This is a genomic window from Stappia albiluteola (assembly GCF_014050225.1).
Lineage (GTDB): Bacteria > Pseudomonadota > Alphaproteobacteria > Rhizobiales > Stappiaceae > Hongsoonwoonella > Hongsoonwoonella albiluteola.
Genome location: NZ_JACFXV010000053.1, coordinates 281,226 through 338,896, shown reverse-complemented (window position 1 = coordinate 338,896; position 57,671 = coordinate 281,226). Strand labels below are relative to the sequence as shown.

Annotated in this window: 46 protein-coding genes and 1 other RNA gene (1 of these 47 only partly in view); 34 read left to right on the top strand and 13 right to left on the bottom strand. The window is 63.6% G+C overall.

The window, feature by feature from the left end:
- Both H2509_RS11940 and H2509_RS11935 read right to left on the bottom strand, forming a co-directional pair.
- A protein-coding gene (locus H2509_RS11940) for a hydantoinase B/oxoprolinase family protein (protein ID WP_182165544.1) crosses the window boundary here: on the bottom strand, window positions 1-1,894 show its 5' portion. The gene continues 1,703 nt to the left of window position 1, outside the view; only the first 1,894 of its 3,597 coding nucleotides appear in the window; its start codon is at window positions 1,892-1,894; its stop codon lies beyond the left edge, outside the window.
- A gap of 107 nt (window positions 1,895-2,001) precedes the next feature.
- Window positions 2,002-2,688, bottom strand: a complete 687-nt coding sequence (locus H2509_RS11935) for an MBL fold metallo-hydrolase (RefSeq protein ID WP_182165541.1) — start codon at window positions 2,686-2,688, stop codon at window positions 2,002-2,004.
- A 246-nt stretch (window positions 2,689-2,934) separates the two neighbouring features.
- Between H2509_RS11935 and H2509_RS11930 the strand changes: the two genes are divergently transcribed.
- The 5 genes from H2509_RS11930 (at window position 2,935) to fumC (ending at window position 8,249) form a co-directional block, all read left to right on the top strand.
- Complete coding sequence (locus H2509_RS11930; protein ID WP_182165539.1) at window positions 2,935-3,921, top strand: TRAP transporter substrate-binding protein; 987 nt, start codon at window positions 2,935-2,937, stop codon at window positions 3,919-3,921.
- 114 nt (window positions 3,922-4,035) lie between these two features.
- The gene (locus H2509_RS11925; RefSeq protein ID WP_182165537.1) at window positions 4,036-4,593 is read left to right on the top strand and encodes a TRAP transporter small permease; all 558 of its coding nucleotides are present in this window, start codon (window positions 4,036-4,038) and stop codon (window positions 4,591-4,593) included.
- Window positions 4,593-5,897: a TRAP transporter large permease gene (locus H2509_RS11920; RefSeq protein WP_182165535.1), complete on the top strand. Its 1,305-nt coding sequence runs from the start codon at window positions 4,593-4,595 to the stop codon at window positions 5,895-5,897. The genes H2509_RS11925 and H2509_RS11920 overlap by 1 nt, the downstream gene beginning before the upstream one ends.
- A gap of 11 nt (window positions 5,898-5,908) precedes the next feature.
- Window positions 5,909-6,457, top strand: coding sequence for a winged helix DNA-binding protein (locus H2509_RS11915; protein WP_182165532.1), 549 nt, complete (start codon window positions 5,909-5,911; stop codon window positions 6,455-6,457).
- A 397-nt stretch (window positions 6,458-6,854) separates the two neighbouring features.
- On the top strand, window positions 6,855-8,249 hold the full coding sequence (gene fumC, locus H2509_RS11910) for a class II fumarate hydratase (protein WP_209001921.1): 1,395 nt from the start codon (window positions 6,855-6,857) through the stop codon (window positions 8,247-8,249).
- A 37-nt stretch (window positions 8,250-8,286) separates the two neighbouring features.
- Here fumC and H2509_RS11905 read toward each other — a convergent pair whose 3' ends face one another.
- Complete coding sequence (locus tag H2509_RS11905) at window positions 8,287-9,174, bottom strand: DMT family transporter (protein ID WP_182165530.1); 888 nt, start codon at window positions 9,172-9,174, stop codon at window positions 8,287-8,289.
- A 244-nt stretch (window positions 9,175-9,418) separates the two neighbouring features.
- On the opposite strand from H2509_RS11905, the gene H2509_RS11900 reads away from it, so the two are divergent.
- From H2509_RS11900 to H2509_RS11885, 4 genes are all read left to right on the top strand, one after another.
- Window positions 9,419-10,117, top strand: a complete 699-nt coding sequence (locus H2509_RS11900; RefSeq protein WP_182165529.1) for an SDR family oxidoreductase — start codon at window positions 9,419-9,421, stop codon at window positions 10,115-10,117.
- 11 nt (window positions 10,118-10,128) lie between these two features.
- A complete protein-coding gene (locus H2509_RS11895) occupies window positions 10,129-10,830 on the top strand; it encodes a J domain-containing protein (RefSeq protein ID WP_182165527.1) in 702 nt (233 codons plus the stop codon).
- A 13-nt stretch (window positions 10,831-10,843) separates the two neighbouring features.
- Window positions 10,844-11,605 carry an N-acetylmuramoyl-L-alanine amidase gene (locus H2509_RS11890; protein WP_182165525.1) on the top strand — a complete coding sequence of 254 codons (762 nt, stop codon included), beginning with the start codon at window positions 10,844-10,846 and terminating at the stop codon, window positions 11,603-11,605.
- A 222-nt stretch (window positions 11,606-11,827) separates the two neighbouring features.
- Window positions 11,828-12,328: a lytic transglycosylase domain-containing protein gene (locus H2509_RS11885; RefSeq protein WP_182165523.1), complete on the top strand. Its 501-nt coding sequence runs from the start codon at window positions 11,828-11,830 to the stop codon at window positions 12,326-12,328.
- Between the two features lie 11 nt (window positions 12,329-12,339).
- Here H2509_RS11885 and H2509_RS11880 read toward each other — a convergent pair whose 3' ends face one another.
- Window positions 12,340-12,987 carry an FMN-binding negative transcriptional regulator gene (locus H2509_RS11880; protein WP_182165521.1) on the bottom strand — a complete coding sequence of 216 codons (648 nt, stop codon included), beginning with the start codon at window positions 12,985-12,987 and terminating at the stop codon, window positions 12,340-12,342.
- Window positions 12,988-12,993: 6 nt separating this feature from the next.
- Window positions 12,994-13,659 (bottom strand): pyridoxamine 5'-phosphate oxidase family protein, encoded by a 666-nt coding sequence (locus tag H2509_RS11875; protein ID WP_182165519.1) that lies wholly within the window; start codon window positions 13,657-13,659, stop codon window positions 12,994-12,996.
- A gap of 81 nt (window positions 13,660-13,740) precedes the next feature.
- Between H2509_RS11875 and pdxR the strand changes: the two genes are divergently transcribed.
- The 22 genes from pdxR (at window position 13,741) to H2509_RS11760 (ending at window position 43,114) form a co-directional block, all read left to right on the top strand.
- A complete protein-coding gene (gene pdxR / locus H2509_RS11870) occupies window positions 13,741-15,204 on the top strand; it encodes a MocR-like pyridoxine biosynthesis transcription factor PdxR (RefSeq protein WP_182165517.1) in 1,464 nt (487 codons plus the stop codon).
- Window positions 15,205-15,257: 53 nt separating this feature from the next.
- Window positions 15,258-15,668: RNase P RNA component class A (rnpB, locus tag H2509_RS11865), an RNA gene on the top strand.
- A 371-nt stretch (window positions 15,669-16,039) separates the two neighbouring features.
- The gene (gene mraZ / locus H2509_RS11860) at window positions 16,040-16,498 is read left to right on the top strand and encodes a division/cell wall cluster transcriptional repressor MraZ (RefSeq protein ID WP_182165515.1); all 459 of its coding nucleotides are present in this window, start codon (window positions 16,040-16,042) and stop codon (window positions 16,496-16,498) included.
- Complete coding sequence (gene rsmH, locus H2509_RS11855; RefSeq protein WP_182165513.1) at window positions 16,495-17,529, top strand: 16S rRNA (cytosine(1402)-N(4))-methyltransferase RsmH; 1,035 nt, start codon at window positions 16,495-16,497, stop codon at window positions 17,527-17,529. The genes mraZ and rsmH overlap by 4 nt, the downstream gene beginning before the upstream one ends.
- A gap of 4 nt (window positions 17,530-17,533) precedes the next feature.
- On the top strand, window positions 17,534-17,890 hold the full coding sequence (ftsL, locus tag H2509_RS11850; RefSeq protein WP_182165511.1) for a cell division protein FtsL: 357 nt from the start codon (window positions 17,534-17,536) through the stop codon (window positions 17,888-17,890).
- 9 nt (window positions 17,891-17,899) lie between these two features.
- Window positions 17,900-19,606: a peptidoglycan D,D-transpeptidase FtsI family protein gene (locus H2509_RS11845; protein ID WP_182165509.1), complete on the top strand. Its 1,707-nt coding sequence runs from the start codon at window positions 17,900-17,902 to the stop codon at window positions 19,604-19,606.
- A 196-nt stretch (window positions 19,607-19,802) separates the two neighbouring features.
- A complete protein-coding gene (locus H2509_RS20970; RefSeq protein ID WP_235974872.1) occupies window positions 19,803-23,264 on the top strand; it encodes a UDP-N-acetylmuramoylalanyl-D-glutamyl-2,6-diaminopimelate--D-alanyl-D-alanine ligase in 3,462 nt (1,153 codons plus the stop codon).
- Window positions 23,265-23,278: 14 nt separating this feature from the next.
- Complete coding sequence (gene mraY, locus H2509_RS11830) at window positions 23,279-24,364, top strand: phospho-N-acetylmuramoyl-pentapeptide-transferase (protein ID WP_182165507.1); 1,086 nt, start codon at window positions 23,279-23,281, stop codon at window positions 24,362-24,364.
- Window positions 24,365-24,367: 3 nt separating this feature from the next.
- Window positions 24,368-25,768, top strand: coding sequence for a UDP-N-acetylmuramoyl-L-alanine--D-glutamate ligase (gene murD, locus H2509_RS11825; RefSeq protein ID WP_182165505.1), 1,401 nt, complete (start codon window positions 24,368-24,370; stop codon window positions 25,766-25,768).
- Entirely contained in the window at window positions 25,768-26,925 is a 1,158-nt protein-coding gene (gene ftsW / locus H2509_RS11820) for a putative lipid II flippase FtsW (protein WP_182165503.1), read from the top strand. The genes murD and ftsW overlap by 1 nt, the downstream gene beginning before the upstream one ends.
- A gap of 25 nt (window positions 26,926-26,950) precedes the next feature.
- Entirely contained in the window at window positions 26,951-28,078 is a 1,128-nt protein-coding gene (murG, locus tag H2509_RS11815; RefSeq protein ID WP_182165501.1) for an undecaprenyldiphospho-muramoylpentapeptide beta-N-acetylglucosaminyltransferase, read from the top strand.
- A complete protein-coding gene (gene murC, locus H2509_RS11810) occupies window positions 28,075-29,493 on the top strand; it encodes a UDP-N-acetylmuramate--L-alanine ligase (RefSeq protein WP_182165499.1) in 1,419 nt (472 codons plus the stop codon). Before murG ends, murC begins: the two co-directional genes overlap by 4 nt.
- Window positions 29,490-30,476 carry a UDP-N-acetylmuramate dehydrogenase gene (gene murB, locus H2509_RS11805; RefSeq protein ID WP_182165497.1) on the top strand — a complete coding sequence of 329 codons (987 nt, stop codon included), beginning with the start codon at window positions 29,490-29,492 and terminating at the stop codon, window positions 30,474-30,476. Before murC ends, murB begins: the two co-directional genes overlap by 4 nt.
- Window positions 30,469-31,401 carry a D-alanine--D-alanine ligase gene (locus tag H2509_RS11800; protein ID WP_182165495.1) on the top strand — a complete coding sequence of 311 codons (933 nt, stop codon included), beginning with the start codon at window positions 30,469-30,471 and terminating at the stop codon, window positions 31,399-31,401. The genes murB and H2509_RS11800 overlap by 8 nt, the downstream gene beginning before the upstream one ends.
- Window positions 31,389-32,303 (top strand): cell division protein FtsQ/DivIB, encoded by a 915-nt coding sequence (locus H2509_RS11795; RefSeq protein ID WP_182165493.1) that lies wholly within the window; start codon window positions 31,389-31,391, stop codon window positions 32,301-32,303. Before H2509_RS11800 ends, H2509_RS11795 begins: the two co-directional genes overlap by 13 nt.
- Complete coding sequence (gene ftsA, locus H2509_RS11790; protein WP_182165491.1) at window positions 32,300-33,622, top strand: cell division protein FtsA; 1,323 nt, start codon at window positions 32,300-32,302, stop codon at window positions 33,620-33,622. The genes H2509_RS11795 and ftsA overlap by 4 nt, the downstream gene beginning before the upstream one ends.
- A gap of 104 nt (window positions 33,623-33,726) precedes the next feature.
- Complete coding sequence (gene ftsZ, locus H2509_RS11785) at window positions 33,727-35,496, top strand: cell division protein FtsZ (protein ID WP_182165489.1); 1,770 nt, start codon at window positions 33,727-33,729, stop codon at window positions 35,494-35,496.
- A 490-nt stretch (window positions 35,497-35,986) separates the two neighbouring features.
- Entirely contained in the window at window positions 35,987-36,943 is a 957-nt protein-coding gene (lpxC, locus tag H2509_RS11780; RefSeq protein WP_182165487.1) for a UDP-3-O-acyl-N-acetylglucosamine deacetylase, read from the top strand.
- A 243-nt stretch (window positions 36,944-37,186) separates the two neighbouring features.
- On the top strand, window positions 37,187-37,990 hold the full coding sequence (locus tag H2509_RS11775) for an outer membrane protein assembly factor BamD (RefSeq protein WP_182165762.1): 804 nt from the start codon (window positions 37,187-37,189) through the stop codon (window positions 37,988-37,990).
- Window positions 37,991-38,059: 69 nt separating this feature from the next.
- Window positions 38,060-39,730, top strand: a complete 1,671-nt coding sequence (recN, locus tag H2509_RS11770) for a DNA repair protein RecN (RefSeq protein WP_182165485.1) — start codon at window positions 38,060-38,062, stop codon at window positions 39,728-39,730.
- 90 nt (window positions 39,731-39,820) lie between these two features.
- Window positions 39,821-41,998, top strand: coding sequence for an NAD-dependent DNA ligase LigA (gene ligA, locus H2509_RS11765; RefSeq protein ID WP_182165483.1), 2,178 nt, complete (start codon window positions 39,821-39,823; stop codon window positions 41,996-41,998).
- A 651-nt stretch (window positions 41,999-42,649) separates the two neighbouring features.
- Window positions 42,650-43,114 carry a c-type cytochrome gene (locus H2509_RS11760; RefSeq protein ID WP_182165481.1) on the top strand — a complete coding sequence of 155 codons (465 nt, stop codon included), beginning with the start codon at window positions 42,650-42,652 and terminating at the stop codon, window positions 43,112-43,114.
- A 20-nt stretch (window positions 43,115-43,134) separates the two neighbouring features.
- Here H2509_RS11760 and H2509_RS11755 read toward each other — a convergent pair whose 3' ends face one another.
- The 3 genes from H2509_RS11755 to H2509_RS11745 all read right to left on the bottom strand — a co-directional run bounded on the left by H2509_RS11755 (window position 43,135) and on the right by H2509_RS11745 (window position 49,307).
- Entirely contained in the window at window positions 43,135-45,579 is a 2,445-nt protein-coding gene (locus H2509_RS11755; protein WP_182165479.1) for an ATP-dependent helicase, read from the bottom strand.
- A gap of 103 nt (window positions 45,580-45,682) precedes the next feature.
- Window positions 45,683-47,353, bottom strand: coding sequence for an EAL domain-containing protein (locus H2509_RS11750; protein ID WP_182165477.1), 1,671 nt, complete (start codon window positions 47,351-47,353; stop codon window positions 45,683-45,685).
- A 265-nt stretch (window positions 47,354-47,618) separates the two neighbouring features.
- On the bottom strand, window positions 47,619-49,307 hold the full coding sequence (locus H2509_RS11745; RefSeq protein ID WP_182165475.1) for an EAL domain-containing protein: 1,689 nt from the start codon (window positions 49,305-49,307) through the stop codon (window positions 47,619-47,621).
- A 735-nt stretch (window positions 49,308-50,042) separates the two neighbouring features.
- On the opposite strand from H2509_RS11745, the gene H2509_RS11740 reads away from it, so the two are divergent.
- On the top strand, window positions 50,043-50,933 hold the full coding sequence (locus H2509_RS11740) for a 50S ribosomal protein L11 methyltransferase (protein WP_182165473.1): 891 nt from the start codon (window positions 50,043-50,045) through the stop codon (window positions 50,931-50,933).
- 72 nt (window positions 50,934-51,005) lie between these two features.
- Here the strand turns inward: H2509_RS11740 and H2509_RS11735 are convergent, their stop codons facing one another.
- Window positions 51,006-51,221, bottom strand: a complete 216-nt coding sequence (locus tag H2509_RS11735) for a hypothetical protein (RefSeq protein WP_182165471.1) — start codon at window positions 51,219-51,221, stop codon at window positions 51,006-51,008.
- Window positions 51,222-51,473: 252 nt separating this feature from the next.
- Between H2509_RS11735 and H2509_RS11730 the strand changes: the two genes are divergently transcribed.
- Window positions 51,474-53,288, top strand: a complete 1,815-nt coding sequence (locus H2509_RS11730; RefSeq protein ID WP_182165469.1) for an aminopeptidase P family protein — start codon at window positions 51,474-51,476, stop codon at window positions 53,286-53,288.
- 60 nt (window positions 53,289-53,348) lie between these two features.
- A complete protein-coding gene (locus H2509_RS11725; protein WP_182165467.1) occupies window positions 53,349-54,383 on the top strand; it encodes a phytanoyl-CoA dioxygenase family protein in 1,035 nt (344 codons plus the stop codon).
- Window positions 54,384-54,411: 28 nt separating this feature from the next.
- Here the strand turns inward: H2509_RS11725 and H2509_RS11720 are convergent, their stop codons facing one another.
- The 4 genes from H2509_RS11720 to H2509_RS11705 all read right to left on the bottom strand — a co-directional run bounded on the left by H2509_RS11720 (window position 54,412) and on the right by H2509_RS11705 (window position 57,632).
- Window positions 54,412-54,714 carry an AzlD family protein gene (locus H2509_RS11720; RefSeq protein WP_182165760.1) on the bottom strand — a complete coding sequence of 101 codons (303 nt, stop codon included), beginning with the start codon at window positions 54,712-54,714 and terminating at the stop codon, window positions 54,412-54,414.
- A complete protein-coding gene (locus H2509_RS11715; RefSeq protein ID WP_235974870.1) occupies window positions 54,711-55,463 on the bottom strand; it encodes an AzlC family ABC transporter permease in 753 nt (250 codons plus the stop codon). The genes H2509_RS11720 and H2509_RS11715 overlap by 4 nt, the downstream gene beginning before the upstream one ends.
- Window positions 55,464-55,533: 70 nt before the next feature.
- The gene (locus H2509_RS11710; protein ID WP_182165465.1) at window positions 55,534-56,388 is read right to left on the bottom strand and encodes an AraC family transcriptional regulator; all 855 of its coding nucleotides are present in this window, start codon (window positions 56,386-56,388) and stop codon (window positions 55,534-55,536) included.
- 326 nt (window positions 56,389-56,714) lie between these two features.
- The gene (locus H2509_RS11705) at window positions 56,715-57,632 is read right to left on the bottom strand and encodes a dienelactone hydrolase family protein (protein ID WP_182165463.1); all 918 of its coding nucleotides are present in this window, start codon (window positions 57,630-57,632) and stop codon (window positions 56,715-56,717) included.
- Window positions 57,633-57,671 lie beyond the last annotated feature (39 nt).

The window sequence follows — 57,671 nt, the reverse complement described above, 5'->3', positions numbered from 1 at the left end:
CAACGGCCGCATTCTGCCATGCGCCATCGGCGAAAAACCTTGTGCTGCGCGAAGCGGCGAACTCGGCGGAACCTAGCGGCAGATCGGCTTCGTCGATGCCCGCGCCGCCGCCGACGGTCTCGACCTCCAGCGCCTCGACCACGATGGGCTTGGCCTCGTAGGTGAAGCCGAACTGCGCCTTGTGGGCCTGTTCGAAGGCGGCGACCATCGATGGAATATCGCCATGGGCGACGGCGAGCGGCGTGTCGGTACCCTCGTAGCGCAGATGGGCGCGGGTCAGCGTTTCCCGTTCGCCCGCCGCAATGCCCTGGCGCTCCAGTTCCGCTTCCGTCTCTGTCGCAAGCGTTGATTTCAGCTTTTGCAGATCGGGCAGGAGGCTTTCTTCCAGCCGCTTCACCACCGCCTGCTGGCGGGTCGAGCGGATATCGGCAAGGCCCATGCCGTAGGCTGACAGGATGCCGGAAAGCGGATGGACGATGACCGTCTTCATGCCGAGGCTGTCGGCAACCGCGCAGGCATGCTGGCCGCCGGCGCCGCCGAAGCAGGTCAGCGCATAGTGGGTGACGTCATAACCGCGCTGGACGGAGATCTTCTTGATGGCGTTGGCCATGTTCTCGACGGCGATCTTGAGGAAGCCGTCGGCGACTTCCTCGGGCTTGCGTCCGTCGCCGATTTCGGCAGCAAGCTCCGCAAACGCCGCCTTTACCGCATCGGCGTCGAGCGCCTCGTCGCGGCCCGGGCCGAAGATTTTCGGGAAGAAATCGGGCGAGAGCTTGCCGACCATGACGTTGGCGTCGGTGACGGCGAGCGGACCGTTGCGGCGATAGCATTTCGGCCCCGGATTGGCCCCGGCGCTGTCCGGCCCGACCTGAAAGCGGTTGTCCTTGTAATGCAGGATGGAGCCGCCGCCGGCGGCGACCGTGTGGATGCGCATCATCGGCGCGCGCATGCGAACGCCTGCCACTTCCGTCTCGAAGGCGCGTTCGTAGTCGCCGTCATAGTGGGAGACATCGGTGGACGTGCCGCCCATGTCAAACCCGATGACCTGGTCGAAGCCGGCCATTTTCGAGGTCTCGACGGCGCCGACGACGCCCCCGGCCGGGCCTGAAAGGATGGCGTCCTTGCCCTGGAAGAGATCGGCGGCGGTCAGTCCGCCCGAGGACTGCATGAACATCAGCCGGCAGCCTGTGCCTTCGATCTGCAATTCGCCCGCCACCTGATCGACGTAGCGACGCAGGATCGGCGACAGATAGGCGTCGACCACGGTCGTGTCGCCGCGCCCGACGAGCTTCATCAGCGGCGAGACCTCGTGGCTGACGGAAACCTGCGGGAAGCCGATCTCGCGGGCAATGGCCGCAACCTGTTTCTCGTGCTCCGGGAAAGCATAGGCGTGCATGAAGACGATCGCGACCGAGCGGATGCCGTCGTCATAGGCCTGCTGCAGGTCGGCGCGCACCTTGGCGAGGTCCGGCTCGGCCTCCACCGTGCCGTCGGCGCGGACTCGCTCGGCGACCTCGACCACCTGCTCGTAGAGAAGCTCGGGCTTGATGATTTCCTTGGCGAAGATGTCGGGGCGGGCCTGGTAGCCGATCTCCAGCGCGTCGCGGAAACCGCGGGTGATGACGAGCAGCGTGCGGTCGCCCTTGCGTTCCAGCAGCGCGTTGGTGGCAACTGTCGTGCCCATCTTCACCGTGGCGATCTTTTCGGACGGGATGCGTTCGCCCGACGCGACACCCATCAGCTCGCGAATGCCCTGGATGGCTGCATCGCGATAGGCTTCCGGATTTTCGGACAGCACCTTGTGCGCCCGGATTTCGCCTTCCGGCGTACGCGCGACGATATCGGTGAAGGTGCCGCCGCGATCGATCCAGAAATCCCATTTCGCCGCTGTCATCGCACTCTCCCGTCCATAAATCCGCCGCCGTCGCTTCGCGCCCGGCTCTTTAGTTCTTGTCCTGACATTTATAAATTATCGATAAAATGTCAACGAGACAGTTGGAACTATCTCAGGATCAGCGGTAGTTCCTGCACGTCGGACCATGTCAGCTTGCCGCGTTCGTCCGCCTTGAAGGGTGGAAAATGGCCGGGAACAATGGTTCGTCCGCGCCGGAGCACCTCCTGCAGCGAGGCACGGCCGCGCTTCTGCGGGTCGAATTCGAGATCCGGAATGCCGGTGGAGGCCTCCCGTGCTGTCTTCAAGGCGTCGGCTGCAAGAACCGTCGGGCCGTCCTCGGTGGCAAGCTCCAGCGAAATATGGCCGGGTGAATGGCCGGGCGTCGGGAAGGCAATAACGTCGGGAAGGATTTCCTCCTCGCCCTCGGTCAGGCGCAGTTCGCGGCCTTCCAGCAGGGCGGGTACGAAGCGCGGCGTCACCCAGTCATGCGCGAACGGGTCCTCGATATAGTTGCGTTCGTCGCGGCTCATGATCATCGGCCTGCCCGGAAAGAGGTCCAGGTTCAGCACATGATCGAAATGGCAGTGGCTCAGGACGATCAGGTCGATGTCGGCTGGCGAGAGGCCGCGCGCGGCAAGTGCGTCGATGAGCATCTTGCGGGTGACGCCGTGGCCGACGTCGAACAGCGCCCGCCGTCCGCCACTCGTTACCATTACGATGGCCGAGATGCCGAAGAAGCCGCCGTGAAACGCTATGCTGGAGCCGGGTACAAGGACGTCGAAGCTTGCTGGCAAGGACTGTTCCTCCGAAATTATGGATATGATGGCTTGCGCAAACATGGCGCGCACGGCCTGCAATGTCATGCCGTCCGTCAGCTGCAATCAAAACGATAATTTGTCGATAAATTATTGACGAGGGTGCGAAGCGGGTCTACCGTGACCCTTGCTGCACCAAGATCAGGGGGTCGGGATGCGCGATCCGCATACCGGAAAGCCCTCGAATATCAGAAGATAAAGTGCAACAGAGGGGATATCGGACAGATGACTTTCACCAGACGCACTCTCATGGCCGGCGCCGCAGCGCTGGCGATCGCAGCCGCCTCCGCCACGTCCGCCTTTGCGGAAACCAAGTGGGACATGCCGACCCCGTATGGCGACGGCAACTTCCACACCAAGAATATCGCGGCCTTTGCCGAAGACGTCTCCACGGCCACCAACGGTTCGCTGACGATCCAGATCCATTCGGCCGGTTCGCTCTTCAAGCATCCGGAAATCAAGAATGCGGTCCGCAAGGGCCTCGCCCCGATCGGCGAAGTGCTGGTGTCGCGGCTTGCCAACGAGGATCCGATCTTCGAGGTCGATTCCGTCCCCTTCCTCGCCACGTCCTACGATGCCGCCAGGAAGCTCTATGACGCATCGAAGCCGGTCCTGGAAAAGAAGCTCGCCGATCAGGATCTCGTGCTCCTCTTTGCCGTTCCCTGGCCGCCGCAGGGCATCTACGCCAAGAAGGAGCTTTCCTCGCTCGACGACCTGAAGGGCGTGAAGTTCCGCGCCTACAACGCCTCGACGGAGAAGATCGCCCAGCTCGCCGGCGCCGTTCCCACGCAGGTGGAGGTGCCGGATATCCCGACTGCCTTCTCCACGGGCCGCGTCGACGCGATGATCACCTCGCCCTCCACCGGCGCCGACACCAAGGCCTGGGACTACCTGACCCACTATCACGACACCCAGGCCTGGCTGCCGAAGAACATGGTGATCGTGAACAAGGCCGCCTTCGACGCACTTTCGGATGCCGAGAAGCAGGCCGTGCTGGACGCGGCCGCCAAGGCCGAGGCGCGCGGCTGGGAGGCTTCCAAGGCCGAGACGGCCGAAAAGACCAAGGTGCTTGCCGACAACGGCATCACGATCGTTGAGCCGAGTGCCGCCCTCGTCGAAGGCTTCGGCAAGATCGGCGCCCAGATGGTCGAAGAATGGAAGGCTGCGGCCGGCGCCGATGGCGCGGCCGTCATCGAGACCTTCAACAAGTAAGTCCGGAATTGAAGCGGCGGGTCCCCGGACCCGCCGTCTTCTTTTCCGACCATTCGTTCGACAGGGCTTGGCTGCAGCCGGCGGGTGATATCGGCTGCCCTGTGGAGAGGGCAGATGCGTCTTCTTTTGAATCGCCTCTATGCGGTGGCGGAAATCCTGGCGGCAAGCTGCCTTGTGGCTATTGCGCTGCTGGTGCTTGCGCAGGTGCTGGGCCGGCTCGCGGATGGCTTCCTGAAGCTTGCGGGAGCGGACCCGGTGGGTTTCCTCGTGCCCTCGCTGGCCGAAATCGCCGGCTTCCTGCTGGTCGGCGCCTCCTTCATGGCTCTCGCCTCGACGCTCCGCCACGCGGTCCATATCCGGGTTTCGCTGGCAATCGCCAATGCCCCTGCCGGCCTGCGCCGGCTGATGGAAACCCTGGTTCTCCTCCTGGGCTTCGGACTTGTCGCCTACTTCACCTGGTTCGCGGCCGCCCTTGCCTATGACAGCTACCTCTATAACGAGGTGTCCTTCGGCATCATTCCCATCCCGCTCTGCATTCCGCAGGCGGTGATGGCGCTGGGGCTGGGCGTTTTCGCGCTGTCGCTTCTGGATGACCTGATCGTCCAGCTTTCTGGCGGAACGCCGAGCTACGTGGCGGCGGAGGCCGCACGTGGCCTTGAGGGGGTCGAGTAATGGATATCTCGCTCGTCGCCCTGCTGCTTGGCGTCGTGCTGCTTCTCGGCCTCACGCTGGGGCTCTGGGTGGCGGTGGCACTGTCGGCCTGCGCGCTTGTCGCCATGAAGCTGCTGGTCTCCGCTCCGTCCGGGCCGGTACTGATGACGACCGTCTGGGGGGCGGCCAATTCCTGGGATCTCACCGCCCTGCCGATGTTCATCTGGATGGGCGAGATCCTGTTTCGCTCCCGTATCTCGGAGAACATGTTCACCGGTCTTGCACCATGGATGCAGAACCTGCCGGGCCGCCTGCTGCACGTGAATATCCTGGGCTGCGGCATCTTCGCCGCCGTATCCGGTTCCTCGGCGGCCACGACCGCCACCATCGGCAAGATGGCGCTGCCGGAACTGATGAAGCGCGGCTATGACGAGAAGCTCGCGATCGGCACGCTGGCCGGCTCGGGCACGCTCGGCCTGCTCATTCCTCCATCGATCATCCTCATCGTCTATGGCGCGGCCACCGAACAGTCGATCGCCCGGCTGTTCATCGCGGGTGTGCTGCCGGGCGCAATGCTTTGCGCGCTCTTCATGGGCTATGTCGCCATCTGGGCGCTGATCAACAAGTCGAAGATGCCGGGGGCGGATGAACCGGTGCCGTTGCTCGCCCGCATCAGGGCGACGCGCAGCCTCTTTCCGGTCCTGCTGCTGATCGTCGGCGTGATCGGCTCGATCTATGCGGGGCTTGCCTCGCCGACCGAAGCGGCGGCCGTCGGCGTGCTGCTGTCGCTCGGCCTCTCCGCCTGGTACGGAACGCTGTCGCGGGCAAGCTTTGCCGAAGCCCTGATCGGCGCCACGCGCACTTCCTGCATGATCGCCTTCATCCTGGCGGGCGCGGCAATGCTGACGGTCGCCATGGGCTATACCGGCATTCCGCGCGAGCTTGCCGGCTGGATCGGCTCGCTCGATCTGTCGCCTTATGCGCTTCTTGCCGCCCTGACGCTGTTCTTCATTGTGCTTGGCTGCTTTCTCGACGGTATTTCCGTGGTGGTGCTGACGACGTCCGTGATCCTGCCCATGGTGCAGGCGGCGGGCCTCGACCTGATCTGGTTCGGCATCTACCTGGTTCTGGTCGTCGAAATGAGCCAGATCACGCCACCGGTCGGCTTCAATCTCTTCGTCCTGCAGGCGATGACCGGGCGCAACATCTTCCAGGTGGCGCGCATGGCGCTGCCTTTCTTCCTGATCATGATCCTTGCGGTCGCGCTCATCGTCGCCTATCCGGGCCTGGCGCTCTGGTTGCCCGAGACGATGCTTGCAAATTGACGAGGTGTCCCATGTCCAGCCAGGAACAGGATAGGGAAGGTGAGGGGCCGGCACCCGCAGTCGGTCCTGTCGTCTCCGCCGCCCATCTGGCCTCCGGCGCCTTGCCGGCGCTTTCCGAGATCGAATTCGCCGTCACGATGATGGTCAACGCCTATCATCGCTGGATGGTTCGTTGCATGGCGGCGGCGGGCGCGGCCGGCATGAGCCCGCTCGATACGCTGGTGCTGCATACGGTCAATCATCGCGGCCGTCCGAAGACGCTTGCCGACATCTGCCTCGTCCTGAATATCGAGGACACCTACACGGTCACCTACGCGCTGAAGAAGCTTGAGAAGGCGGGGCTGGTGAAATCCGGCAAGCGCGGCAAGGAAAAGACTGTCGGCATCACGCGGTCGGGCGAGGAAATCTGCCTCGAATACCGCCGCCTGCGCGAGGCGCTGCTGGTCGGCCCGGTCAAGGGGCTGGGCATGGACGAAACGGAGCTCTCTCGGCTCGCTGCCACGCTGCGCTCGGTTTCCGGCCATTACGATCAGGCCGCGAGAGCCGCGGCCGCGATGTAGGCGGGGCTCCCGGAATTTGGCGGTCAAGTGCACTGACACTCCACGCGTCTTCGCCGGGCTCGACCCGGCGACCCATTGGGCAACGGCGACGGACGTGGGACTTCATGGATACGCGGGTCAAGCCCGCGTAAGACGAGGGGAAAAGCTGCAGCTTGAGACCCGCTTCTTTGATCGATCTTTTGTCGGACTAGAGCGCTTTCCGACCGGATGGGATCATCCGGTCGATAAGAAATCGCTCCAGAATCAATGCTTTGAGCATATCCTTGTCGCCAAATCCGATTCGGATTTGACGGGATATGCTCTAAGAGGAAGAAGGTGACCACGCCGCCTGCCGGATAGCACCGTTTGCCCTATAATCGATCCCGAATGTTCAGACCTCCAGTCGGGAAAAAATGTCATGAGCACGGCAAGGATGCGCATCGAAACCGACTCCATGGGCGCGGTCGAGGTGCCTGCGGAGCGCTACTGGGGCGCGCAGACGGAAAGGTCGCTGCATCACTTCGCGATCGGCTCGGAGAAGATCCCGCTGGAGGTCGTGCACGCGCTCGCGCTGATCAAGAAATGCGCCGCGCTTGCCAACCGGGATATCGGCAAGCTCGATGCGGAACGCGCGGACCTCATCGTGCGGGCGGCGGACGAGGTGCTGTCGGGAAGGTTCGACACCGAGTTTCCGCTGCATGTCTGGATGACCGGATCGGGCACCCAGTCCAACATGAACGTCAACGAGGTGATCTCCAACCGGGCGATCGAACTCTCCGGCGGAAAGATCGGCTCAAAGGAGCCGGTGCACCCCAACGACCATGTGAACATGTCGCAGTCGTCGAACGACATCTTCCCGACCGCGCTCAACGTGTCCGCCGCGCTGATCATCAGGGACAGGCTGCTTCCGGCGCTCGAGCGGTTGCGCGATGCGCTCGACGACAAGGCGAAGGAGTGGGCCGGGATCGTCAAGATCGGCCGTACTCACATGCAGGACGCGGTGCCAATGACGCTCGGCCAGGAGTTTTCCGGCTATGTCGGCATGCTGGACGACAATCGCGAGCGGCTGGACTTCGCGCTGAAGGGCCTGATGAAGCTTGCCGTCGGCGGTACGGCAATCGGGACCGGCGTCAACGCTCCAAAGGAGTTCGGGCGGAGCGTGGCCGATTTGCTGGCCTCCGAAACCGGGCTTCCCTTCGTTTCGGCGGAGAACAAGTTCACCGTCATGGGCGCGCATGATGCGATGGTGATGGCGTCCGGCGTGCTTCGGGTGCTCGCCGTCTCGCTCTACAAGATCGCCAACGATATCCGCCTGCTGTCCTGCGGGCCGCGCGCGGGCTTCGCCGAGATCGAACTGCCGGCGAACGAGCCGGGCTCGTCGATCATGCCGGGCAAGGTCAACCCGACCCAGTGCGAGGCGCTGGCGATGGTGGCCGCCCAGGTCATGGGCCTTGATGTGGCGACTGGCTTTGCCGGCGCCGGCGGCATGCTGGAGATGAACGTCTACAAACCGATGATGGGCTACAATGTCGTCGAAAGCTGTCGGATGATGGCCGACGGCATGGTGGCCTTCACCGCGTTCGCCGTTGTCGGCATGACGGCCAACGAAAGCAGGATCGCCCGCTTCGTCAATGAATCTCTGATGCTGGTGACGCCGCTCGCGCCGGTGATCGGCTACGACAAGGCTGCCGAGATCGCCCACCATGCGTATCACCATGGATCGACGCTGAAGGAAGCCGCCCTGGCGCTGGGGCATGTTAGCGAGGAGGACTTCGACCGGATCGTCGTTCCCGAGCGAATGACGGGCGATTGAAGGATTACTCAGCTATTTGCCGGGAAATTTCGGGATCTCAAGCCTTGGCAGACACTCGGGTAAAGCGTCCTGCCGCCACGACGGCCACGACGGCAACCGCATAGGCCAGGGTTTCCGGGCCGACCTTTTCTCCGAGCACGAAAGCGGCAACCGCCAGCGTCACGAAGGTCTGGAAAAGCTGGACCTGACCGACGCGGGCAATGCCGCCAAGCGCCAGTCCCGCGTTCCAGGCGAAGAAGCCGATGAACATCGAGAAGACGGAAAGATATCCGAAGGCGAGCCAGCTTGTCGTCGGCACGGCTTCGAAGGAGGGAGGCAGCAGGAAGATGCTGGCCGGTACCGTGAGTGGCAGTGCCACGACCAGCGCCCAGGAAATCACCGCCCAGCCGGGCATGGTGCGCGACAGCATTCCAGACCAGGCATAGCCGAAGGCAGCGCAGGCGCCGCCGGCGAGCAGCCACAGGTCGCCGGTCACGACTTCCGCGCCGCCGTTGCGCAGGGCGAAGGTGGCGACGATGGCGGCGCCGATTGCGGCGATCATCCAGAAGGCAGGCGAGGGACGTTCCCCCGCGACGATTGTCGCGGCAACCGCGGTTGCAAGCGGCATGACGCCGAAGACCACGCCGCCATGTGCAGAAGGCACGCTTTGCATGGCGAAGCCGGCGAAACCCGGAAAGCCGATGACGAGGCCGAGCGAGGCGAGCACCATGATCGGCCAGTCGCGCTTTCGCGGCATCGGCGGGCGAAGCACGAAAATCGCGATCAGGGCCAGGACGCCGGCCACCGTCGCGCGTCCCATCGTCACGAACCACGGGTCGAGGCCCATCACGGCAAGGCGTGTCATCGGCAAGGTGCCGCCGAAGATGACGACTCCGATGATGCCGAGGAAGGCGCCGAGGCGAAGCTGGCTGGCGGTGGGGTTCATGCGGGTACACGCTCCGGGGACGGGACAGGAATTCGAGCCGAACGGGCGGTTGGCCTGAATTCGGCCAGCGCCGGCCCTTTCCCGCGCCGAAGGCACAAATATCATTTTTGGTCGCTGGTTCAAGAACCGGTTGCAGGGTGGATCGGGGAACCAGCCGGGACGAATTGCCCCCTCGCCAAGCTGGCCTGCTGTGCTAGGAAAGGGGCAAGTGATTTGCCTGCCTGGACAGGAAGGAACATCAAGGATGGAACGCGTCGTTTTGATCACGGCCGGCGGCAGCGGCATGGGCGCCGGCATCGCCCGTACGCTTGCCGAACGCGGCTGGAAGGTCGGGATCCTGTCCTCCTCGGGCAAGGGCGATGCCCTGGCCGGCGCGCTGGGCGGTTTCGGTTTTACCGGTTCGAACCTCGATCCTGACGATCTGAAGGCGTTCGTCGCTGGAGCCAAGGCGCATTTCGGACGCATCGATGCGGTGGTCAACAGCGCCGGCCACGGGCCGAAGGGCGAACTGCTGGAGATTTCCGACGCGGACTGGCACCTCGGGATGGACGTTTACTTCCTCAATGTGGTGCGCATGGCCCGGCTGGTGACGCCGATCTTCCTGCAGCAGGGCCACGGTTCCATCGTCAACATTTCCACCTACGCCACGTTTGAGCCGGACCCGTCTTTCCCGACCTCGGGCGCCTTCCGCGCGTCGCTGGCCGCCTTCGCCAAGCTTTACGCCGACCGTTATGCGGCAAATGGCATCCGCATGAACAACATCCTGCCAGGCTTCATCGACAGCCTGCCGGAGAAGGAGCATTTCAAGGCGAAGATCCCCATGGGACGCTATGGCCGGGTCGATGAAATCGCCGAAACCGCCGCGTTCCTGCTGTCGGAAGGAGCCGGCTATCTGACCGGCCAGAATATCCGCGTCGACGGCGGCATCACCCGCTCGGTCTGAGTGATACGCGGATGAGCATCTGGTCGCGGATCAACTCCGTCCTGCAGACGATCGGCAACGGCAGCGTAGGTCTGGTCGATCGCATCGTCCAGTTCGTTACCACTCTCGGCGACGGCAGCGAGGGCCGGCGGTCTGTCGCCTTCACGGTGGCGATGATCGCGCTGTCGGCGAAGATGGCCAAGGCGGATGGAGTGGTGACGGGCGACGAGGAAATCGCATTCCTCGACCTCTTCCAGATTCCGGCCGGCGAAGAAAGGAATGTGGCGAGGCTTTTCAACCTCGCCAAGCAGGACGTTGCAGGCTTCGAGGTCTATGCCGCGCGTCTTGCCGGGGTCTTTGCCGGGGAGCAGGAAACCCTCACCGACATTCTCGACGGCCTGTTTCACATTGCCAAGGCCGACGGCCTCGTGCATGAGGCGGAAGTCTCCTATTTGCGGCGGGTGGCCGAGATCTTCGGTTTCGATGCCCGCGCCTTCAACCAGGTGCTTGCCCGCCATACGCGCGAAGGCGGCGACCCCTACGTGGTACTGGGCGTCGAGCCGTCGGCAAGCAATGCGGAGGTGAAGGCCCATTATCGCCAATTGGTGAGAGAAACTCATCCCGACAGGCTGATGGCTCGCGGCGTGCCTGAGGAATTCGTGAAGATCGCCAATGACCGGCTCGCCGCGCTCAACGCCGCCTACAGGCAGATTTCGGCCGAACGCGGCCTTTGACGGGATTGGATCGATGGCCGTAAAGACCGACACGCTGGTTGCCGCCCGCCTGCAGCCTTCGCCGAACCACAATGAGAGGCGCGAAGGAGCGCCGATCGATACGCTGATCCTGCATTATACCGGCATGCGGGACGCGCAATCGGCGATCCGGCGGCTCTGCGATCCCGCAAGCGAGGTCTCTTCCCATTATGTGGTCGACGAGGACGGCGCGATCCTGCAATGCGTGCCGGAGGCTCGCCGCGCCTGGCATGCGGGCAAGTCCTTCTGGAAGGGCGAGCGCGACCTGAATTCCCGCTCCATCGGCATCGAGATCGTCAATCCGGGCCATGAATTCGGCTACCGGCCGTTTCCGGACGCGCAGATCGATGCGGTGATCGACCTGTGCAGGGACGTCTGCCGTCGTCACGGCATCCGCCCCGAGCGCGTGCTGGCCCATTCCGATATCGCGCCGGACCGCAAGGAAGACCCGGGCGAACTGTTTCCCTGGAACCGGCTTGCGGCCGAAGGCGTTGGGCACTGGGCGGAACCGGTGCCGATATCCGGCGGGCGCTATTTCCAGCGCGGGGAGGAAGGCCAGCCGATCGAGGCGCTGCAGTCGATGCTGGGGATCTACGGCTATGATGTCGGCGTCACCGGCGTCTTCGACGAGCGGACGCATGACGCCGTGAAGGCATTTCAGCGCCATTTTCGCCCCGCCAAGGTGGATGGTATCGCCGACATGTCGACGATAGCGACGCTTCATGCCTTGCTGACTGCCCTGCCGAGCCTCGAGTGAGAGAGAACGTATTCAGATTTTCGCCGCTTTTGCGCCAGGTCGCGGCCTTTCATCAGGCTTTTCGTCCCGTGCGAGGCAAATATTCCTGAGAATATGGCAAGATCCCGCCATTTTTCTTGAATTTTTGTAATATTTCGTGATTGGTCGCGCCGGATTTTCGTCTTACCCGGCCATCATACCGCCCGCCGATTAATTGACGTGATCAACAAAAAGGTTGGGCGAATGCAAACAAGACGACGCGCGGGCGTGGCCGCGGCGATGATTGTACTCGGGCTGTCCATGGCGGCCTGTCAGTCGGCGCAGATTGCGACCACCACCGTGAACCCCGCAATTCTCGAAGGGGGGCGCGCCGCCATGTATGACGACATCATCACGACAACCGCGAAGAAGCATGGCATTCCCGCCGAACTGGCGCATGCGATCGTGAAGGTTGAGAGCAACTATAACCCGAAGGCTAAAGGCAGGGCCGGGGAGATCGGCCTGATGCAGATCAAGCCCGCAACTGCGCGTGGCATGGGCTACAAGGGCGCGGCCTCGGGCCTCTACGACCCGAAGACCAATCTCGAATGGGGCATGAAATATCTCGCTGGTGCCCACAAGAAGGCAGGCGGCGATCTCTGCGGTACGGTGCTGCGCTACAATGCCGGCCACTTCGCCACCCGCATGAACCCGGTCAGCCGCAAGTACTGCACCAAGGTCAAGCAGATCCTGGCATCGACCTGACCGGAACGTATTTAGTCGGCGAGGGGCACGTCGAGCCCCGCCGCCAATTCGGCAATGCGTGTCGCGCCGGCCTTTCCTTCCTCCCGAAGGCCCGCGACCATGCCGGCACGGTCGTCGCCGCTTCGATGCTGGTTCAGCTTCCAGACGCCATCCAGCCGCTCGACCGCAAGTTCGACGCCGACGATGCCCCGCGACAGCGCCTCGACGAAGCCGTCGGGCGCGTCCTTAATCAACCAGGGGTCGGCCCTGCCGTCCTCGTTACGGCGTGTGAGCCGCTCGAGATGGGCGAGTAACCGGGCCGTATTCTCCATCACGCGCAGCCTGCCATGGGCGTGGACCGACACATAGGTCCAGGTCGGTACGGCCTTGCCGGTCTCCGCCTTGGTCGCATACCAGGAGGGCGACACATAGGCATGCGGCCCCTGGAAGATCGCCAGCGACGCGGGCGCTGCCGACAGGGTGCGCCAATGCGGGTTGGCGCGCGCGACATGGCCTTCCAGCCGCAGGGTGCCGTCCTCGTCCTCCATCAGGATCATCGGCAGGTGCGTGCACAGGATGCCGCCGTCCGCCGCCGTGACCAGGCTGGCAAAGTGAAGGTCTCGGATCGCCGCCTTCAGGACCTCCGGCCGCTCTTCGCGGGATGCATCGCGGCTGTACATCTCGTTTCAGGCTCCGAATTTCCGTCGTGCCTTGAGCAGCGATGCAGGCGGAACTCCGCCATCCGCCATCCTGCCGTCATGGACGGGCGCGGCAATGGCTGTCGCGACCGGGAGGACGCCGCCCCAGATCGGCAGGTCATGATCCGCTTCGTCATCGACCGGCGGTCCTTGCCGGATTTTCGCGCTTGCCGCTTCGATGTCCAGCGCCAGCACGCCGGTGGCGCGGCTCTCCTTCTCCGTCATCGGCCTGGCTTCATCCCAGCGGCCGGGCAGCAGGTGCTCGGTGACAGCGACAAGAGCGCGCTCATGTTCCTGCGAGTCCGTGACATGACGCGCCGTGCCATGGATGACCGCGGAGCGATAGTTGATGGAATGATGGAAGGCGGAGCGCGCCACGACAAGTCCGTCTACATGTGTGACCGTCAGGCAAAGGGGCGCCGTTTCACCGACACGCTTGATAATTCGTGTTGCCTTGGCGCCGTGCAGGTAGATCGTATCGCCGATCAGCCCGAAGATCATCGGAATCACCATCGGCCGCCCGTCGTCGACAAACCCCACATGGGCGACAATTGCCGCATCGAGGATGGCATGGATCGTCGCCCGGTCGTAATCGGCGCGGTTTGCGGCGCGGACGCGGGCATAAGGTGGCTGGAGCTTTGCTTCGACGTTCATTGCTGATCCATTTCTTCTTTTACGACCGCGAAAAATATGCGACCAACTGGTCCTGTGTAAGATCCAGTTTATTGAGTTGGAGTGGACCACTTGCTGCTCGCCGGGTTTCTCGATCTCGACCGCAGGGCAGACGTCGCGCTGCCCGAGCAGATTTATCGTTCCATACGCTCGGCCGTTGGAGACAAGCGGCTGGCGACGGGCGACGCACTGCCCTCAAGCCGCGCGCTGGCGGCCGCGCTCGACGTGTCCCGCAACACGGTCAACGCCGCCTATGAGCTGTTGGCGGCGGAAGGGATTATCGAGGTGAAACCGGGCGCGCGGCCCAGGATCGCCGCGATGGACAGTCTCGATGCGGCGGCCAGCTCCGTGAGGACGGGCGGGGAAGCGCCCGGCGTGTCCCGGCGCGGCGCGGCGCTGGCTCAGAACGCACGCTCAGAGATCTACGCCGCCGAGGCGCCTTCGAAAGGACAATTGCAGCCAGGCTCGCCGGCTGAAGACTGCTTCCCGCGCGACGACTGGGCGCGGGCGCTGAGGCGTGCGGCCCGGCGCGTCTCCGGTGGGGTGCTGCAATATCAGGAAACGGCGGGCTACCCGGCCCTTCGCGCCGTGCTTGCCGGCTATCTCGCGCGCGAAAGAGGCGTGCGGGCCAAGGCCTCGCAGGTGCTCGTGCTGCCTTCGGCGCAGGCATGCCTTCATCTGGTCACTTTGACATTGAGCGATCCGGGCGATTGCGCCTGGCTGGAGGATCCCGGCTATCTCGGGGCGCGGGCGGCCTTTCTTGCCGCCGGCCTGACGATAGAGCCGCTGCCGGTCGATGCGGATGGCGCGGATGTCGGGGCCATGGCGACGGGCTCCCGGCCGAAGCTCGTCTATGTCACGCCGTCACATCAGTTTCCACTCGGATCCCGCATGGCGCTCGACCGCAGGCTTGCCCTGCTGGAGCGTGCGCGGGCGGCGGGCGCGATTATTCTGGAGGATGACTACGACAGCGAGTTCCTTTTCCACGGCAGGCCGATCGCGGCGCTGCAGGGACTGGGGAGCGGGGAGGAGGTCGTCTATCTCGGCACGTTCTCGAAAAGCATGCTGCCGGGTCTGCGGATCGCCTACATGGTGGTGCCGGAACGTCTTGCCGGCCCGTTGGCGCAGGCGCAAAGGAATGCGGGTCTGCTCGTCAACATCCATACGCAGGCAGCACTGGCCGAATTCATCGAAAGCGGCCACTACCGTGCGCATCTGAAGCGGATCCGCTCTACCTACGAAGCGCGCGGCCGCAAGCTGGTCGAACGGTCTCGCGCGCGGCTCGGCAATCGTGTCGCCGTCGAAATGCCCGTCGGTGGCGTCCAGCTTGTCGCGCGTTTCGGTGCAGGCATTGACGACCGGACGGTGGTGGAGCGGATGGCAAAGAAAGGCTACGCCGTCTCCGCGCTGTCGGGATACGGGCTCGCGGCGAGCCTCTCCGGGCTCGTGATCGGCTTTGCCGGCGCAACGGAAGGCGATATCGACGCCGGCATATCGGCGCTGGCCGATGCGCTTGATGATCGTTGACGACACTCCAAGCCGGCTTGACCTTCGGCCGCCGTGTCCTTACGTGTCGCTTGCCAGTCGGCCGGACGGCCGCTCCCGCAAGTGCGGAAACGCCGCGGGGGAGGAAAGTCCGGGCTCCATGGAAATACGGTGCCGGGTAACGCCCGGCGGGGGCAACCTCAGGGAAAGTGCCACAGAAAGCAAACCGCCCCGCTCAGGCCGCAAGGCTTCGGGGTAAGGGTGAAAGGGTGGGGTAAGAGCCCACCGCGCGACCGGTAACGGAAGCGGCACGGCAAACCCCACCGGGAGCAAGACCGAATAGGGGCGGCGCGAGCCTTCGGGCTCGGTCGATTTCCAGACCAGCCGCCCGGGTTGGTTGCAGGAGGCGTCCGGTAACGGGCGCCCCAGATGAATGGTCGTCGCGCGGGGGCGGGGTACGCTTCGTCCGCGCCATACAGAACCCGGCTTACAGGCCGGCTGGCACCTCTTTCGATCAAAAAAGTGACGTTACGGCGCTTTTGCACGCCGGCGACCTGCCGTTGCAAGGGCATGTCAGCCCATCTTCCCGTGGAAACACAATCTTAAGCTTAATTGTGCATAACCTGTTTACGGGTTGAAAACCGTGTTTGGGAGGGGGCTCAAACCATCGGATTCCATTGACGCCCATATGGTCCCATGTTATCCCAAATCATCCCGGAACGTGACAGAGTAAGCATGGCGCCTCCGCGCCAGGGATCGTCGCAAGGACACCTCAGCCGTTCGGTATTCGTTGCCGGTAGCGGCGCTTTCTCTTCAAGGGGCCGGGGTCCATTCGGGCGCCGGGCGATAGTCGCCGGGTGGTGGGGCGGGGAGTTCGATGGCCGGCTTCGTGTCGCATTACACAAATCGACTCGACGCGAAGGGCCGTGTCTCCGTTCCCGCGCCCTTCCGCCAGGAACTCGCGCGCGATGGTTTCGAGGGGCTTTACTGCTTTCCCTCGCTCTTCCAGTCCGCGGTCGATGCCGGTGGTCACAAGCTTGTCGACCAGATCCAGAAGCGGCTGGAAGGCTTCGATACGCTGACGCTCGATCACGACGCGCTGTCGACCGCACTCTTCGGCGCCAGCGAGACCTTGAAGATCGATGGCGAGGGGCGGGTGATGCTCTCCGACATGATCCGCGAACATGCGGGCATCGCCGATCAGGTGACCTTTGTCGGCCAGGGCTACAAATTCCAGATCTGGCAGCCGGAGCGCTTCCGTGCCCATCAGGCGGACGCCATGAAGCACGCGCTTTCCGTCCTGTCCGGCAAGGCGCCGGCGGGGGTCTCGTCATGAGCGGGCCGGGCGACATCAACGCCGTGACTGGTAATAGTGGGCCGCATATCCCGGTCATGCTCGGCGAGGTTCTGGCGGCGCTCGATCCCCGGCCGGGAGAAACGGTGGTCGACGGCACCTTCGGTGCTGGCGGCTACACACGCGCGATCCTCGGCCAGGGCGCCGACGTCATCGCGATCGATCGCGATCCGACGGCCATTGCCGGCGGCGCTGAGCTCGTGCGCGCCGCCAATGGAAAGCTGAAGCTGGTCGAGGGCCGGTTCTCCGAACTCGACGTCCACGCGGCTGGAGAGGGAGCAGCCTCGGTCGATGGCGTGGTCCTCGATCTCGGCGTTTCCTCCATGCAGCTCGATCAGGCGGAGCGCGGCTTTTCCTTCCGCTTCGACGGACCGCTCGACATGCGCATGGGACGGCATGGGCCGACAGCGGCTGATGTGGTCAATACGCTGCCGCAAAAGGAGCTGACGCGGGTCATCGGCCTTCTTGGCGAAGAACGCCGCGCCTCCGCCGTGTCCTCCGCAATCGCCGCTCGCCGCGCGGAACGTCCTTTCGCCCGCACCGGGGAACTCGCCCAGCTTGTCGAGCGCGTCCTCGGACGTTCTCCGAAAAAGGCGCAGATCCATCCTGCCACCCGGACCTTCCAGGCGTTGCGCATCTATGTGAACGGCGAGTTGGAAGAGGTCGCCGAGGCGCTGGGTGCGGCCGAACGCGCGCTCAGGCCCGGCGGGCGGCTGGTCGTCGTGACCTTCCACAGTCTCGAAGACCGCATCGTGAAGCGCTTCTTCGCCGACCGCTGCCGCACCCGTGCCGGCGGGTCCCGTCATATGCCGGAAGGTGAAGTGCCGCCGGCGACCTTCGAGTTCGCCGTCAAGGGAGCCGTGGAGTCGGGCGAGGCGGAAATCGCCGCCAATCCCCGCGCGCGCTCGGCGAAGCTCAGGGCCGGCCGTCGCCTGGACGCGCCTGCCCGCGAAATCGATTTCGATGCCCTTGGCGTGCCACGCCTTGGGCGCATGCCCGGTTTGGGAGGATGAACGGATGACCCGCTATCTCAATGCCGTCTTCGTCCTCGTTGTGCTGATTGCAGCGGCGACGGTCTATGACATGAAACATGCTGCCGAAATGTCGGCGGAGGAAGTCGCCGACCTTCAGCGCCAGATCGCCGAGGAACGTGAGCAGATTCAGCTTCTCAAAGCCGAATGGAGCGTGCTGAACCAGCCCGACCGGCTTCAGGGTCTCGTCGACCGCTACAATTCCTATTTGGAACTGCAACCGCTTTCGGTGGAACAGATCACCCTGCTGGAAGAGCTTCCGCTGAAGCCGGTCGATCTCGAACCGATCAATTCCGACAGTTCGCTCGGCGGTTACGCCGGCGGCGTACCGACGATCCGCTAAGGGGAAAGCATGGCGGCTCCTTCAGCACCCCGTTCCTTCCTGCAGCATCGTATCGTTCGGCAGAAAGCCCTGCCGGTGCCGAGCCGGTCGATGAAGTCGCGCGTCCTGCTGACGATGGGAGCCTTCGCCTGCGTCTATGCACTGATCGCGTCCCGTCTCGTCATGCTGGGCCTTGCGGAGCCCACATCTGCAGCCAGCTATATTTCCGCGCAGGATTCCGTTGCCGCGTCCCGACCCGATCTGGTCGACCGGAATGGCGAGATCCTGGCGACCGATATCAAGACCGCCTCGCTTTATGCCGAACCGCGCAAGATCGTCGATGTGGACGAGGCGTTTGAAGGTCTTTCCAGCGTACTGCCCGAGCTTCGCCAGCCGTCCGTGCGCAACAGGCTCGCCAGCAATGCCGGTTTCATCTGGCTGAAGCGCGAGCTGACGCCCGCCCAGCAGCAGAAGATCCACAATCTCGGCATCCCCGGCATCGGCTTCCTGCAGGAGAACCGCCGCTTTTATCCGGGCGGCCCGACGGCAAGCCATATCGTCGGCTCCACCAATGTCGACAATCAGGGCATTGCCGGCATGGAGCTGGCGATCGACCGCGCCTGGCTCCGCGACCTGCAGGCCGCAGGCTTTGCCGCGAACAAGGCGATCGAGCCCGTTCGCCTTTCCGTCGATATCCGCGTGCAGCATGTGGTGCGGGACGAGTTGATCCGCGCGATGGAGCGTTATCATGCGATCGCGGCTGCTGGCATCGTCCTCGATGCCCAGACGGGCGAAGTCGTCGCGATGTCGTCGGTGCCGGACTACGACCCGAACGACCGAAGCGAGGCGCTGGACAAGGACAAGCTCAACCGCGCGACCGGCGGTGTCTACGAGATGGGCTCGGTGTTCAAGGGTTTTACGGTTGCCATGGCGCTCGACAGCGGCAAGGTGACGGTGGAGGACAGTTTCGATGCCACCCGGCCGATCCGCGCCGGCGGGCGTACGATCAGCGATTTCCACGGCAAGAACCGCATTCTCTCCGTGCCGGAAATCTTCATCTATTCGTCGAATATCGGCACGGTGAAGATGATGCTGACGGCCGGCATCAATGCGCAGCAGGAGTTCATGAAGAAGATCGGGCTTACCGATCGCATGGATACGGAACTGCCGGAGGTCGCCACTCCGCTTCTTCCCGCCAGGTGGCGCGAACTGGAGGCGATGACGATTTCCTTCGGTCATGGCATTTCGGTGACGCCGATGCAGACCGCAGTCGCAGCCGCCGCGCTCGTGAACGGCGGGAAACTCATTCCGCCAACGTTTTATCCCCGTGACCGGGTGACGGCGGAAGCGCTTGCCAAGCAGGTCATCTCCAAGCGGACAAGTGCCATCGTGCGCTATCTCTATCAGTTGAACGTGCTTTCGGGCTCGGGCAAGCGCGCGGCAGTGCCCGGCTATATGGTCGGCGGAAAGACCGGAACCGCGGAAAAGGTTGAAAACGGCCACTATGTCGCCAATAAGCGGCGCAATTCCTTCCTGTCCGCCTTTCCGATGGACGACCCGCGCTATGTGGTACTGGTGATGCTGGACGAGCCGAAGCCGGAGCGCGAAGGTATCGGGGCGACGGCAGGCCTGAACGCGGCGCCGACGGTGGCCAATATCATCCGCCGGACGGCGCCGATGCTCGGCGTGCTGCCGAAGTTCGGGGAAGGGGCGGATACGATCCCGGTTTCCTACTAGGGTTTCCGGGCAACGAAGACCTGTCGAGGGCGGGGTCGCACCAAAGCCGCCGGCAAGTCTTCGAGACGACGCACAAATGGGCTTTCCGGTGCAGTTTTCGGTCTGCCGGCAGGTCTTGGTCTTTTGACAGACGACTGGCTGCCGTCGCTCCGAAAGGGCGGCCCGGCAAGCGGTCCGACGGACAGTGGCGCATGACATGCAGCTCAAGGACATAGCCGACGACGTCAGGCTTACGCCCAAGGCGGCCGTGGTGGAGATCAGGGGACTGACCGCCGACAGCCGGGCGGTGAAGCCTGGGTATCTGTTTGCCGCGCTGAAGGGCGCGAATGCCGATGGCACGCGCTTCATTGCCGATGCCCGCAAGAACGGAGCCGCCGCCATCCTCGTCGGCACTGACGCCGATGAGAAGACGGTCGCCGCCGCGGCGGGTGACTGTCCGGTCATCACGAGCGACGACCCGCGCCGCTCGCTGGCGCTGATGGCGGCATCCTTCTACGGTCACCAGCCGGGCACCATGGTCGCGGTCACCGGCACCAGCGGCAAGACCTCCGTCGCCGTCTTCGTTCGGCAGATCTTCGCCCATGCGGGCCACGAGGCGGCAAGCCTCGGCACCATCGGCACGGTGACCTCACGCGGGGAAAGCTACGGCGGCCTCACCACGCCGGATCCGGTCTCGCTGCACCGTGATCTGGCCCGCCTTTCGGACGACGGGATAACTTATGCCGCGATGGAGGCTTCCAGCCACGGCCTCGACCAGCGTCGCCTCGACGGGGTGGCGATCAAGGCGGCGGCCTTCACCAACCTCGGCCGCGATCATCTCGACTATCACCCGGATGTCGAAAGCTATCTGAAGGCGAAGCTGCGGCTGTTCGAAACGTTGCTGCCCGACGGCGGCACCGTCGTGGTCGAGCCTTCCGCGCCCTATGCCGACCGCGTGATCGAGGTGGCGAAGGCGCGCGGCCTGAAGCTCTTCACCGTCGGTGAGGGCGGAAAGGATCTGGCGCTCGAAGGCATTGAGCACGAAGGGTTCACGCAGATCCTGTCGCTGACGACGCCGGACGGACCCTGCAAGGTTCGCCTGCCGCTGGCCGGACGGTTCCAGGTATCGAATGCGCTGATCGCCGCCGGTCTCGCCATCGCGGCGGGCGTGTCCACCGATGTGGCGCTGACGGCGCTCGAAGGGCTGAAAGGCGCGCCGGGCCGGCTCGAGCTGAGCGGCAAGACGTCAAATGGCGGTCTGATCTTCGTTGACTACGCCCACAAGCCGGATGCGCTGGAAAACGCGCTCGCGGCCCTGCGCCCGTTTACCCGGGGCCGTCTCATCGTTGTCGTCGGCGCCGGCGGCGATCGCGATCCGGGCAAGCGCCCCCTGATGGGCAAGGCGGCTCACGAAAATGCCGATGTGGTCATCGTCACCGACGACAATCCACGGAGCGAAGATCCGGCGAAGATCCGTCGGGCGATCCTGTATGGTGCGCCCGGCGCGATCGAGATCGCAGACCGGGGGCAGGCGATCTCCGAGGCGATCGCCATGATGGGCGAAGGCGATGTGCTTTGCATCGCCGGCAAGGGCCATGAGACCGGCCAGATCGTCGGCGACAAGGTGCTGCATTTCTCCGACCACGAAGCGGTGGCGGAAGCATTGGCGGCCCAGCCAACAGGTGGCACCGGCGAGAGCACGGCGGCGGAACCCTCGCAATCGGGAACGACGATCTCGATAACCGACGAGGAATTCGAGGAACTCTTCGGCGATCTCGAATTCGAGGCGCGGCTCGACGAGTTGGCGGAAGGCGAGGTTACAGGCGAGTCCGAGGAAACGCACGCCGGTGAAGAGCCTGCCGAAGCTCCGGAAGTCGCGCCCGCAGAGCCCGCCGATGGTGCCGAGATGGAGGCGCCGGAACCGGAGGCCGGTCAACTGCCTGACCTTGCGCCCGCAGTGGAGCCCGTTTCGGACGATGACGTCCTTGAGGCGGCTGGCGATGATCAGGATCTCTTTGAGGAGCCGCAGGATGCCGCGACAGATGTTGGCAGGGACGAGGTTGTAGCAGAGGCGGTCGAAGCTCCGGCCGCGGACTCCGAAGCTGTGCCGGACATGGATGCTGCTCCAGCAGATGAGGTCCGGGAAGAAATTCCCGAGCCGATTGTTGCCGCCATTGCCGCGTCGGATGCACAGATAGAACTGGAAACGATAGTGGCCTCGCGGGCGGCGCAGCCGGCGGAGGCGATCTCGCCGGCCGGGCCGCTCTGGACGCTTGAGGAATTCCTCGCCGCGACCGGTGGTCGCGTCGTCGGGACACCGGGGCAGGAAATCACCGGCATTTCCATCGACAGCCGGACCCTGCAACCGGGCGAGGCCTTCATCGCCATCAAGGGCGACGTCTTCGACGGCCATCAATTCGTGAAAGCCGCGATCGACGCCGGCGCGGCCATCGCTGTCGTTGCGGAGGACAAGGCCGCCGATCTGCCGGCTGACGGCCCGTTCGTCGCCGTCGATGATCCCCTTGAGGCGCTGGTCCGACTCGGACGGGCTGCCAGGGCGCGCACCAATGCGCGTATCGTTGCCGTAACCGGTTCCGTCGGCAAGACGGGCACGAAGGAAATGCTGCGCCTGGCGCTCTCCCGCTGCGGGACGACCCATGCGGCGGTGGCGTCTTTCAACAATCACTGGGGCGTGCCGCTGACGCTTGCCCGCATGCCGCGGGAAAGCGCCTACGGTGTCTTCGAGATCGGCATGAACCATGCCGGCGAGATCACGCCGCTGGTGCAGATGGTGCGGCCGCATGTGGCGGTAATCACCACCGTGCAGCCGGTGCATCTGGAATTCTTCGGTTCTGTGGAGAAGATCGCGGCGGCAAAGGCCGAGATTTTCAGCGGCATCGAGCCGGGCGGCACCGCCATTCTCAATCGCGACAACGACCAGTTCGACTTGCTGATGTTCCATGCACGCATGTCGGACGTGGAGCACGTGCGCACCTTCGGCGTCGATCATCCGGCCGATGCACGCGCGCACAAGATTGCGGCTCAAACGGGATGCACCTGCATTTCGGCGACGATCATGGGCGAGGAGATCGCCTACAAGGTCGGCGCTCCGGGTTTTCACTATGTGAAGAACAGCCTGGCGGTGCTCGCCGCCGTCAAGGAGCTGGGCGGCGATCTGGCGCTGGCCGGCCTGGCGCTGGCCGACATGCGGGCGCCGAAAGGGCGTGGCGCGCAGACGGCGCTCAGGCTGCCCAGCGGCAAGGCGACGCTGATCGACGAAAGCTACAACGCCAATCCGGCGTCCATGCGCGCCGCGCTTCGCCTGCTTGGCGAAACGCCGGTCAAGGCGCCGGGGCGGCGCATTGCCGTGCTTGGCGACATGCGCGAGCTGGGCGACGCTGCGGACGGCCTGCACGCGGCGCTCGCCGAGGCGGTGCGATCGGCGAATGTCGACCTCGTCTATTGCGCCGGCCCGCATATGCACAGCCTTTGGGAAGCTTTGCCGACGCCAATGCGCGGCGCCTATTCCGAGGAATCCAAGGGCCTGAGGCCGCTTCTCCTCAACGAGTTGCGGCCGGGTGATGTCGTCATGATCAAGGGATCGCTCGGCACCCGCATGGGACCGCTGGTCGATGCGCTGACGAGCGAGTTTCCCGCCGCCGATGAAGCAGCGGAGTAAGGACAACAACAAGCATGCTCTATCTTCTCGGTGAATTGTCGGGTCAGTTTTCAGCACTGAACGTTTTCCGGTACATCACGTTTCGAACCGGCGGCGCCATCATGACGGCGCTGCTTTTCGTCTTTCTCTTCGGTCCGAAGATCATTTCCTCGCTCCGCCTGCGCCAGGGTCGGGGCCAGCCGATCCGCGCCGACGGTCCGCAAAGCCATCTTCTGACCAAGAAGGGCACGCCCACCATGGGCGGGCTGATGATCCTGTCGGGCATGATCGTGGCGACGCTGCTTTGGGCAAACCTGAAGAGCCCCTACACATGGATCGTGCTCGGCGTGACGGTCGGCTTCGGCCTGATCGGCTTCTATGACGACTACCTGAAGGTGAAGAAGGCGACCCATGCCGGCTTCGGCGGCCGCGCAAGGCTCGGGCTCGAATTCCTGATCGCAGGGATCGCCGCCTTCTCGGTGACGCTGCTTGACGCCGACCCCCTATCGACCTCGATCGCCTTTCCGTTCCTGAAGGATGTAGCGCTCAATCTCGGCATCTTCTTCATCCCCTTCGCCGCCTTCGTGGTGGTGGGCGCGGGCAATGCGGTCAACCTGACCGACGGCCTGGACGGGTTGGCCATCGTGCCGGTGATGATTGCTGCGGCCTCCTTCGCGCTCATTGCCTACCTCTCGGGCAACGCGGTCTTTGCGGATTACCTCCAGATTCATCATGTGCCGGGAACGGGCGAGCTTGCGGTTCTCTGCGGCGCGGTGATCGGCGCGGGCCTCGGCTTCCTGTGGTTCAACGCGCCTCCCGCCGCCATCTTCATGGGCGACACCGGGTCGCTGGCGCTCGGCGGGATGATCGGTGCCATTGCCGTTGCCACGAAGCACGAGATCGTCCTCGCCATCATCGGCGGCCTCTTCGTGCTGGAGGCTGTGTCGGTCATCGTCCAGGTCGCTTCCTTCAAGCTGACTGGCAAGCGCGTTTTCAAGATGGCGCCGATCCATCATCATTTCGAGCATCTGGGCTGGACCGAATCGCAGGTTGTGATCCGATTCTGGATCATTGCCGTGGTTCTGGCCCTGGTCGGCCTTGCCACGCTGAAACTGAGGTAGACGATGATCCCCGTCGAAAGTTTCAAGGGCAGGAAGGTGGCGTTGTTCGGTCTCGGCGGGTCCGGGACCTCGACGGCGCGCGCGCTTGTCGCCGGCGGGGCCGATGTCCTGGCCTTCGATGATGCGACGTCGCGTGTCGATGCCGCCGCCGCGCTCGGTATCCGCACCGGGGATCTGCGTGATGCCGACTGGAGCGAATTCGCCGCCCTCGTGCTGGCGCCCGGCGTGCCGCTCACCCATCCCAGGCCCCATTGGAGCGTGGAACTGGCGCGCGCCGCCGGAATTGAAGTGATCGGCGATATCGAGCTCTTTTGCCGCGAGCGGCGGCGCGTCGCTCCGCAAACGTCGTTTGTCGCGATAACCGGCACCAATGGCAAATCGACCACCACGGCGCTGATCGCCCATCTGGTGAAGTCCGCGGGGCGCGATGTGCAGCTTGGCGGCAATATCGGCACGCCCGTTCTCGATCTTGCCCCGATTGCCGCCGGCCGCACCTATGTTGTCGAGTGCTCCTCCTATCAGATCGACCTGGCGCCGACGCTCGATCCATCCGTCGGCATCCATCTCAACCTGACGCCCGACCATCTCGACCGTCACGGCACGATGCAGAACTACGCCGCGGTGAAGGAACACCTGATCTCGGGCAGCGACTTTGCCGTGGTCGGCGTCGACGACACGCCGTCTGCCGCAATCGCCGACCGGGCGGAGCAGGCCGGCAAGCCGGTCAGTCGCATTTCCGTGCGCCGGACGGTGGCGCGCGGTGTCTACGCGCAGGGCCAGCAGCTTTTCGTCGCCGACGATGGGCGGCAGGAGCCCTTTACCGATCTGGCAGGCATCGACTCGCTGCGCGGCTCCCACAATGCGCAAAACGCCGCCGCCGCGGTGGCGGCGGCGCTGCGGCTCGGCCTGACTAGGGAAGAAATCGTCAGGGGGCTGAAGACCTTTCCCGGCCTGTCGCATCGCATGGAAATCGTTGCGCGCGAGGGCAGGGTTCTTTTCGTCAACGACAGCAAGGCAACCAATGCCGACGCAGCTGAACGGGCGCTCGCCAGCTTTTCGCGCATCTACTGGATTGCCGGCGGCCGGCCGAAGGCGGGGGGTATCGCGCCGCTTGCCGACTATTTCCCGCGCATCGCCAGGGCCTACCTGATCGGCGAGGCGGCTGAGGAGTTCGCAGGCACGCTGGACGGCAAGGCCGATTGTGTGGTGAGCGGAACACTCGATGAGGCCGTCGCCGCTGCGGCACGCGATGCCGCCGCCGACGATCACAGGGAGCCGGTGGTCCTGTTGTCGCCCGCCTGTGCTTCCTTCGACCAATTTCCGAATTTCGAGCTTCGCGGAGCGGCCTTCGTCGATGCCGTAAAGCGTGTCATTGGCAAGCCCCATGGACGGGAGGTCGCCTGATGGTCAGCAGAGCGGATCGCAGCCCCTTTGCCGAATGGTTATGGACCGTGGACCGGTTCCTGCTCGCCGGCTTCTTCATCCTGATGATCGGCGGAGTGGTGCTGTCCTTCGCGGCCAGTCCGGCGGTGGCCGAAAGGCTGGGCATCGACACCTACCACTTCGTCAAGCGACAGGCGTTCTTCCTGATACCGGCTATTGCCGTGATGCTTGCGACTTCGGCGCTGCCGCCGCGCATGATCCGCCGGGTCGCACTGATCGTCTTCGCAATTTCCATTGCCATGATGCTGGCTACCCTCTTCCTCGGCGTCGAGGTGAAGGGTGCGCGGCGCTGGATCTCGATCGCCGGCATCTCGCTGCAGCCCTCGGAATTCCTGAAGCCGGCCTTCGTGGTGCTGATCGCCTTTCTTCTTTCGGAGGCCGGACGCCGGCGCGAAGTTCCCGGCGCCCTGCTGTCGATCCTCATCTACGTCATCTGCGTTGCCTTGCTCGTCGCCCAGCCCGATTTCGGCCAGACGCTGTTGCTCAGCATCGTTTTCGGAGCGCTCTTCTTCCTGAACGGCTTGCCCTGGCTGGCCATCCTGCCTATCGGCGCACTGGGGTTGACGGGCCTCGTGGCCGCCTATGCCCTCCTGCCGCATGTGCAAAGCCGCGTCGCGCGCTTTCTCGATCCGGATGCCGGCGACACGTTCAACGTCGATCGGGCGCTCGACTCATTCGTTTCGGGCAGCTGGTTTGGAAGGGGGCCGGGCGAAGGAACCATCAAGCGTGTGCTGCCGGAAAGCCATACGGACTTCATCTTCGCCGTAGCGGCGGAGGAGTTCGGCATCATTGTCTGCCTGCTTCTGGTCACCGTCTTCGCTTTCGTGGTGCTGCGCGGGCTTTCGAGGGCCGGCCGCAGCGCGGATCCGTTCAACCGGCTTGCCGCTTCCGCGCTGATGGTGCTCTTCGGGCTGCAGTCCTGCATCAACATGGCGGTGAATGTGAATCTGATGCCGGCCAAGGGCATGACGCTGCCGTTCATATCCTATGGCGGCTCGTCCCTGATCTCGGTTGCCTTGGCCATGGGTTTCGTCCTGGCGCTGACCAGAAAGCGGCCACAGCCGACCCGCACGGATGCGGTGGTCGTCTCCCGCCTGCAGCCCTCCAGCCTCACCTGACAAGAACGACAGACGCAGATCGGCAATGAAGGGTTTGATCCTCATCGCCGCCGGGGGAACCGGCGGCCATCTTTTTCCGGCCTATGCGCTGGCCGGCGAGCTGATGCGGCGTGGCTATGCGGTGGATCTTGCCACCGACGAGCGCGCGGACCGCTATGGCGAAAAGTTTCCGGGGCGCGAAATCCACATAATCGCTTCCGACACGCTGCGCGGCCGTTCGCCGCTCGCGCTGGCCAGAACCGTGGCGAAGCTCGGGCGAGGAACGCTTCAGGCCCTCTCGCTGCTGCGTAAGGAAAAGCCGAAGGTGATCGTCGGCTTCGGCGGCTATCCGACATTCCCCCCGATGTTTGCGGGCTTTCTTTCCCGCGTTCCGACCATCCTGCACGAAGCGAATGCGGTGATGGGGCGGGCGAACCGCATGCTGGCGAGCAGGGCAAGGGCCGTCGCGCTCGGCATTGCGCCCGGCGGCAAGGCAGCAGCCTCCGGCGGTCGGTTCGTCCTGACGGGGAATCCGGTGCGGGACGGTGTCCGACGCCTCGCCGGTGCGCCCTATGCGCCGCCGGCGAAGGACGGCATGTTCCGCCTGCTGGTGTTCGGGGGATCGCAGGGCGCCCGCTTTTTTTCCGAAGTGTTGCCAGCAGCGCTCGCTTTGCTTCCGCCGGAGCGCCGTTCGCGTATCGAACTCGTCCAGCAATGCCGGCCGGAAGATCTGGAGAGGGTGCGCAACGGCCTCAAGGTGCTTGGCATGGAGGCAGAGCTTGCTCCCTTCTACAAGGACATGGCGGACCGCATCGCCGCCTCACACCTCGTCATCAGCCGGTCGGGCGCCTCGACCGTGACCGAACTGGCCGTGATCGGCCGCCCGTCGATCCTGGTGCCGTTCCCGCTCGCCCTCGACAATGATCAGGGACGCAACGCCGAAATGCTTTCGCAAGGCGGCGGCGCGATTGCCGTCGCGCAAGCGGACATGACGCCCGGCCATCTCGCCACCTTGCTCGAAGACTATATGGACGCACCGGAGAAGCTGGCCGCCGCCGCGAAGGCGGCGCTCACGGCTGGCGAACCCAGGGCCGTGGAGCAGCTTGCCGACCTCGTCGAGCATATCGCTGGCGGCGGCGCTCCCGACACTTTCCAGAAAGGAACGAACTCATGAAAATGCCGCAGGATATCGGCCCGGTTCATTTCGTCGGCATCGGCGGCATCGGCATGAGCGGCATCGCGGAAGTGCTGCATACGCTCGGTTACAAGGTGCAGGGTTCGGATGTTTCGGAAAGCGCCAATGTGAAGCGCCTGCGCGAAAAGGGCATTCCGGTCACGGTCGGTCATGACGCCCGCAATCTGGGGGACGCCCGCGTCGTCGTCGTTTCCTCGGCGATCAAGGCCGACAATCCGGAGCTGGGCGCGGCCCGCACCCGCTTTCTTCCCGTTGTGCGCCGGGCGGAAATGCTGGCCGAGCTCATGCGCTTCAAGCAGGCGATCGCCATCGGCGGCACCCACGGCAAGACGACGACCACGTCGATGATCGCCGCGTTGCTCGATGCCGGCGGCCTGGATCCCACCGTCATCAACGGCGGCATCATCAACGCCTATGGCACCAATGCCCGCATGGGCGGCGGCGACTGGATGGTGGTGGAGGCGGACGAGAGCGACGGCACCTTCGTCAAGCTGCCGGCCGACATTGCCGTGGTTACCAATATCGACCCGGAACACCTCGACCACTACGGCGATTTCGACAGCGTGCGCGCGGCATTCCGGCATTTCGTGGAAAACGTTCCGTTCTACGGCTTTGCGGTGATGTGTCTCGATCACCCCGAGGTGCAGGCGCTGGTCGGGCGTATCGCCGACAGGCAGATCGTCACCTATGGCGAGAACCGCCAGGCGGACGTTCGCTATTTCGACCTGAAGACCGAGGGGGCGAATTCCATCTTCTCGGTGGAAATGCGAGATCGCGTTTCCGGTGAGGTCGAGACCATCGAAGGGCTGATGTTGCCGATGCCGGGCCGGCACAACGTCTCCAACGCAACGGCTGCGACCGCTGTCGCCTGGAAGCTTGGCCTCACGCCGGCTCAGATCCGCAAGGGCATGGCGGCTTTCGGCGGCGTGAAGCGGCGCTTTACCCATACCGGGCAAACCGGCGGCATCGATGTCTTCGACGATTACGGCCATCACCCGGTGGAGATCCGCGCGGTCCTGGCGGCTGCCAGAAGCGCCGCCTCCGGCAAGATCATCGCCGTGGTGCAGCCGCATCGCTATACGCGCCTGCAAAGCCTGTTCGACGAGTTCTGCACCTGCTTCAACGATGCCGACCACGTGATCGTTGCGCCTGTCTATGCGGCGGGTGAGGCGCCGATCGAAGGCATCGACAGCGAGGCGCTTGCGGCCGGTCTGAGGGCGCGAGGCCATCGCAGCGTGATTGCAATCTCCGGTCAGGAGGATCTGGCGCCGGCCGTGGCGGGCCTCGGACATCCGGGCGACTATGTGGTCTGCCTCGGTGCCGGGTCGATCAGCGGTTGGGCCTATGCGCTGCCGGGCGAACTCGCCACGCAACTGGGCGGGCAGCGGGCATGACGTTCCCCGATCTCGTGGCCGAGCGCGGCCTCGACGTTTCCGGCATTCGCGGCAAGCTGACCGCGAACCAGCCGCTCTCCGCGGTGACCTGGTTTCGCGTCGGCGGTCCAGCGCAGCTTCTCTTCCAGCCGGCTGACACCGAAGACCTCGCGAATTTCATGGCACTTCTGCCGGAAGACGTACCCGTCCTGCCGATCGGCCTCGGCTCCAATCTTCTGGTGCGCGACGGCGGCATACCCGGCGTCGTCGTCCGCCTGACCGGGCGCGGCTTCGGCGGTGTTAACCGGGAAGGGGAGAGCCGTCTCAGGGTGGGGGCTGCGGTGCCGGACAAGAGGCTGGCGGAGGAAGCGGCCATGGCCGGGCTTGGCGGGTTCGCCTTCTATGCCGGCATTCCCGGCGGCATTGGCGGCGCGCTGCGCATGAATGCCGGCGCTCATGGCGGCGAGACCAGGGATGTCATGGTCGAATTGACCGGAGTGACGCGGCAGGGAGAGGTCGTACGCCTTTCCAACGCTGACCTCGACTACCGCTATCGGCATTCGGATGCACCCGCGGACACGATCTTCACCGAAGCCGTCTTCCAGGGCGAGCCGAAGGCGGAGGCAGATATTCGCGCCGAAATGCAGGCAGTGACCGAGCATCGGGAGAAGGCGCAGCCGATCCGCGAGAAGACGGGTGGTTCGACCTTCAAGAATCCGCCCGGTACCTCGGCCTGGAAGGAGGTTGATGCTGCCGGCTGCAGGGGGCTGCAGATCGGCGGTGCCCGCATGTCCGACATGCACTGCAATTTCATGATCAATACCGGCGACGCGACGGCCGAGGATCTCGAACGCCTCGGCGAAACGGTACGGGCGCGCGTGCTTGCTCATTCCGGCATCGCGCTGGAATGGGAAATCAGGCGGCTCGGGCTTTTCCCGCAGGGCGTTGAAATCAGGCCCTTCCTCGGTGAACGGGCGGAACAGGAGACGATGGCCGATGGCTGATACGAACAAGCATGTCGCCGTCCTCATGGGCGGCTGGTCGTCGGAGCGTCCTGTAAGCCTGAAATCCGGCACGGCTTGCGCCGATGCGCTGGAGCGGGTCGGCTATCGCGTCACCCGCGTGGACGTGCAGCGGGATATTGCCGACGTCCTCGCCAAGCTGCGCCCGGATGTCGCTTTCAACGCGCTGCACGGCCCCTATGGCGAGGACGGCTGCATTCAGGGCGTGCTGGAGATCCTCGGCATTCCCTACACCCACTCGGGCGTCGCCGCTTCAGCCCTCGCCATCGACAAGGCCAAGGCCAAGGCGGTGATGAAGGCGGCCGGCGTACCTGTTGCAGAACACAAGATCGTTAACCGTTTCGAAGCAGCCAAGGCGCATGTGATGAAGCCGCCTTACGTGGCAAAACCGGTGCGCGAGGGCTCTTCCTTCGGCGTTTTGATCGTGCCGGAAGACGCCACCCATCCTCCCCAGCAGCTTTATTCGGACGACTGGCCCTATGGCGACCGGATCATGGTGGAACGCTACGTTCCCGGCCGGGAATTGACCTGCGCCGTGGTCGGCAATGTCGCTCTCGGGGTCATCGAGATCATCTCCGAGGGGCACGGGTTTTACGATTACGACGCAAAATATGCCCCCGGCGGGTCGCGCCACATAATTCCTGCGGAAATTTCACCCTTTATTTACCAAGAAGTACAGAAACTTACCCTGAAGGCTCACTTGGCGCTCGGCTGCGCCGGAGTGTCCAGGGCGGATTTTCGCTACGACGACCGGCTGCACGGTACCGGCGAGTTGATCTGCCTGGAAGTCAATACGCAGCCGGGAATGACCGAGACCTCGCTGGTGCCGGATATCGCGGCCCATGCGGGTCATTCGTTTGAAGAACTCGTCACCTGGATGGTGGAGGACGCAAGTTGCGGACGCTGAAGGGAAAACGCAGCAAGGACGTGGTCCTGCCGATCGAGGCGGAGCTTGCTCCGCGCGGTCGCGGCGTGCCGCGCCTGCACCGCCGGCCTGTCTGGCGGGCCGCGGGCTTCCTTGCCGACCTTCCCCAATGGACCGGCACGGCCGGTGCACTCGGTTTCCTCGCGCTCACCATCGGTTACGGCATCGTGCTCGGCGGCTATGGCCGCATGGTCGCCGAATCACTGACCGCCGCAGCAGGCTTTCGCATCGAGGCGGTGAAGTTGACCGGTCAGCGCGAGACCACCGAGTTCCAGATCCTCGAGGCGCTGGAAATTCAGGAAGACAGCTCGCTCGCTCTCTTCGACGCCGAAGCGGCGCGCCAGCGGCTGTCGCACATTCCCTGGGTGGAAAAGGCCTCCGTCCGCAAGTTCTACCCCGGCACGCTTCAGGTCAACATCGTCGAGCGCGAGCCGTTTGCGCTCTGGCAGCGCGGTGACATCATCTCGATCATCAACGCCAGGGGCGAGGTGATCACCGACGATGTCGACGGCCGCTATGCAAACCTCCTTCTGGTGCTGGGCCATGGCGCGCAGTATCGCGCCGGCGAAATCCTGAGCGAGCTCGAGGACGTTCCCGGCCTGCGCTCGCGCGTACGCGCCGCCCGCCTCATTTCGGATCGTCGCTGGGACCTGATCCTCGAAAACGCGATCACGCTGCGGCTGCCGGAAACCGGCATTGCCGCCGCCCTTGCCGATGTCATGAAGATGGACGCCGACAGCGGCCTCCTGTCGCGCGATATCGTCGCCGTCGACCTGCGTCTGGCCGACCGCGTCGTCGTGCGCCTCAGTGACGAGGCGGCGCTTCGCCGCAACGCCGTCATCACGTCGCGGCCGAAGGGGCCGAGGAGCGGAACCGACACATGAGCGCAAAGGTTCCCCCGATCTATCTGCCGAAGATGCGGCCGCTTCCGGCCCGCCGCGCCGTGGTCGTCTCCGTGCTCGACATCGGTTCGACCAAGGTCTGTTGCCTGATTGCCAAGCTCACGCCTCGCGAGGAAAGCGAGGTCATGCCCGGCCGCACGCATGCCATCGAAGTGCTGGGCTATGGCTACCAGCGTTCGCGCGGCATCAAGTCCGGCGTCGTCGTCGACATGGATGCGGCGGAACAGGCGATCCGGCTTGCCGTCGACAGCGCCGAGCGCATGGCCGGCGTCACGGTTGAATCGCTGATGGCCAATGTCAGCTGCGGCCGGCTGAAGAGCGAAATCTACTCGGCGGGCGTGGAGCTTTCCTCCGATTCCGTCGCCGAGGCCGATATCCAGCGGGTGCTCGCGGCCGGTTCCGCCCACAATGTGCAGGAAGGGCGCGCGGTCATGCATGCGCTGCCGATCTCCTACGCGCTGGACGGCAATCGCGGCATTCGCGATCCGCGCGGCATGATGGGTCATCGTCTGGGCGTCGACATGCAGGTGGTGACGGCGGAAGTGCCGCCGGTGCGCAATCTGGAACTTTGCATCAACCGCGGTCACCTGACCGTCGAGACGATGGTGGCGACGCCCTACGCGAGCGGGCTTTCGACGCTGGTCGACGACGAGGCGGAGCTTGGCGTCGCCTGCGTCGACATGGGGGGCGGCACGACCACCCTTTCAGTTTTCGTCGACGGACAGATGGTGCATCTCGATGCGATTGCCGTTGGCGGCCATCACGTGACGATGGATATCGCCCGGGCGCTTTCCACCCGCCTGCAGGATGCCGAGCGTATCAAGACGCTGCAGGGCTCCGCCTTGCCGAGCCAGGCGGATGAGCGCGATTTCATCACGGTTCCGCCGGTCGACGCGGAAAGCGATCTGCCGAACCAGGTGCCGCGCGCGATGCTGACGCGGGTCATTCGCCCGCGTGTCGAGGAAATTCTGGAACTGGTGCGCGACAGGCTGGCCGCATCCGGTTTTGCCGGACGTGTCGGCAAGCGGGTCGTGCTCACCGGTGGCGCAAGCCAGCTCACGGGTCTTGGCGAAGTGGCGCGGCGCATTCTCGGCCGCAACGTCCGTCTCGGTCGCCCGCTTGGTATTGCCGGCCTGCCGGAAGCGGCGAAGGGTCCTGCCTTCGCGGCTTCGGTCGGCCTGCTGATCTATCCGCAAGTCGCCCAGATCGAACAGTTCGAACCAAGAAGCATGGGCAGGCGATGGGGCATGGGCTCGGGCTATCTCGCCCGCGTCGGCCAGTGGATCAGGGAGAGTTTCTGAGGCGGCGATATCCGCCTCGGACATGAAAATCCGGTTCGCCGGAGCAAGTTTTTTACGAGGGAAGACGGGTTCCAGAACGGAACCCAAGGGGTCGCGAGGAAGTTATGACGATCAATCTGAAGATGCCCGACATTCAGGAGCTGAAGCCACGGATCACGGTCTTCGGCGTTGGCGGCGCGGGCGGAAACGCCGTCAACAACATGATCCAGGCCGGCCTGCAGGGTTGCGACTTCGTCGTTGCCAATACCGACGCGCAGGCCCTGGCCATGAACCACGCGGAGCGCGTCATCCAGATGGGTGTCGCGGTTACCGAGGGTCTTGGCGCCGGCTCCCAGCCTGAAGTGGGCGCGGCGGCGGCCGAGGAAGTGATCGACGAGATCAATGATCACCTCTCGGGCTCCCACATGGTGTTCATCACCGCCGGGATGGGCGGCGGCACCGGTACCGGTGCGGCGCCCGTTGTGGCCCGCGCGGCCCGTGAGAAGGGCATCCTCACGGTTGGCGTCGTCACCAAGCCCTTCCAGTTCGAGGGCGCGCGCCGCATGCGCATTGCCGATGCCGGCATCATCGACCTGCAGAAGAATGTCGACACCCTGATCGTCATTCCGAACCAGAACCTCTTCCGCATCGCCAATGCGCAGACCACCTTCGCCGATGCCTTCGCCATGGCCGACCAGGTGCTCTATTCCGGCGTTGCCTGCATCACCGACCTGATGGTGAAGGAAGGCCTCATCAACCTCGACTTCGCCGACGTCCGTTCGATCATGCGCGGCATGGGCAAGGCGATGATGGGCACGGGCGAGGCCTCCGGCGAGAAGCGTGCGATCCAGGCGGCCGAAGCCGCGATCGCCAATCCGCTGCTCGACGAGACTTCGATGAAGGGCGCTCGTGGCCTGCTGATCTCCATCACCGGCGGCAACGACCTCACTCTCTTCGAACTGGACGAAGCGGCGACCCGCATTCGCGAGGAAGTCGATTCCGACGCCAATATCATCCTTGGCGCCACCTTCGACGAGAGCCTGGACGGCATCATCCGCGTTTCCGTCGTCGCAACCGGCATCGACAAGGATCTGACGGAAGAAGCCTCCCCGACCCACGCCCGCATGGCCGAGCTCACCGAGCGTCTGCGCCAGCAGCCTGCAGCGGCAGCGCCACGCCCGCAGCCTGCTCCTTCCGCCAAGGCAAAGCAGCCGACCCCCGCCGAGCAGGCGATCCGTTCAATGGAGCGTGAACTGGCGATTCCCGAGCCCGCGCCCGTTGCCGCCGCGACCGATCCGGCTGTCGAGATCAAGCCTTTCACGCCGAGCGAGGAGATGATCGCCGATGCTCCCGTAGCCCTGGAGGATATGGAGGCGGAAATGGCTGTTGCGCTGAGAGACGAAGTCCAGCCGGTGGGACCCTATATTCCGCCGGTTGCCGAGCAGGCACCTTCGGGCGTGCGGATACCGAACCTGGAGGATTTCCCGCCGGTGGCGCAGCGCGAGATGCGTGCTCGCGACGAGGGGCATCATCACGAGCACGCCGAAGACCGGCGCCCGATGAGCCTGTTGCGCCGTCTGGCAAGCGGCCTGTCGCGTCGTGATGACCATCATGAGGAAGAAGCGCATGCCGAAATGCCGGCCCAGCCCGCACCTCAGGCTGCTCCGCGCATGGCCGCGCCGCGTCCGCAGGCGCCGGCGCCTCGCCCGGCCGCTCCCCAGCAGCCGGTTGCCCGTCAGCCCCAACCCGCTCCGCGCGCTCCCCAGCCGCGTCCGCAGGCTCAGGGCGCGGAAGGAAATCTCGACCTGACCGGTCGCCCGGCCCCCCGGCCCCGTCCGCTTTCCGAGGACGACCAGCTGGAGATCCCGGCTTTCCTGCGCCGCCAGGCAAACTGAGAAGCGTATCTGCCCTGCCGGAGAGACCCCTTTCGGCAGGGCTCGATTTCGCCGGCGAATGAGGTTTCCGGCTCCGGAGCGGAACTCGGAAATCGGGCCGGAACCGGAAATTTTCGCGATTCCCCGACCATCCCTCCATTGGCCCGGCACATAGTCGGGCCAATGTCGTTACGGAAGGCGAAAATATCTAAATAAATCAATTAATTAAGATCGGCCTCGTCGTTACAAAGCGTAACAAAGCTTTATTTCATCAAATTGCAGACATGCCTGTATGGTTGCGCTGCCTCGGAAGCGTTAACCGAATCATAGCCTTAGGTCTGAATCGGCTCTCGTTTCCAACCCGAATTTTCGGCCAGACAGCTCGTTTTCGGAAAGCCATGCGACGGAGCGTATGTTTCCCGGCGCAAGCTCTACCCCGGACAGAACGCGATCTGGTCGACATCGAACGAACCGGCCGGAAAGCCAGCGGCCAAGGATAAAAGGCAGGACCATGACGCTTCGCAACGACCGGCAGACGACGCTTGCTGAACCGGTCACGCTCAGGGGTATCGGTGTGCATTCCGGTGGCCCGGCCAGCGTCACGCTGCTGCCCGCGGATGCCGGTGCCGGCATCGTCTTCCAGGCGCATGATGCGAAGTCTGGGCGCGAGGTGGAAACGCCCGCCCACTGGAAATGCGTGTCGGCGACAGCGCTTTGCACGGTTCTCGGCGATCCGAAGTCGGGAGGTGTCGCGACCGTCGAGCATCTCATGGCGGCGCTTCGCGGTCTTGGCGTCGATAATGTGATCGTCGAGATGGACGGTCCGGAAATGCCGATCATGGATGGCAGCTCGGCCGATTTCGTTGAGGCCATCGAGCAGGTCGGGCTGAAGACACTTGGTGCGCCGCGCCGTTATGTCCGGGTACTGAAGCCCGTTCGCATCGCCCAGGGCGATGCCTGGTGTGAACTGCTTCCCCATGACGGCACGCGCTTCGAGGTCACGATCGATTTCGAGACCTCCGCGATTGGCCGCCAGAGTCTCGAGATCGACCTGACGCCGGCGAATTTTCGCCGCGAGTTGGCTCGCGCCCGGACTTTCGGTTCGGTCGCCGACGTCGAAAAGCTTTGGGCGCATGGGTTCGCGCTTGGTTCGTCGCTCGAAAATTCTGTTGCGATCGCCGACGACAAGGTCGTCAACCCCGAGGGAACCCGTTGGCCGGACGAGTTCGTCCGCCACAAGACGCTGGATGCCGTGGGCGATCTGGCGCTTGCGGGTCTGCCGATCCTGGGCCTTTACCGCTCCTACAAGGGCGGTCATCGCATGAACCACGCCATTCTCGTTGAGCTCTTCGAGAATGCCGGGGCAGGGGCTTTCGAGATCGTCGAGGCTCCGGCGCGCCGCGAGATGGGCTCGGCCGAAGTCGTCAGCGGCCTGAGCGCGGCGGCATTCGGGCCGAATGTCTCCTGAATAGTGGATGACAGGCGCGTTCCGTCGCCGGCACGGCCACAAAAAAGTTCGAAATATCCTGCACAGGACGTGACGCGCCGGGTAGCTTTCCGCTACAAGGCTCGGCGATCGGGATTTGCAGGTTGGGATCGAGACCGTATTCCGGTCCGCCCGCGAGAAGGTTTCAGGGAGATTTTGACGGTGCGAGCGGAAAGAGGCGACAAGCTGAACCGGTCATTTTCCGGCCGACTGTCTTTTGTACGTATGTCGGCTGTTGCCCTTGCGACCCTGCTGCTCGCCGCCTGCTCCTCCACGGACGATGACGAACTGGCGACCACGGATGTGCCGGCCGAAACCCTCTACAACGAAGGTCTTGCGCTGCGCAACGAAGGCCGGCTCTCGGAAGCGGCGGAAAAGTTCAACGACCTGGACAAGTTCTATCCCTATTCCGAATACGCTCGTAAGTCTCTGATCAACACGGCCTACCTGAACTATTCGCGTGGCAAGTTCCCGGAAGCGATCAATGCCGCCAAGCGGTTTACGACGCTTTATCCCGGCAATCCCGATTCGGCCTATGCCCTCTACATCATCGGGCAGTCCTATTACCGCCAGATTCCGGATGTGACGCGCGATCAGGAAAACACGCAGCGGGCGCTGGCCGCCTTTGGCGAACTGGTCGAGCGTTTCCCCGATTCCGAATATGCCGATGATGCGCGCCAGAAGATCCGCGCCACCGACGACCAGCTCGCCGGCAAGGAAATGGATATCGGCCGCTATTACCTGAAGAAGCGCAATTATCTGGCAGGCATCAACCGTTTCAAGACGGTGGTGATCAATTACCAGACCACGCGGCACGTTGAGGAGGCGCTTTTCCGCCTTACCGAGTGCTACTATGCGCTCGGCGTCGTCAACGAGGCGCAGACGGCGGCCGCCGTGCTCGGCCACAACTATCCTGACAGCCAGTGGTACAAGGACGCCTACAACCTGCTCAAGGAAGGTGGCTACGAACCGTCGGAGAGCAGCGAAAGCTGGATCAGCCGGACGTTTAAGGGTATCAACGTGCTTTGACGAATACGGTCGCATTGGCGGCCGGATTCGCGACAAGTCCCGATGTTCCTTCCGCTGTTCCGGTCCTGAATGCTCGCAAGCCTGGCTATTCGCGATATCGTTCTGATCGACCGTCTCGACCTTGAATTTGCCGGCGGCATGTCGGTTCTGACGGGCGAGACAGGTGCTGGAAAATCCATTCTTCTCGATGCGCTGTCCCTGGCCCTTGGGGGGCGCGGGGATGCAGGGCTCGTCCGCCATGGTCAGGACCAGGGCCAGGTAACGGCGGTCTTCGACGTGCCGATGGCTCATCCCGCGCGCAATATACTGCGGGAAAATGACATTTCCGACGATGGCGACGTGATCCTGCGCCGCATTCAGGCGGCCGACGGGCGCAGCCGCGCCTTCGTCAACGATCAGGCGGTCAGCGTAACGCTCCTGCGCCAGATCGGGGCTTCGCTCGTCGAGATCCACGGCCAGCATGATGCCCGCGCCTTTACCGACCCGGCCGAACACCGGCTGATCCTCGACAGTTTCGCCGGCCTGGAAGCCGACCGGGAGGAGGTTTCCGCCGCCTTTCGCGCCATGCGGACGGCTGCCAAGGCAATGCGGGATCACGAGGCCCGGATCGAGGCCGCCCGCCGCGAAGCGGACTATCTGCGAGCGTCGGTCGATGAGCTTTCCGAACTCGATCCGCAGCCCGGCGAGGAAACCGAACTCGCCGACCGCCGCCATGCGATGATGCAGGTCGAAAAGATCGCAGGGGACCTCAACGAAGCTTACGAGACCCTGAACGGCAACGGATCGCCGATCCCGGAGATTGCCAGCCTCTGGCGCCGGCTGGAGCGCAAGGTGGATCAGGCGGGCAGTCTTCTGCAGGGGCCTGTCGCGGCTCTCGCGGCGGCGCTCGATCAGCTTGAGGACGCCAGGAGCGGGCTTGAAGCTGCAGTGCGGTCGACGGATTTCGATCCGCGTACGCTTGAAAGTGTCGAAGAGCGGCTCTTTGGCCTACGTGCCGCCGCGCGCAAGTTCAGCGTCATGGTGGACGATCTTCCCGCCTTGCGTGACCGTATGTCGGATGACCTAGCGGCGCTGGATGCTGGCGAGGCGCAGCTTGCGGGACTTGCGAGGGCGGCTGAAGAAACGGCGGCCCTTTATGCGACCCGCGCCAGGGCGCTGTCGGAAAAGCGGCGCAACGCGGCTGATGCGCTCTCGTCTTCCGTCGCCCGCGAATTGCCGGACCTGAAGCTTGATCGGGCGCGTTTCCTGGTGGAGCAGACGGTGACGCCCGATGAAGGCGGACCGGATGGCATCGACCAGATCGAATTCTGGGTGCAGACCAATCCGGGTACCCGGCCGGGTCCGATGATGAAGGTCGCCTCGGGCGGCGAATTGTCCCGTTTTCTGCTGGCGCTCAAGGTCTCGCTCGCCGATCGCGGCTCGGCCCCCACGCTGGTCTTCGACGAGATTGACACCGGCGTCGGCGGTGCCGTCGCCCAGGCGATCGGCGACAGGCTGGCGCGTCTGGCCCGCAACGTGCAGGTTCTCACCGTGACCCATGCTCCGCAGGTGGCGGCACGGGCGGCGGGCCACTTCCTCATCTCCAAGGTGGAAGCGGATGCCGAGCGGGTGGCGACCAGGGTCAACCGGATCTCGAGCGAGCATCGGCGCGAGGAAATCGCCCGCATGCTTGCCGGTGCGCGCATTACAGACGAAGCGCGGGCGGCGGCGGACAGCCTGCTTGCGGAAATCCTGACCTAGAATTTTGACGATGCGGACGCGGATCGGCTTGACGGCAGCGCGCCTGAAGCCAATTCCAGTTCGGCAAGTGAGCGCCGTGGCGGAGCCGAAATGAGCGAACAGGGACAATCCGAACTGGCGCGCCGCGCCGTGGACGACCTCACCATGGAGGAAGCGGCCGGCGAACTGGAGCGGCTCGCGAAGGAAATCGCCCGTCACGACAAGCTTTACCATGGCGAAGACCAGCCCGAGATTTCCGACGCCGCCTATGACGCACTGAAGCGGCGCAACGATGAGATCGAGGCGCGCTTCCCCGAACTCGTGCGCGAGGACAGCCCGTCGCGGCGTGTCGGCGCGGCGCCCAGCGAGGGCTTTGGCAAGATCACCCACTCGGTGCCGATGCTGTCGCTGGACAATGCCTTCAGCGACGAGGACGTGCGCGACTTCGTCGGCCGTGTCCGACGCTTCCTGATGCTCGATCCGTTGATGGGGGCCATCGCCGTCACGGCCGAGCCGAAGATCGACGGGCTGTCGCTGTCGCTGCGCTACGAGAATGGAGCGCTGGTGAGTGCCGCCACGCGCGGCGACGGCACGGTCGGCGAAAACGTCACGGCCAATGCGAAGACGATCGCGGACATTCCCCGCCGTCTGCCCGAGGGAGCGCCGGAAGTCGTCGAGATACGCGGCGAAGTCTATATGGCGCATGCGGATTTCCGCGCGCTGAACGAGCGTATGGCGGCGAATGGCGGCAAGGTCTTCGCCAATCCGCGCAACGCCGCGGCCGGTTCGCTTCGCCAGCTCAATCCGGCGGTGACCGCCGAGCGGCCCTTGCGCTTCTTCGCCTATGCCTGGGGCGAGATGAGCGACGTGCCCCGCCAGACCCAGATGGAAATGGTTGCCTTGTTCGGGGACTGGGGCTTTGAGATCAATCCCCGCATGCGCCGCTGCGAGAGCGTCGAGGAATTGCTTGCCGCCTATCACGCCACGGAGGAGGAGCGGGCCCATCTCGGCTACGATATCGACGGCATGGTCTACAAGGTCGACCGGCTCGACCTGCAGGCGCGCCTCGGTTTCGTATCCCGCGCGCCCCGCTGGGCGATTGCCCACAAGTTCGCGGCGGAGAAGGCTTTCACCACCGTCAAGGATATCGAGATACAGGTCGGGCGCACGGGCGCGCTGGCGCCGGTCGCCAAGCTGGAGCCCGTCACCGTCGGCGGCGTCGTCGTGTCCAACGCGACCCTGCACAACGAGGATTATATCAAGGGCCTCGGCGCCGATGGCGAGCCGATCCGTGGCGGCAAGGACGTGCGCATTGGTGACACGGTGCAGATCCAGCGTGCGGGCGACGTCATACCCCAGATCATCGACGTCGATCTGGACAAGCGCCCGGCCGACGCCAAGCCCTTCGAATTCCCGGCAGTTTGCCCTGCCTGCGGCAGTCATGCGGTGCGCGAGATCAACGCCAAGACCGGCCGCCCGGATGCCGTGCGCCGCTGCACCGGCGGTTTGATCTGCCCGGCACAGGCCAAGGAAAAGCTCAAGCATTTCGTCTCGCGCAATGCCTTCGACATCGAGGGGCTCGGCGACAAGCAGGTCGAGTTTTTCTACGAGTTGCCGATGGAGGAGGGCGGTATCCGCCAGCCCGCCGATATCTTCACCTTGCAGGCACGCGACGAGGCGTCGGCGATCAGGAAGCTGAAAAACCGCGAGGGATGGGGCGAAACCAGTGCCGCCAACCTTTTCGCCGCGATCGATGCGCGCCGTTCGATCGACCTCAACCGGTTCATCTTCGCGCTCGGCATCCGCCATGTCGGCGAGGGCAATGCCAAGTTGCTCGCGCGCCACTATCGCTCGTGGGCGACCTTCGCCGAGACGATGGAAGCCGCCGTCAACGAGGGCGATGCCTGGCAGGATCTTCTCAATATCGACGGTATCGGCGAGACGGTGGCCCGCGCGCTGGTGGAGTTCTTCGCCGAGAACCACAATCGCAAGGCTGTGAGGGAGTTGCTAGCGCAGGTAACGCCTCAGGATATGGAAGCGGTCTCGACGGAAGGCTCGCCCGTCGCCGGCAAGACCATGGTCTTCACCGGTACGCTGGAGCATATGAGCCGCGATGAGGCCAAGGCCAAGGCGGAGTCGCTCGGCGCCAAGGTGGCAGGTTCGGTTTCGAAGAAGACGGATATCGTCGTCGCCGGACCTGGAGCGGGTTCCAAGCTGAAAAAGGCGGAAGAGCTCGGCATAACGGTCATCAGCGAAGCGGAATGGCTGGAACTCGCCGGGATCGGATAGGCTGTGGAGCAGGGCGCCGCAGGGGCACCGCCTTTCCTCTCGCCTTCGCCGGGCCTCGATCCAGAAATGAACCGGCGACCCACTGGTGATGACGACGAGCGCGCAGGCTGAATGGATACGCGGGTCGAGCCCGCGTATGACGAACCGAGAGGTTACGGCAGAGAAGCGGCCATAAACTCCGCCGTCATACCGGCCCGCGTGCGCGTAAGCGCATCGCGAGAGCCGGTATCCAGAAATCATCGCGGGCAAAGCCCGCACCCCAATCAAATAGAGACGCGCTTCGCGCGAAAGATGTCTGGATCCCGCATCGGCGTTCGGACTGCGTCCTCACTGGTGTGGGATGACGGGAGTGGGTCGGAAAGCCCAGGCAATCCTCGGCCGTGATACCGGACGCACCGCCTCTCCGCTCGTCTTCGCCGGGCGAAGACCCGGCGATCCATGGTGCCGAATTTTCGATGCTCTCGGCAAATTCCCAATGCAGAGGCCACAAACTCACGAAGAGTTATATTGCATAATATTGACTTACTCCTCGATAATGGTCGAGATATTCCAGATATAAAGTAAAGTTTCTTCCCTATCATATTGAAGAATAGATAGAAAATTACAAAATATAGATATGTTTCATTTTAAGATCGGACGGGAGGTTCGAACATGAAGCGTATTCTGGCTGCCACATCCGCTTTGGCTTTTGTGTTATCTGCGGCATTGCCGGCCATTGCCGACCGGGCGGAAGATGCCGTTATGGCCCGCCAAGGGCTGATGAACCTCAACAGCTTCAACCTCGGCGGGTTGGCTGCCATGGCCAAGGGCGAGGTTCCTTACGATGCCGCGCAGGCGACGGTCTTCGCGACCAACCTCAATCAGCTTTCGCATCTGGAAATCCTGGTGCTCTTCCCGATAGATACGGACAATGAGGCGATGCCCGGCAAGACGCGGGCACTGAAAGCATTGTGGGCGGATCCGGCCGCGGTGGAGGAAAAGATCGCCGCCTGGCGTCAGGCTACCGAAACGCTAGCCGCGGAAGCTGGCGGCGGCCTCGACAGCGTCAAGGCGGGCCTCGGCGCACTCGGCAAGACCTGCAACGGCTGCCACGAGAGCTTCCGCCAGCCCAACTGACACAGCCAGGGCCCGTTCGATCAGGGGCGTTCCACGAAACTGTCAAGCACGCGCTTGCGGCCGGCCTTGTCGAAGTCGATCGTCAGCTTGTTGCCTTCGATCGTGGCGATGTGGCCGTAGCCGAATTTCATATGGAAAACCCGCTCGCCGGTTGAAAATTGCGACGGAGCGTCGGAAACCGACTTGGCGACCAGTTCGCCCTCGATCGTCTTCGGGCCCTCGCGTCTTCCCCGCTCGGACAACGTTGCCCGCCCGGCGAAGCCGGAACCGGAAGATCGGCCGCTGCTGCCTGCCTCCGCGCGCGCCTTTTGCGCGCGCTGCCAGCCCGGCGTCGAATAGGACGAACGGAAGGGATCGCGATTGTCGAAGCGGCTCGGGCCGTAGGAGCCGAAGCCGCCGCCGCCATAGCCGCCGTAGCCCGATCCCTGCTCGACGATCTCCACCTGGTCTTCCGGCAGTTCCTCCAGGAACCGCGACGGTACCGTCGACTGCCAGAGCCCGTGAATGCGGCGGTTGGAGGCAAACCAGATCTTCGCACGCCGCTTGGCGCGGGTGATGCCCACATAAGCGAGCCGCCGCTCTTCCTCCAGACCCGCGCGCCCGCTCTCGTCGAGCGCCCGCTGATGCGGAAAGAGGCCTTCCTCCCAACCGGGCAGGAACACGGTGTCGAATTCCAGCCCCTTGGCCGAGTGCAGCGTCATCAGCGAGATCGCGTCGTCGCCGGGACCGCCGTCCCGGTCCATCACCAGCGACACATGCTCCAGGAACCCGGCGATCGACTCGAATTCGCCGATCGAATGGCTGAGTTCCTTCAGGTTGTCGAGCCGGCCCGGTGCTTCGGCCGAACGATCCTGCCGCCACATTTCCGTATAGCCGCTTTCATCCAGGATGATCTCGGCCAGTTCGCCCGGCGGCAGGGTTTCAAGCTGCCCGCGCCAGCGGTCGAAATCGGATAGCAGGCCCTTCAGCGAAGTGCGGGCCTTCGGCTTCAGTTCCTCCGTCTGGCAGAGGCGGGACGCGGCCTCCGTCAGCGGGATACGCTCGGCGCGCGCCAGCGCGTGCACGATCTTCAGTGTGGCTTCGCCGAGCCCGCGCTTCGGCGTGTTGACGATCCGCTCGAAGGCGAGGTCGTCGGCCGGTTGCGCCACGCAACGCAGATAGGCCATGGCGTCGCGGATTTCCATGCGCTCGTAGAACCGGGGCCCGCCGATCACCCGGTAGTTGAGGCCGAGCGTGACGAAGCGGTCTTCGAATTCGCGCATCTGGAAGGACGCGCGCACCAGGATCGCCATGTCGTTGAGCCGGTGGCCCTTGGCCTGCAGCGCCTCGATTTCCTCGCCGATCGAGCGGGCTTCTTCTTCCGAATCCCAAACGTTGGCGACCTGCACGCGCTCCGCATCGGGATCGGCAAGGTCGGTGAAGAGCGTTTTGCCCAGCCGGCCTTCGTTGTGGGCGATCAGATGGGAGGCGGCCGCCAGGATATGGCTCGTCGAGCGGTAGTTGCGTTCGAGCCGGATGACCACGGCGCCCTTGAAGTCGTGCTCGAAGCGCAGGATGTTGTCGACCTCCGCCCCGCGCCAGCCATAGATCGACTGGTCGTCATCACCCACGCAGCAGATGTTCGGATTGCCCTGCGCCAGCAGCCGCAGCCAAAGATACTGCGCGATGTTGGTATCCTGATACTCGTCGACCAGCATGTAGCGGAAGCGGCGCTGATAGTCGGCGAGAATGTCGGGATGCTTGCGGAACAGCGTGATCGTGTGCAGCAGCAGGTCGCCGAAATCGGCCGCGTTCAGCACCGACAGCCGGTCCTGATATTCCTCGTAGAGCTTGCGTCCCTTGCCGTTGCCGAAGCCGCGCGCTTCGCCCTCCGGCAACTGGTCCGGGGTCAGCGCCCGGTTCTTCCAGCCGTCGATGATCGAGGCGAAGGCGCGGGCCGTCCAGCGCTTTTCGTCCAGTCCCTCCGCCTGGATCACCTGCTTCATCAGCCGCAACTGGTCGTCGGTGTCGAGGATGGTGAAGCTTGACTTCAGTCCGACGAGTTCGGCGTGCCGGCGCAGGATCTTCACGCAGATCGAGTGGAAGGTGCCGAGCCACGGCATGCCTTCCACATTGCCGCCGATGAGGTGGCCGATGCGCTCCTTCATTTCCCGCGCCGCCTTGTTGGTGAACGTCACGGCGAGGATCTGGCCGGGAAATGCCCGGTTTTCGGTCAGGATATGGGCGATACGTGTCGTCAGAACGCGCGTTTTGCCGGTGCCCGCGCCGGCAAGCACCAACACCGGGCCTTCCAGCGTCTCGACTGCCGCGCGCTGTTCCGGGTTCAGCCCCTCCAGATAGGGCGCATTCTGCATGGCTTGCTGCCGGGCGGCGAGCGCGCGCGCGGCTATGCCGCCGGAAACGGGTGCTTCTGTCTCGAAATGAGGCTCGATCCGCCGGGTGGGATCGCTCGGATCATGAGGCATGGGGCCGCCGAATTTTCGGTATCTCTATATTGGACGCGAATCTGTTCGCGATTTGGCCCAATATACCCAAGCCTGTCGAGTTTTTCAGGGTGAATGGCTGTTATTAGCGCCGGTGTTGGCCAATCGGTACGATCTTGTCCCCATTTGGACCGATTTCCTGCGGCGGTAGCAGGCTGTCAGGCTTGCCGCAATATTCCGCCAGAAACATGGAAAGCTTGTCGACGGGCATTGGCCGGCCGATGAAATAGCCTTGGGCGAATTCCACATGCGGACTGGCGCTCAGCGCCTCCAGGCGCTGGCGTGTTTCGATGCCCTCCACGACGACACGATGGCCGGCGGAGCCGATCAATTCCAGCGCGCGCGGCAGCATGTTGGCGAACAGGCTGCCGTCGGCGGCCATGGCGAAGCTGCGATCGAGCTTGACCCCGTCGATCGGCAATTCGGCCAGCGTGCCGATATTGGAGAAGCCGATGCCGAAGTCGTCGATGAAGGTGCGGATGCCGTGCCGGCGCAGCATCGTCATTTCCTTCTTCACCGACGCGACGTCGAAGCTGTCGGTCTCCACGATTTCGAGCACGTAGTCGAAGCGCGGCTGGATCGTCCCCGGCACCCGTTCTCCGAGCAGCGGGAACAGGAACTCGTAGGAATAGTCGCGCGGGAAGATGTTGAAGGCGACCTGCAGCTGGCATTCCTCGGGGATATGGTCTGCAAGCTCCGCCTTGGCCTTGGCGATGACGATCTCCGTGAACCTGCGGGTCAGGCCGCGCATCTGGATCACGGGCAGGAATTGGTCGGGATACACTTGCTGTCCGTCGATGTCGCGCCAGCGCGCCAAAACCTCCAGCCCCACGATCTTGCCGGTCGCAACCTCCATGACCGGTTGATAGGCGCAGTTTACGGTTTCGAAGCCGAGATTGCGCACGAAGCGCTCCTCGAAAGACCAGTAGCGGCGCATCCGTCTTTCGACATATCGGCTCGATGCCGAACCGCAAATGGCACCGATCAATACGAAGGCGATGAGTTGCGGCAGAAAGGCGGGCAGGGCCTGGGCAAGCGGCTGGTGTACCGTTACGCAAAACAGGCCAAGGTCGCCGCAGCGGCTGATTTGAAGGGCCATGTCGCCGAATGAAAATCCGGCTTGCTCGTCCCTCAGTGCCTCATGCAGTCCTGTAGTACCCCCTCTATGAATGGCAGCACCGGAAAGCAGTGTCATGACCACTTCGTAGTCGAGGCTTTCCTTCGATATCGCCGGGCCAACGGCGCTCGCTGCCGGAATGACGACGAGAAAGCCGCCCCGTCCGACCAGCGAGCCGGTTTCTCCCGGGAGCCCAAGGCCGGATTGCGGGCGGTCGAACCAGATCTCGATGCCGTAGGGCGTGTCTTCCGCGGCGACATCGGGTGCGCCGAAGCTCACCGGCGTGGCGAGCCTGCCCGAGTTTGCCGAACAAACGACATTTCCGCCCTCGCTATAGAGGATCGTGTTGATGCCATCCGGCAGAAAGGCGGCCTTGCGCATGTATTCGAGGAAAGCCGGGCCACAGGGCTCGGATGGCGGTTGTTTGTTGAGAATGTCGAGCAGCTCGATGGCGGTACGGCTGAAACGCGCATGCTCTTCAAGCAGCATATCGCCGCGCGCCTTCAGGTCTTCGCGCGCATCCAGGACGATATAGAAGATGCCTGCTGAAATGACGCTGCAGCTGACGGCTATCCAGATGGCCGTGGCGATCAGCCTGAGCTGCCGCGCGGAAAGGAACAGCTTTGCCAAAACCGTCATGACAGTCTTGCGAGCCCCCGCTGGATTGTCCTTGCGATAGCAAAGCGCGGAACGTCTGAAGAAACGCTTACGAGTAACGGGAAAAGGGCATCGATCCCTTACAGCCATTCAAAACTGCGCGCCTTGCCGGACCGCAGGGCAAAGAAACCCGCCTGTCTGTCCGCTTTGCCAGGGCGTTGCTGGATCTGTTTCCGGGACGTGGCATTTCAAAAAGCGGCATTGGTGTTTTCTTGCCGAGGCGGGGGGCTGCACAAATCTCGAACGATCAGGGGTCGGCATGAAGTTCGTCGGCGGCGCCTGGTTGCGGAACCTGCCGACCGGCAATCGGTCGGTTTCCGTCGCGTGGACCTCGTGCCAACATCGGCTCCGCGGGGAGGCCAGTCTTGACGAATGCCGCCAGTTGATCCGCCGTCATTGGCCGGCCGATGAAGTAGCCCTGCATGCTGTCCACCTTGGGGCTTGAACACAGCGTATCGAAGCGCCTTTTCGTTTCGACACCTTCCACGATGACCTTGTGGCCGGCCGAGACGACAAGTTCGAGCGCATTCGGCAGCATTCTTCCAAGCAGGCTTGCTTCATTTGCCATGGCGAAGCTGCGGTCGAGTTTCACTCCGTCAAGGGGCAGGGCGGCCAGGTTGCCGATATTGGCATAGCCGACACCGAAGTCGTCGATATAGGTCTCGATGCCCTTGGCGCGCAGCGCCAGCATTTCCCTTGAAATCCCGGGAATGTCGACGCCTTCGGTTTCGACGATTTCGACTGCGTATGTGAGGGTTCCGCCTCCTTTCAGCTCCAGCGGATCGCCCAGCAGCGGATAGAGGAAGTCGTAGCGGTAGTCATGTGGGCTGACATTGATCGAGAGGCGGAAATCGCCCGAGAATACGAGCGTTTCGAGTATTGCCGCACGGGCGTTTTCCACCACGAGTTTCGTAAGTTTGCGGCCCTCGCCCCGCCGGCGGACGATCGGCAGGAAACGCTCCGGCGTCACCAGCGTGCCGTCCGCATCTCGCCAGCGGGCCAGGGCTTCGGCACCCACGATCCGTGTGCCGCCGGCCGACAGGATGGGCTGAAGCAGGCAAGTCACATGACCGGCATGGAAACCACGCAGGAAGCGGTTTTCGAAGGAACAGTAGCGCTCGATGGTCCGCGCGCCCTTGCGTCGCCCGAGATATCCGACGATCAGTGCCAGGCCGGCAATCGCGAAACCGGCGAGCGGGCTCTTCTCGACGGCGTCGGCGATCGACGTGCGCGAAATGACGCAATGAAAGTCGGACCGGCCGCATACGGCGATGGCGAGCGTCAGGTCTTCAAACCGCAAGCCAAGTTCGCCGCTGGCGGACAACTCACGATACAGGGCGGGTCGGCCGGACCTGTGAAGGACTTTCCCGTCGCCCTTGAAGACCACCTCGTATTCGTATCTGGCTGGCGGTATGTCCGCCGCTTCGGTTTCCGGAACGATCACAATGAAGCCGTCCCGACGGATCAAGGTGCCGATCATGTCCGGAAATCCGAGCAGGCTCTGGTTCCTGCCCAGCCAGAAGTCGGCTTTATAGGAGTTTTCGCTGGCGGCTATGTCGGGCTCGCCCAGCCTGGCGGAATCCTGCAGGGCCCCCGGCACGGTCGCGCATTCGATGCGGTCGCCTGCGCCAAAGGCGATCGCATTGATCTTGTCAGGCATGAAAGCCACCCTGTTCAGCCCCTCCTGGAAGGAGCGTCCGCAAGGCGGCCCGCCGACTTCCGCCTTGAGGCGGTCAAGGATGGCGAGGGCGCTGTCCGTCGCTCGGTCATAGATGCCAAGCAGGTCGTCGTTTTGCCGGCGCAGGTCAGCGCGCAGATATTCGGTCGATATGAATACGGCAGCCAGCACTGTGGACAGCGTGCAGGCGATGAAAACGAAGCCGAGGACAAATCCTCGACCGCGTTTTGTCCCGATCGCCTGTTTCCACAGTGTCATATGGTCCCCGCAATACCACCTTGAGATCGCCTGATGTCTCCGTGGCATGAAACCCTATCGCACCCCATGAACCAGTGCGATGGAGTGGTGGGCTTTTGATGGAGGCGACAGGTAAGAATTGCTTCCGGAAATTTTGGCGGATCGCATGGTTTTTATTGATTTGTTTTTCAATATATTATGAGTGATGAATTTTATTTATTAAGTTACTGTATATGACGATTGCAAATTGGATGATAATAGTAATTTTGGTGCCGAATTTGTATAAGTGCCCGTTTTTAGTTCTGTTCTTGCGTAGCAATTCGTATCGGTGTGGCGCGTAACGCTCACTGTGGCGTGACGTTTCGCTTCTCGGAGCTGACTTGGCTGGATACTATACACCGTGCTGCCGAGGGACGGGCAGGTTCCCTTCCGTTCGCTAACCGAGGCCGCATTGCAATCAATTTTTCGCGATTATGTTTCGTAAGTAAAATTATCCATTGGTAGCGGAAATCGAGGCCTATTCGGAAAGCGCGATCACGCGGGCGTCAACCTATGCCGGCGCCGCGTTTCGCGCATATGCGCAACCCTGATTCCAGGCTGGCCTCTTGCTGCTGCATCTGGTCACGCGATGCGCTTGTTAGTATACCGCAGTCGCCGGCTGCGCCGGCCTCCCGGCTTCGTGAAAGGTCTCGGGGAGCGCGAATGAGCGGATTTCGGCGGATGCGGATCGCCGAATGCCGAATATCCGGAGGCGGAATGCCGACGATCCGAGTTCAAATCAGGGCCCCGGAAATCGAGGCCAAGCGCATTTCCGAAGTGCTGGAACGAGCCTTCGAGGATGAGGGCAATCCGGTCACCGTCTACGAAACGAAGGCCGACGGATCCGAATGGGCCGCCGAAATCCTGCTGTTCGACATGGCAGCGGAAGAGGCCGCGGACTGTGTGCGCGATCGTGTCGGTTCGGATGCCTTCGCCGCGCCCGTGGAGGCCGAGGAACTTCCGGAAGAAAACTGGGTCGAAAAGAGCCTTGAGGGTCTGAAGCCGGTGCGCGCCGGCAGGTTCTTCGTGCATGGTTCCCATGACCGCGACAAGCGCCCGGCGAATGCGCTGGCGATCGAGGTGGAAGCCGCCCTTGCCTTCGGCACCGGTCATCATGGCACGACGGCCGGCTGTCTGATGGAACTCGATCGGCTACTCGACCGGAGATCCTATAGCCGAGTCCTGGATCTCGGCACCGGCACCGGTGTGCTCGGCATCGGCATCGCCATGAAGACCAGGCGTCCGGTCATCGCGACGGATATCGATCCGATTGCGACGGAAACAGCGGCGGAAAATTCAAGAAAGAACGGCGTGGGCGCGTTGGTGACCTGTTTTACCGCCGCCGGTGTCGACGACCGTCGCTTTGCGGACTACGGCCCCTTCGATCTGGTGGTGGCGAATATCCTGGCAAAGCCGCTTGTTCGCATGGCGGCCCCTGTTTCCCGTCGGATGCGGCGCGAGGCGACCCTTGTCCTCTCCGGCCTGCGCATCGAAGACGGGCCGAGGATCATTTCCGCCTATGGCATGCAGGGCTTTCGCCTGGTGCGCCGCCGCGCCATCGAGGGCTGGCTGACGCTCGTGCTCACGCGAGGTCGGATCGGTGCATGAACTCATTGAGTTCAAAACAAAAAAGCGGGGCTGAATGGCCCCGCTTCTTTGAAGTCGGCGAAGTGGCTGGCGTCAGAAGATGCCGTTGATGCCGCCTTCGCGCTCGAGTTCGCGGCGGTCATAGCCGTAGGAGGCCAGCGTCGCGTCGTCGAGCGAAAGCAGATATCCGTTGACATAGCGGCGGGCCTGACGCTCCCGCGCGGTGATCATCCGGTTGAAAGCCTTGTGAATCAGCCCCTTGCCGTTGGCGCGGGACACACCGATACCGGTGGTGGTGGCGATGGCCATTGTTCGTCTCCGTTCGAGGTTTCTCTGTTACAGAGCTTCCTCCCTCAAACTCTGTCAGAGAGTATGGTGACTGGAGTTCTGCTTCGGAAGTCCCTTATCCGCATGACAGGCTTGCGTTTTTCGCATGTGCTAGCAGATATGTTGCAATGCAATATTCATAAACCTGTGCCGCAGATTCATACGGTCGCCGAATTGGTGGATGCTCGCCGGAATCGGTTTCCCCGAAGCCGAAACTGATTTAGCGTCGCCAACATGTTTCAGTCCTTCGACAGCGTGAACGACCCCTCCCGCGGCTCCGCGCGTTGCGCGGCTCTGCGGGCCGAACTCGCCCGCCTGGGCCTCGACGGATTTCTGGTGCCGCGCGCCGATGCGCATCAGGGGGAATATGTGCCGCCCTCCGATTGCCGCTTGCAGTGGCTGACCGGTTTCGCAGGTTCGGCTGGTCTTGCGGTTGTTCTTGCCGAAAAGGCGGCGATCTTCGTCGACGGCCGCTACACGATCCAGGTTCGCGAGCAGGTCGATACCTTGGTTTTCGAGCCGGTCCACCTTATCGATACGCCGCCGCCGGAATGGCTCAGGGGCGAACTGAAGCCGGGCCAGAAGCTTGGCTACGATCCCATGCTGCATACGGTCGCCGCCGTGCGCCGCCTCGCGAGGGCATGCGAGGCGGTGGGCGCGGAACTCGTCGCGGTCGGAGAAAATCCGGTCGACCGGATCTGGGAGGATCGCCCGGCGCCGCCACTCGGTGCGGTTGTCCGTCACCCCGACGAACTGGCCGGAGAACCGGCGGAGCGGAAAATCGCTCGCATTGCCACGGAAGTTTCAGCAAAAGGCGCCGATGTCGCCGTGCTGACACAGCCGGATTCGATCGCGTGGCTGTTCAATATCCGGGGCAGCGATGTCGAGCATACGCCGTTGCCGCTTTCCTTTGCGCTGCTGCCCGCAGCCGGCAAGCCGCTGCTTTTCATCGACGGGCGAAAGCTTACCAACGCGCTGCGCGATCATCTGAGCGACCTCTGCGAAATCGAGGAGCCGGGCAGCCTCGTATCGGCGCTCTCCCGGCTGGGCAGGGCCGGCAAGCGTGTGATGCTCGACCCGGAATGGGCAGGAGATGCGCTTGCGCGAGCCGTGCTGGATGCCGGTGGCGAGGTGCATGAGGCCGCTGATCCGGTCCTGCTGCCCAAGGCAATCAAGAATGCGGTCGAGATCGAAGGCGCGCGGACAGCGCATCGGCGGGATGGTGCGGCCTTCGCTCGTTTTTTGGCCTGGTTCGACCGTACGATTGCGCAAAACCCGCTGGACGAGATCGCGGTCGCCGAAGCGCTGGAAGGCTTTCGCCGTGAGACCGGATTGTTGAAGGATATTTCCTTCGACACGATCTCGGCTGCCGGCCCCCATGCGGCGATACCGCACTACCGGGTCAGCCGGGCGAGCAGCCTGCAGATTCCCCAGGACAGCCTCTTCCTGATCGATTCCGGTGGCCAGTACGAGGACGGCACCACCGATATCACCCGCACCATCGCCGTTGGCGATGTGCCGGAAGAACAGAAGCGCCATTTCACGCTGGTGCTGAAAGGGCATATCGCAATTGCCACCGCCCGTTTCCCGCAGGGCACGACAGGCGCGCAGCTGGACACGCTGGCACGCAGCGCACTTTGGCAGGCAGGCCACGATTTCGATCACGGCACCGGACACGGTGTCGGCTCGTATCTTTCGGTCCACGAAGGTCCGCAACGGATCGCCAAGACCGGTACAGTCGCCCTGAAGCCGGGCATGATCCTGTCCAACGAACCGGGCTACTACAAGGACGGCAGCCACGGCATCCGGATCGAAAACCTGGAACTGGTGACCGAGGCGAGCGCGATCCCTGGTGGAGACCGGCCAATGCTCGGCTTCGAGGCCCTGACGCTTGCCCCCATCGATCGCCGCCTGGTCGTGAAGGGCATGCTCACTCCGGGGGAGGTCGACTGGCTGAACCGCTATCACGCGAAAGTGCTCAGGGAAATTCGCCCGCTTGTCGATGAGACGACCGGGAGATGGCTCGACGAGGCAACATCTCCGCTATAACTCGTGCCTGTAATTCAGGGGGATCCGGTTCCCCCAAGGGACGTGTATTAGAGGAATCCGATGCGCCTTTTTGATGCGCTGATTGCACCCTTTTGGATCGCACAACTGGCGACCGGGGCGAAGTCCTTTTGCGACAATCCATTCATCGGCAGCCAGCGGCTCAATCGGATGGGCCTGCATCGCCGCCGTATTCTGCTTGCAGAAAAGATGGCCGGCCATCGACGGCGACGTTTGTCGCATCTGGTTGCGACAGATGATGCCGAAGCCTTCGCGCGTGACGGCTTCATCGTCAGGGAAAACGCGCTGCCAAGCGACGTATTCGCGCGGCTGCGCGACGAGGTCGAAAGCGGGATCTTTCGCGCAACCGAAATGAAGCAGGGGAATGCCGTGACCCGCTTCATTCCGCTCTCTCCCGGGGTGCTTGCGCACAAGAAGGAACTTGCCGCCTTTGTCGGCGGCCCTCTATTTCAGGGAGGCCTGCGTTATGTCGCCTCCACGAACGGTGACCCGATCACCTATCTGCATACGGTTTTGACGGAGCCGCGAAAGGGCAGGCCGGATCCTCAGACGGCCTTTCATTCCGACACTTTCCATGCCACGGCGAAAGCCTGGCTCTTCCTGCGCGATGTCGAGGAGGCGGACGGGCCCTTCGTTTACGTGCCCGGCTCGCATCGGCTGACGTCCGGCAGGCTGGCCTGGGAACAGGCGCAGGCGGAGGATGCGTCGGCAAATCCCGATCGCCTCCATGCGCGAGGCTCCTTCCGCGCCGGGCCTGGCGAGATCGAGGCGATGGGATACAGCGCGCCGAGATCTTTTGCAGTGCCGGCAAATACGCTGGTCATCGCCGATACTCACGGCTTCCATGCCCGGGGAAAGAGCCTGCGTCCTTCGACGAGGGTGGCCATCTATGGCTCGCTGCGGCGCAATCCATTCCTGCCCTGGTGCGGTTTGGATCCCTTGATGTTGCCCGGTCTCAGGGGCAGGCAGGCCGAGCTATACGAAGCGCTGCAAGCGGCGCGTGCGCGGTTGCAGAAACGCCAGCCGCCGCTTGTCGATGTCGGAGAGGTTCGACCGGGCGATCCGGCGCGCCGCTGATGCTCTTGCCCGGCTGACAGCGTTTGCCTCAGCCGATGAGTGCGCGAATGGCCAGGAGCGTGCCGACGCCGATTGCGATACAGGCCAGCAGTGGTAGGCGTAGTGCGGCCAGTGCCGTAACTGCCGCGGCACCGGTTTCGGCAGGTCCGGTAGCGAGCGCCGTCGGCGCGATCACTGCCATAAGCACGGCCGGAGGAACCGCCTGAAGCGCTGCCTCCCCGCGTCTGGACAGCCGAACGCGGGAGAGCAGAAGCGGGCCGCCGATCCGCGTCAGATATGTGAAGGCGGCCATTCCGAAGATGGCAAGCAGTGTCGCGGCGTCGAGGCTCATTGCACGCATTCCCCTTCCTCGATTGTGTCGGGCCGGGCGGTGTCATTCCCCGCGTCGGCGGCAAGGGCTGCGACCACGACACCGGCCAGGGCGCCGGCAGCGACATACCAGGCGCCTTCAATCACATGGTGGGTGGCGATGGCGGACAATGCGCTGGCCAGCAAGACTGCGCCGGTTTTCGCACCCTTCCAGAACCCCATCACCAGGCAGATGAAGACCGCGGGAAAGACGAAATCGAATCCGAACCGCGATGGATCGCCGAGAGCCGCTCCGATCATCGATCCGGCGGTCGTAGTCGAAACCCAGGCGAAATAGAGCGGCGCGGCGAGGCCGGCGAAGAAGGCCGGCGCCAAGGGCATGCCGAGCGCTCGCTTTTCGGCCATCGCCCAGATTTCATCGGCGAGAAAGAACAGCGCGACATATTTCTGCCAGCCCCGGAATTCCCGCAGCTTGGGCGAAATCGAGGCACCCATGAGAATGTGACGCAGGTTCACAAGTAGGGCGGAAAAGGCAATTGCCATGATCGCCACGGGTTGCTGCCAGATGTCGATCGCCACGAATTGGGAGCCGCCGGCAAAGACGGTCGCGCTCATGAGAGCGATCTCCAGGCTTGAAAGTCCTCTTTGCGCCGCGACCGCGCCAAAGAGCAAGCCGATCGGCACGGCGGCGATGACGATGGGGGCGATTGCGGTGGCGCCGGCAGTAAATTCGGCGGCAATCGATCTCCGTGGCGGGGCGGGCATCAGCATGCGGGCTATCTCCTCGGGAGCAAGGATATAGCCCCCGGACAGGGCGATTTCTTGGATGAAATTGCTTCGCTCAGGCCCGAAAGGCGCCCGGAGTCACGCCGTAGCGTGCCTTGAACAGGCGGTTCAGATGGCTCTGGTCGTAGAAGCCGCAGCTTGCGGCGACCTCGGCCGGCGCCCCGCCTTTTGCAAGCATGCGCCGCGCCGCGCGGACCCTGACATCGGTCAGGAAGGCATGCGGGGTGAAGCCGGTCTCCCGCTTGAAGGCGCGGACGAGGTGCGAGCGCGTCAGGCCTGCGACGCCGGTCAATGTTTCGAGGTCGACGTCTTCGGCGAAATGCTCCGACAGGAAATCCTTCGCCCGTGCGACCGGCTCCCGCTCCGGGCCAACCATGGGAGCCGGCTCGATATCGCCGTACCGGGCAAGCAGACAGGCATAGATGCGATGCATGCCCTCATCCTGCTCCAACCGCCCGGAGCCCGCTTCAAGCAGCCGGTGCACGCGTGAAAATGCCATGGCCATTTCCGGATCGTGCGACAGAGAAACCTTGAAGAACGGCGTTGCCGAGACCTCCCGGTCCAGCATGTCGGAGGCGACTTTCCGCATCAGCGGCACGGAGGGGTAGGTCATCCGGTAGCTGTAGCCTTCGCCGAAGGGTTCGCCGTCGTGCAATTCGTCCGGATTGACCAGGCAGATGTCGCCGGGTCCGGCATATTCGTCTTTGCCGCGGATGTGATAACGCTCGCACCCGGCTTCGATGGTGCCCACTACATAGGTTTCGTGGGTATGCGGGGCGTATGCGTGAATACGAAAGGTCGCCGAAAGGCACTCCAGTCCATCGAAACGCGGCGCGCGCCAGAAGGCGGCCCGCTCGCCATCGGCAAGCGGGGTATCGGCAAGAGCGGCGGCCTGGGTCAGGTAATCCATCGTCTCAAGGATAGCCGGATCGTGGGCGATCGTCTTGGATGGAATTGCGCATTCCGGACAGGTCGGCGAACGCGCTTACGCTACGTCGAGCACATATCCGTGCGAATTGATCCGCAAGCAAAGGGGCCGGCAAGGGCGCACGTGCCTTCAGGAGATACGACACGGTTACCCGTGGGCAGAAGCAGTTCGCCCGGGGCGATTCCACTCAAGCACGGCTGAAGGAATCTCGGCCCCGTCGAAGCGGGGGCAATGAGGTGTCTGTCGTCAGGTCGGCAGGCCAAAAGGTTCGGCGAAGGCGGGTTTGGCCTGACGATGCTCCCGCGCCCTCAGAAATCCACCCTTTCCCTGAGGAAGTCGAGAACGTCCTTTTGTACGGATTTAAATTCCAGCAATCCGTGTTTGTCCGCCAATGCTCCATCCCTGTACACGATGGACTTGCTGCCATTGCCGGAATTCAAGAATTGCGCACAGTCGCCTTTGGTCCATTTATTTTGGTACCACGGGTCTCGCTCGCCAACGAGGGTTAAGACGGGTTCATTTTCGGGAGCACCGACCCCACGGTATTCCGGCCAGGGCGCTTGACATGTCCAGCTTTCCGCAACCCTGGCCCGAACTTGTTGCTGTCTGTTCTGGGGTTCAAAAGTTACGGCAACCAAGGCCCCCTCGCTGAACCCCATCAGAACAATGTTCCTGTCATCGACAATGGAAATCTTCCGCGCCATTTCAATCGCGTAACCGGCGTCATTCCGTCGTAACACCACGGTGCCGCGAAACAGGCCTCCCTCGTGGGTTTCCACGTTGCAGGAGCGAGGGTATGTTTCGCGAGCCAGACTGGCCGGTGCGATGACAAGAAAACCATTGTCTGCAAGGAACTTTATTCGCCTGTGGGTGCCCGGCCAAATCCCGCTACAGCCGTGCATGTAAATGACAGTCGGCAGCTTTCGGCTGATCCCCGTTGACTGCTGCCGCAGGTCGTCGGTTGTCACCTGTCTGGACTGTCCCGTTCCGGCAGGAACCCGAACGATGGCCGCCCGCCAGGTTCGCTCCAGTTCAAGCGGATCGTCCCAGTGCTTCCACGAAAGATCCGCCGGGGCGGAGAATATCTTCGAACTGTTGTGCAGGCCGCGGTCCTGTGAAAATGCGGGAGCAGACAGCACCATTGCGCCAAGAAGCGCAATCGCCGCTCCAATGTGCGCAACTCTCTTGCGGTGAGTTGAAGGCAATTGTGCAACCTCCGTCGCCAAGCCGGTGGGTGTCGATAGCAAAACCGGGTTCCATTGAAT

Bases quoted from the DNA above. Each gene is read 5' to 3' on its own strand.
- mraY (WP_182165507.1), top strand. From the start codon at position 23,279: ATGCTCTATCTTCTCGGTGAATTGTCGGGTCAGTTTTCAGCACTGAAC.
- H2509_RS11875 (WP_182165519.1), bottom strand. From the start codon at position 13,659: ATGAACGTCGAAGCAAAGCTCCAGCCACCTTATGCCCGCGTCCGCGCC.
- H2509_RS11915 (WP_182165532.1), top strand. From the start codon at position 5,909: ATGTCCAGCCAGGAACAGGATAGGGAAGGTGAGGGGCCGGCACCCGCA.
- H2509_RS11755 (WP_182165479.1), bottom strand. From the start codon at position 45,579: ATGCCTCATGATCCGAGCGATCCCACCCGGCGGATCGAGCCTCATTTC.
- mraZ (WP_182165515.1), top strand. From the start codon at position 16,040: ATGGCCGGCTTCGTGTCGCATTACACAAATCGACTCGACGCGAAGGGC.
- murB (WP_182165497.1), top strand. From the start codon at position 29,490: ATGACGTTCCCCGATCTCGTGGCCGAGCGCGGCCTCGACGTTTCCGGC.
- H2509_RS20970 (WP_235974872.1), top strand. From the start codon at position 19,803: ATGCAGCTCAAGGACATAGCCGACGACGTCAGGCTTACGCCCAAGGCG.
- ftsL (WP_182165511.1), top strand. From the start codon at position 17,534: ATGACCCGCTATCTCAATGCCGTCTTCGTCCTCGTTGTGCTGATTGCA.
- H2509_RS11740 (WP_182165473.1), top strand. From the start codon at position 50,043: ATGCCGACGATCCGAGTTCAAATCAGGGCCCCGGAAATCGAGGCCAAG.
- H2509_RS11775 (WP_182165762.1), top strand. From the start codon at position 37,187: ATGTCGGCTGTTGCCCTTGCGACCCTGCTGCTCGCCGCCTGCTCCTCC.
- H2509_RS11895 (WP_182165527.1), top strand. From the start codon at position 10,129: ATGAGCATCTGGTCGCGGATCAACTCCGTCCTGCAGACGATCGGCAAC.
- H2509_RS11880 (WP_182165521.1), bottom strand. From the start codon at position 12,987: ATGTACAGCCGCGATGCATCCCGCGAAGAGCGGCCGGAGGTCCTGAAG.
- H2509_RS11845 (WP_182165509.1), top strand. From the start codon at position 17,900: ATGGCGGCTCCTTCAGCACCCCGTTCCTTCCTGCAGCATCGTATCGTT.
- H2509_RS11725 (WP_182165467.1), top strand. From the start codon at position 53,349: ATGCGCCTTTTTGATGCGCTGATTGCACCCTTTTGGATCGCACAACTG.
- H2509_RS11885 (WP_182165523.1), top strand. From the start codon at position 11,828: ATGCAAACAAGACGACGCGCGGGCGTGGCCGCGGCGATGATTGTACTC.
- ftsA (WP_182165491.1), top strand. From the start codon at position 32,300: ATGAGCGCAAAGGTTCCCCCGATCTATCTGCCGAAGATGCGGCCGCTT.
- murG (WP_182165501.1), top strand. From the start codon at position 26,951: ATGAAGGGTTTGATCCTCATCGCCGCCGGGGGAACCGGCGGCCATCTT.
- H2509_RS11750 (WP_182165477.1), bottom strand. From the start codon at position 47,353: ATGACGGTTTTGGCAAAGCTGTTCCTTTCCGCGCGGCAGCTCAGGCTG.
- rsmH (WP_182165513.1), top strand. From the start codon at position 16,495: ATGAGCGGGCCGGGCGACATCAACGCCGTGACTGGTAATAGTGGGCCG.
- H2509_RS11710 (WP_182165465.1), bottom strand. From the start codon at position 56,388: ATGGATTACCTGACCCAGGCCGCCGCTCTTGCCGATACCCCGCTTGCC.
- H2509_RS11905 (WP_182165530.1), bottom strand. From the start codon at position 9,174: ATGAACCCCACCGCCAGCCAGCTTCGCCTCGGCGCCTTCCTCGGCATC.
- ftsZ (WP_182165489.1), top strand. From the start codon at position 33,727: ATGACGATCAATCTGAAGATGCCCGACATTCAGGAGCTGAAGCCACGG.
- H2509_RS11730 (WP_182165469.1), top strand. From the start codon at position 51,474: ATGTTTCAGTCCTTCGACAGCGTGAACGACCCCTCCCGCGGCTCCGCG.
- recN (WP_182165485.1), top strand. From the start codon at position 38,060: ATGCTCGCAAGCCTGGCTATTCGCGATATCGTTCTGATCGACCGTCTC.
- H2509_RS11745 (WP_182165475.1), bottom strand. From the start codon at position 49,307: ATGACACTGTGGAAACAGGCGATCGGGACAAAACGCGGTCGAGGATTT.
- murD (WP_182165505.1), top strand. From the start codon at position 24,368: ATGATCCCCGTCGAAAGTTTCAAGGGCAGGAAGGTGGCGTTGTTCGGT.
- ftsW (WP_182165503.1), top strand. From the start codon at position 25,768: ATGGTCAGCAGAGCGGATCGCAGCCCCTTTGCCGAATGGTTATGGACC.
- murC (WP_182165499.1), top strand. From the start codon at position 28,075: ATGAAAATGCCGCAGGATATCGGCCCGGTTCATTTCGTCGGCATCGGC.
- H2509_RS11800 (WP_182165495.1), top strand. From the start codon at position 30,469: ATGGCTGATACGAACAAGCATGTCGCCGTCCTCATGGGCGGCTGGTCG.
- H2509_RS11720 (WP_182165760.1), bottom strand. From the start codon at position 54,714: ATGAGCCTCGACGCCGCGACACTGCTTGCCATCTTCGGAATGGCCGCC.
- H2509_RS11900 (WP_182165529.1), top strand. From the start codon at position 9,419: ATGGAACGCGTCGTTTTGATCACGGCCGGCGGCAGCGGCATGGGCGCC.
- H2509_RS11890 (WP_182165525.1), top strand. From the start codon at position 10,844: ATGGCCGTAAAGACCGACACGCTGGTTGCCGCCCGCCTGCAGCCTTCG.
- H2509_RS11925 (WP_182165537.1), top strand. From the start codon at position 4,036: ATGCGTCTTCTTTTGAATCGCCTCTATGCGGTGGCGGAAATCCTGGCG.
- H2509_RS11715 (WP_235974870.1), bottom strand. From the start codon at position 55,463: ATGCTGATGCCCGCCCCGCCACGGAGATCGATTGCCGCCGAATTTACT.
- lpxC (WP_182165487.1), top strand. From the start codon at position 35,987: ATGACGCTTCGCAACGACCGGCAGACGACGCTTGCTGAACCGGTCACG.
- ligA (WP_182165483.1), top strand. From the start codon at position 39,821: ATGAGCGAACAGGGACAATCCGAACTGGCGCGCCGCGCCGTGGACGAC.
- H2509_RS11920 (WP_182165535.1), top strand. From the start codon at position 4,593: ATGGATATCTCGCTCGTCGCCCTGCTGCTTGGCGTCGTGCTGCTTCTC.
- H2509_RS11930 (WP_182165539.1), top strand. From the start codon at position 2,935: ATGACTTTCACCAGACGCACTCTCATGGCCGGCGCCGCAGCGCTGGCG.
- H2509_RS11760 (WP_182165481.1), top strand. From the start codon at position 42,650: ATGAAGCGTATTCTGGCTGCCACATCCGCTTTGGCTTTTGTGTTATCT.
- fumC (WP_209001921.1), top strand. From the start codon at position 6,855: ATGAGCACGGCAAGGATGCGCATCGAAACCGACTCCATGGGCGCGGTC.
- H2509_RS11735 (WP_182165471.1), bottom strand. From the start codon at position 51,221: ATGGCCATCGCCACCACCACCGGTATCGGTGTGTCCCGCGCCAACGGC.